Origin of the sequence: Rhizobium oryziradicis, from assembly GCF_001939045.1 — a bacterium.
GTDB lineage: Bacteria > Pseudomonadota > Alphaproteobacteria > Rhizobiales > Rhizobiaceae > Allorhizobium > Allorhizobium oryziradicis.
The window spans coordinates 56,725-97,392 of the sequence record NZ_MKIM01000023.1 but is presented as its reverse complement, the minus strand read 5'-3'; the positions used below and the strand labels follow the sequence as shown (position 1 = coordinate 97,392).

The window sequence follows — 40,668 nt, the reverse complement described above, 5'->3', positions numbered from 1 at the left end:
CAGCCCCAGCGTTGTCGCAAACTGCGGGTCCGGTGGCCCGGAAATGGAGATCAGGCGACCGCCCGGCTTCAGAACCCGAAGTGATTTCATCAGGGTTTTCGAATCCTGACTGTTCAGCACCAGATCATAACCGCTCAGAACCGTCTCGAAATCCTGCGTTTTATAGTCGATGACCACATCCGCGCCGAGGCTCTTGACCAGTTCGATGTTTTTCGTGCTGGTGGTGGTGGCAACAAACGCACCAAAATGCTTGGCAAGCTGAATGGCAAATGTACCAACGCCGCCAGATCCTGCCTGAATGAACACCTTCTGCCCCTTGCGGAGTTTGGCGAGTTCGACCAGCGCCTGCCAGGCCGTCAGGCCGACCAGTGGAATAGACGCTGCTTCGCCCCAAGTCAGGTTCTTGGGCTTCAGTGCAACATCGTTTTCGTGAACAGAAAGACGCTGCGCGAACGTTCCAATACGGTGATCTCGGGGGCGCGCATAAACCTCGTCGCCGATATGAAAGTGGCGCACGCTCGAGCCGACAGCAATGACTGTGCCTGCGAGATCGTGACCAAGGATGAACGGCGGCTTGTAGGCCAGAAGCGGCTTGAATTCGCCATCGCGGATCTTGGAATCCAGCAGGTTGACAGCCGTCGCCTTGATCTCGACCAAAACATCATTGGCCCCGACAACCGGTTCGGCCACGTCAACCATCCGTAGCGGGCCATTCTTTTTGTATTTCTCAACGATGAAAGCCTTCATAGGGCTTGTTCTCCAATTCTACGACATCTTACACAGGAGCTTGGTAGCCTTGAGGCATCGCCTAGCCGAGACCGAACTGCTTGTGCAGTACCTTGTCGAACAGTCCGCGTGGCAGAAAACGGCGGGCAAAGGCACCCTGTTGTGCGACTTTACCTGAGGGATAGCGAAGCTTTGGTGCCGTGTCCGTGGCGGCCCGCACAATGGTATCAGCAACGCTTTGGGCCGTATCAGCGGCTTTCATCGCCTTGGCGTAAGCGACGTTGTAACCGGCGCGAAGTGCATCATACTGGCTCAGCGGCGCATCGGCAGGCACAGAGCTTGCCTCGAACGCGGTGGCCGTTGTTCCGGGCTCGATCACCACAACACGGACGCCAAATCCCCGAACCTCGTGATCGAGAGATTCCGAATAACCTTCAAGCGCATGTTTGGTGGCGGAATAGTGAGCATTGAACGGTGCGGGGATAAACCCGAGCCCCGAACCCACATTCAGAATTCGACCGCTCCCTTGAGCACGCATGATCGGCAGAACGGCGTTGGTGACGCGTACAACACCAAGCACATTGGTATCATAAAGTGCCCGAACCTGTTCGATCGAACTTTCCTCGGCAGCACCGACAATCCCGAAGCCGGCGTTATTGATCAGAAGATCAATGTGACCAAGCTCCGCATGTGCTTGCGCGATAGCGGCGCTCACCGAAGCATCCGACGTCACGTCGCATGCTATCAATCGAATACCGTCGCGCATCTCGCCGGGCTCGGCCGTCCGGCTTGTTCCAATGACGCGATATCCTGCCTTGGCAAGAGCAATTGCTGTCGCCTTGCCGATGCCGCTTGAAGCGCCCGTCAAAAACGCTGTCTTCTGTTGCTTACTCACCTAACGAACCTCTTGCTCAACGCTGACTGGCCTCAACTGACCAGATTTTTTTGATTATGTTCATCATCATTAAATATGACGTTCATCATCATTCGTCAAGAGGCATATTTCGGGGCGTTAGCGGCAATCAGCGCGATAGTTTCTCAATTGCAAAATTCGGAGAGTGCGCGCTGAATTTATAGAGAGTAGGACGTCCATCGCAGTTCGCGACACAGCATGCGACATGGCCTAAAGTTTAGGTCCGAAAAATCGGAAACGCTTTTCGGACCTATCTGAAAACAACAACCGAGAGCATCGTGCCGACTCCGATTTTCTGCACGATGCTCCAGAGCCAGCCAGGTCCAGATTGAACCTGACAGACCCTAAATTCCTGTAATTCGTTTGTCTGATCAGAAAGGCCGGACTCCACTTTTCCCTGACAAACTCTAAGACATGATCAGACCGCCATCCACATTGATGGTTTGGCCGGTGATATAAGCGGCGTCATCGCTGGCAAGGAAGGTGACGAGGCCCGCAACATCCTCACCGCTGCCTGCCCGCTGCATCGGGATGCCCTCAACCCATTCCTTCATCAACGCGCCGGGTGCATAATTGCCCAACAGCTTGCCCCAGGCCTGATCATTATAGGCCCACATATCCGTCTCGATAATGCCGGGGCAAAAGGCGTTGACGGTGATGTTTTCCTTGGCAACCTCTTTGGCAAGGCTTTGGGTGATGCCCACCACGCCCATTTTCGAGGCGGCATAATGGGGGGTATAGATAAAGCCATCGCGCGCTTGGCCGGAGGCGGTGTTGATAATCCGCCCACCGCGTCCATGTTTGCGCATACGCTTTATGGCTTCTTGGGCACAGAGGAAAACGCCCTTGGTGTTGACGGCCATGACCTTGTCCCACTCGGCTTCGGTCATATCCTCAATGCGGGCAATGGTGATGACGCCCGCATTCTGGATGGAGACATCAATGGTGCCAAAGGCGGCTTCTGCCGCATCAAACAGGGCAATCACACTGGCCTTATCGGTAACATCGCCGACAAAGCCAATGGCTTTACCGCCCTCTGACTTGATCTGATCGGCCACCGCATGCACCTGCTCTTCATTGGAAGAGAGAACCAGATTGGCTCCCTCACGGGCAAAGCGCCGGGCAATGGCCGCTCCAATGCCGCGACTGCCGCCGGTGATCACCACAGTCTTGTTGTCAAAGCGGTTCATGGTCTCTCCTCCCCAAATAATATCACTTACCAGCAGCAGAAACCACCATCGACCAAGAGATCAACGCCGGTGACAAAGCTGGCCGCATCGGACAGCAGGAACACCGCAGGCCCGACCATTTCATCCACGTTGGCCATGCGCTGCATGGGTGTCTGCTCTTCAAACAGCTTGGTTTGATGCACCATTTCCGCACGCGTGTTCATCGGCGTTGCGGTATAGCCCGGCGAAATCGTGTTGACGCGAATGCCGCGCCCCACCCATTCCATCGCCATGGATTTGGACATGTGGATCACGCCAGCCTTGGAGGCATTATAATGGCATTGGCTAAGACCCCGGTTTACGATCACGCCCGACATGGAGGCGATATTCACAATCGCCCCGCGCCCATGCTTGAGCATGGCATTGGCCTCGGCCTGACATGAGAGAAAAATACCCTTGAGGTTGATGTCCATCAGGGTCTGATACTGATCTTCTTCCATCTCTTCCGCCGGATTGGCATTGGCAATGCCAGCAGCATTCACCGCCAGAGACAGCGGGCCAAGCTCGGCTTCCGTGCGGGCAATGGCGTCTGCCAGCGATGCCTTATTCGTCACATCGGCAGCAATCTGGATGGATTTACGGCCCGCCTTTGCAATGAAATCAGCCGTATTGGCCAAACCATCATCCTGACGGCGATCCATCAGCGCCACATCGGCCCCGCATTGGGCAAGGCCCATGGCAATGCGCTGACCAATGCCGCTGCCAGCGCCCGTGACAAAGGCAACCTGACCAGAAAGATCGAAAAGCTTGGGCGCGTTGAGAGTGATGTCAGTCATCGCTCTTCCTTTCTTGCTTAAGTTTATTGGGTTGCGAGTTCCATGACAGATACATCATTGGCTTCGCTGCGATTGAGAATGCCGGTCTGCCTGCCTTGCGCCAGCACCATGATCCGGTTGGAAACGCCAAGGATTTCCTCAAGGTCGGAGCTCACAACAATCACCGCCACGCCGCTTTTGGCAAGGCCAACGATGATGTCGTAAATCCCGGCCCGCGCTCCCACATCAATGCCGCGGGTTGGCTCATCTAAAACCACCACACGCGGATTGCGGGTCAGCCATTTGGCAATCACCACCTTTTGCTGATTACCACCGGAGAGGTCCGAGGCCAGTTGATCCGAGCGACCCTTGACACCAAAGGCTTTGATGGCGGCATCGGCAAACCGGCGCTTCATGGCTGGCATGAGCCAACGACTGCCCATTTTATCCAGATTGGCGTAGACGATATTTTCGCCAATGCGGTGGCTGACCACCAAGCCCTGATCTTTGCGATCTTCCGGCACCATGACAATGCCCTTGGCAATCGCATCATTGGGGCTTTTCAGTGCGAGTTGCTCACCATCGAGAGTAACAGTGCCAGAGCGCACCGGATCGGCCCCGGCAATGGCCCGCACCAACTCGGTGCGGCCAGCACCGATCAATCCGGCAATGCCGAAAATCTCGCCAGCCTTTACCTCAAAGCTGACATCATTGAATGCGCCATCCACAGAGGTCAGGCCATCCACCTTCAACACGGTTTTGCTGGTGGGGTCCGGCACAGGCGGAAACAGCCGATCCAGCGAGCGGCCCACCATGCTTTCCACAATAGTGCGCACGGGCGTTGCGCTATCGGCGAAATCCTGCACCCGCTCGCCATCGCGCAACACTACAATGCGGTCGGTGATGCGCTTGATCTCATCCATACGGTGAGAAATGTAAATAATCCCAACGCCTTCCGAGCGTAATTTACGCACCTGCTCGAACAGCGCTTCGGTTTCGACCCCGCCAAGGGCTGCCGTGGGCTCATCCAGAATGAGCAATTTGGCGTTCAGCGCCAAGGCTTTGGCAATTTCGATCAATTGTTGGTTCGCGGTGGAAAGGCCACCGACTTTGCGGGTGGCAGGAATATGCAGATTGAGCCGCGAGAGCTGTTCCTGCGCCCGGCGCACCATCTGGGCGCGATCGACCACGCCGTTTTTCATCGGCCAACGGCCAATAAAGACATTTTCGGCAATCGACAATTCCGGCAGCAGCTTGAGTTCCTGATGGATCAGCACCACGCCTTTATCAATAGCCTCTCTAGGAGAAGCCGGGGCATAATCCTGCCCCAGCCATGCCATGGACCCTTCAGAGGGTGCGCGCGACCCGGCAATAATCCCGGACAAGGTGGACTTGCCCGCACCATTTTCGCCCAGCAGAGCAACAACCTCGCCCGCATGCACATCAAGGCTGACATTTTTCAGCACCTCAAGCTTGCCGTAACGTTTGGAGATGCCCTTTAGGGAAAGAACCGGATCTGTCATCGCGCACCCACTTTCTTCATGCTTACGGATGGTTGGCGATAAAGCCAGCGACATTGTCCTTGGTGGTCAAGGTCGCATCCAGAAGCTGCTCGGCAGGGACTTTTTCGCCGCCGACAATCTTCACGGCCATTTCCACCGCCATACGGCCCATTTTCTGGGTCTGCTGGGTGGCGGTCACGTCAAACACGCCGTTTTTCAGAGCTTCAAGCGCTGCGGTATCACCATCAAAACCACCAACGGCGATCTTCTGTGATGGATTGGCAACCTTGATGGCCTGCGCCGCACCGAGTGCCAAACCGTCAGCCTGGGCGAACACAATGTTCACATCGGGATGCGCTTGCAGCATGTTTTGCATGATCTGGAAGCCTTCGTCCTGGCTCCACAGGTTGGACCATTGCTCGGCAACGATCTTCACACCGGGATTGGCCTTGACGGCCTCCATGCAGCCCTTGGTACGGTCCACTTCTGGCGTGGTACCCTTCTGGCCGTGGATGATGACCATATTGCCCTTACCGCCAGCCTGTTTGATGATGTAATCGCACACACCTTTGGCAGAAGAAACGGAGTTGGTGGCAATGAAGGTATCACCCGGTGCACCAACGGCATTGCGGTCAATGTTGATCACTGGCACCTTGGCAGTGTGAGCGAGCTTGACCGGAACAGTTGCAGCAGCAGCACCGGCTGGAATGTAGATCAGCGCATCAATGTTCTGGGTCAGAAGATCCTGTACCTGATTGACCTGTGTTGGGCCATCTCCCTTGGCATCCACGGTGACCACTTCAATGCCGCGCTTCTTGGCTTCAGCCTCAACAGATTGCTTGATCTGGTTGAAGAAATTGGCCTGCAAATTGGCAACCGCCAAACCAATTTTCTTCACGTCCTTGGCCTGAGCCGCACTCAAGGACAGGGCGAGCACGGCGGCCGATGTCAGCAACAATCGGGAAATTTTCATGCGTTCCTCCATAGATTAAACCTGACCATCGGTACGTCCTCCGCCCTCAGGCCCCCAAAACCGCTCCAACCATGTGGAGAGGAATTTTTCATATTCTTTGTTGCTCCAGACGCTTATCCCAAAACCGGGATCCACTTTTGGGGCGTCTGGAGTATCAAGACCGCCTCCGCAGCCCTGTTGTCGTCGTTACGCTCTACGACGACGAAGCGTTTCCGCACCAACCGCCAGCACAATGACCACACCAATGATCACCTGCTGCAAGAAGGGCGAGACATTGAGAAGATTAAGACCATTGCGCAGCACACCGATGATCAACACGCCAATCAGCGTGCCGCCGATGCTGCCAGAGCCGCCCGACAGCGATGTGCCACCAATCACCACGGCGGCAATGGTATCCAACTCATAGCCAAAGCCGCTGGAGGGCTGCACCGAGTCCAACCGTGCTGCCAGCACAATGCCTGCAAGCCCCGCCAGAACCGCGCAGGCCACATAAACACCGATGGTAACAACATGCACCTTGATACCGGCCAGACGCGCCACTTCGGGATTTCCACCCACGGCGTAGAGCATCCGCCCTTCTGAGCGAAACTGCAGAAACACCCAGGCAATCGCCACCACAACCAGCATCAGAAACACGGTGGCTGTGAGCACGCCAAAATGCCGATCAATCGCCAGCATCATGAACCAATCGGGAAAACCGACAATCTGCTGGCCATCTGTGATCATATTGGCCACGCCACGCGCCGCCGACATCATCGCCAGCGTGGCAATAAAGGCCGGAACCCGAAAGGCCGTGACCATAATGCCCACCAAAAGCCCGCTAAAGCCGGAGACAATCAGCGCCAGCACGATGGCAGCGCCCATCGGCAGACCCGCCACATTGGCCGTCCAGCCCATCACCATCATCGAGAGCGCCAGCACCGAACCAACTGAAAGATCAATGCCGCCGATGAGGATGACGAAGGTCATGCCCACGGCCATGATGCCCAGAACGGTGATTTGATCGAGAATATTCAGGCCGTTGCGAACAGACAGAAACGTATCCGTGCCAATGCTGAGGAAGATGCAGAGCGCAATCAATCCAATCAGGGGGCCTGTTGCGCCACTCAGGCGAGACAACAAACCCATTGAAGTGCTGCCCTGTTCTTTAACGTCAAGCGCAACCATCATTCCTCCCTCACACTCAACTCTCATGGGTCGAGCTTTTCGAGCCAAACCTTTACGAGCAATTTCCTCCAAGCAAGAATAAATATGCATGCTTGCTGCAAAATTCATTAGCAAGAGGAAAATCCTCTGTCAACGATGAAGTTTGATCTCCACTAAATGTGATAGATTGGCGAATTTCAGCAAACACTCTTGACTAACACGCGCTTTGTGCAAAAATATCGTTATGTGCATATTTATTCAGTGAGGATTAAATGCAGCCGAAAGAGCTCGAGCTTATTGCGCGGCAAGTCCGTCTGCGCGACCTGCAAGCGGTGTATGAGGCCGGTGCGGGTCATATTGGTGGTGAAATGTCGGTGATCGATTTGCTCACCGCTCTGTATTTTCGCACCTTGCGGGTCTGGCCAGATCAACCAAAACACCCGGATCGGGATCGCTTTGTGCTGTCCAAAGGGCATACGGCCTGTGCGCTCTATGTGGTGCTGGCCAAGCGCGGCTTTTTCCCGGAAGAGGAGGTGGCAACCTTCCTCAAGCCCCATTCGCGCCTGAACGGCCACCCCAATTGCAACAAGGTGCCGGGTGTGGAAACCAACACCGGGCCGCTGGGCCACGGTTTGCCTGTTGCGGTTGGTATGGCCAAGGCGGCGAAACTGTCGGGTGCCAGCTACCACACCTATGTGATTACCGGCGACGGCGAAATGCAGGAAGGCTCCAACTGGGAAGCCATTATGGCGGCGGCGCAATTCGGGTTGGATAATCTGACGCTGATTATCGATCACAACCGCTTCCAGCAGGGGGCAGCACTTTCAGATACCAACAACATTGCGCCGCTTCGCCCCAAGCTTGAGGCGTTTGGCTGGGACGTGAGCGAAATCAACGGCAATGCCATGGCGGAAGTGGTGCCTGCGCTGGAGCATCGCGGCAGCAAACCCCATTGCATTGTTGCCCACACCAACAAGGGCCACGGCATTTCCTTCATGCAGGACACCGTGGACTGGCACCACAAAGTGCCAAACAAGCAACAATATGAAATTGCCGTGAAAGAACTGTCGGAGGCTCTATAATGAACGCGCCTGTTTTATCTCCAAAATTATACGATTGCCGCGATGCGTTTGCAGAGACCCTTGAGCGTTTGGCGTCAGAAAATGATACTGTCGTTGCCGTCTGCAATGACAGCGTTGGCTCGTCCAAGCTTGGCAATTTCAAAACGAAATTTCCTGAACGGCTGATCAATGTCGGCATTGCCGAGCAAAATATGGTCGGCGTAGGTGCTGGCCTTGCCAATGGTGGCCGCCTACCCTTCGTCTGTGGGGCCGCACCCTTTCTCACCGGCCGTGCGCTGGAGCAGATCAAGGCGGATATTTCCTATTCCAACGCCAATGTGAAACTGGTCGGCATCTCGTCAGGCATGGCTTACGGAGAACTGGGGCCAACCCACCACTCCATCGAGGATTTTGCCTGGATGCGAGTGCTGCCAAACCTGCCCGTGATAGCCCCTTGCGACCGGATTGAAACGGCCGCCGCCGTGGAATGGGCCGCACACTATGCCGGCCCATGCTTCTTGCGGCTGTCACGGGTTGGCGTTCCTGATCTTTTGCCGGAAGGCCATCAATATGTGCTGGGCAAAGCCAATATGTTGCGCGACGGCGCGGATGTCACGCTGATTGCCAATGGCACCCTCACTCATCGGATGATGAAGGCTGCCGACATTCTGGGAGGGCTTGGCATTTCCGCACGGGTGTTGAATATGGCAACGGTTCGCCCCATTGATGAGGAGGCAATCATTACTGCTGCCAAGGAAACCGGCGCGATTGTCACGGCAGAAGAGCATTCGGTGTTTGGCGGGCTTGGCTCTGCTGTTGCCGAAGTGGTGGTGGATCATGCGCCTGTGCCAATGAAACGCCTTGGCGTTCCGGGCATTTTTGCACCCACGGGGTCTGCAGAGTTTCTGTTAGATGAGTTTGGCATGAGCCCTGCGGCAATTGCGGAAGCGGCACAAGCGTTGATCCGGCGGAAATGAACGTGCTTTGAGCGGCAGAGCAAGAGTTATCCCCCTCTGATCTGCCGACCATCTCCTCTAAAAGGGGGAGAACACTCGTGGGCTGCGTAGCATCAAAACGCATTTTTCGAAGCCATCGGAAAACATCAAGCTTTCTAGGGCAAGCTTTCTAGAGAATGAACCGGAGCCTCATCTCGTCTCCCACCTGTGGGGGAAATGCCCGGCAGGGCAGAGGGGGTGAGCGGCATAGAAAAACGATAATCCGGTCTATGACATATAGAACAAAATCTCGGGAGACCCCCATGCGCGCCATCCTGGCCATCGACCAAGGCACCACCAATTCCAAGGCCATTCTGGTCTCCGAATCCGGCGAGTTAGTGGCCCGCGGCTCCTCGCCGGTCGGCATTTCTTACCCACAATCCGGCTGGGTGGAGCAAGACCCGAATCGCCTGTGGCAATCGGTCATCGAAGCCATAACCGCCTGCCTTGCCAACGCGCCCGATGCTAAGGTCGAAGCCATTGCCATTTCCAACCAGCGCGAATCCGTCACCATTTGGGATGCAGACACCGGAGAATCACTTGGCCCGGTGGTGAGCTGGCAGTGCCGCCGCACGGCGCCGGAATGTGCCACGCTCACGAACGCAGGCCACCTGCCCCGCGTGCAAGCCATCACCGGCCTGCCGCTGGACCCGATGTTTCCCGGCCCCAAAATCCGCTGGCTGCTGGATCGCGCTCCGAATGGCCGAAAACTACGCGTCGGCACCATTGATAGCTGGTTGATCCATTGCCTCACGGCTGGCAAAATCCATGCCTGCGATGCTTCCAATGCCGCGCGCAGCCAATTGCTGGACCTCAAAACCCAAAGCTGGAGCGATGAGCTGTGCAGCATTTTCGGCGTCGACAAAGCCGTGTTGCCTCAGGTTCTCAATAGCTCCGATGATTTCGGAGCGACGCTAAATGTGCCGGGCATTGCAGATGGCACTCCCATTCGTGCCGCCATTGGCGATAGCCACGCCGCCCTGTTTGGTCATGGTGCGTTTAACCCCGGCGATGGCAAAGTCACCTTTGGCACCGGCTCATCGGTGATGACCACCCTGCCCGATTTTATAGCACCTGAGCGCGGTATTACCACCACCGTCGCATGGCGGCTGAACGGCAAGCCCACCTATGCTTTTGAGGGCAATATTCTGGTATCAGCCGCAAGCCTGCCATGGATGACCGAGATTTTGGGTCTGCCCGATGTCGCAAGCCTGGTTGATCTCGCAGCCACCGCCACGCCGGGTGGCCCCGGCTTTGTGCCCGCCTTTGTTGGCCTCGGCGCGCCCTATTGGGACTCAACAGCAAGGGCGCTGTTTTCAAAAATCGACTTCAACACCACCCGCGCCCAGATGGCCCGCGCCGTCACCGATTCCATCGCCTGTCAGGTGCATGATGTGTTTGCCGCCATGAAAAGCCAGACCCGCGGCGAATTCGGCGCGCTCTACGTGGATGGCGGCCCCAGCCAGAACCGTTTCCTGATGCAATGCGTTGCGGATCTTCTTGGCCATCCGGTTATTCAATGCGAAGCGCCAGAGGCGTCTGCGCTTGGTGCAGCCTATCTGGCCGGGTTATCGCTCGGCATTTGGCCCGATCTCGCCGCTATTTCGGCGCTACCGAAGGCCAACCAGAGCATTGATCCGCAAACTGAGGGCGTTCAACAACGCCTCACCACATGGCAAGATGCAATTGCCCGCTCGACGTTTGTTTATTCTCCCGATAAAGGTGAATAATAATTCACACTCGGAGCAACCATGGGACGGCTGAACGAACTCCGCCTGATTTCTCGCGTGGCGCAGATGTATCATATCGAAGGCAAACGGCAGGCAGATATTGCGCAGCACTTGCGCCTGTCGCAAGCCACTGTCTCGCGCATGCTGAAACGGGCGGAAGCTGAGGATATTGTCCGCACCACCGTCATCCCCCCGGTTGGCACCTATAGCGATCTGGAAAGTGCTTTGCGCGAGCGCTTCAATCTGCCGGAAGCCGTGGTGGTGGATTGTTCAGAAGATCGGGACGGGGCCATCATGGCCCGCATTGGCGAGGCAGCGGCGCACCTTTTGGAAGTCACACTCGCCCCCGGCGAAATCATTGGCGTTTCCAGCTGGAGCCAGACCATTTTCAAAATGGTTGAAAATATTCATCCGCAAAAAAGCGCACGCGCCAAACATGTGGTGCAAACACTTGGCGGCATGGGTGATCCCTCCGTGCAAACCCACGCCACGCAGCTCACCACCCGGCTGGCAAAATTGACCGGGGCCGAGCCAAAACTGCTTCCCGTTCAGGGTGTTACCACATCCCGCGAAGCGAAATTACTGATGCTGGGTGAGCCATTTGTGCGCGACACCATGGATCTGTTTGGCAACATTACCCTTGCCATTGTCGGCATCGGTGCAGTTGAGCCCTCCGAACTGCTGGCGCGTTCTGGCAATATTTTCTCGGCGCGCGAACTGGCTGATCTGGCGGATGCTGGTGCCGTGGGCGATGTTTCCCTGCGCTTTTTCGATAAGGACGGAAAGACCGTCAAAACCCCGCTGGATGACCGGGTCATCGGCATTTCTCTTGAAGAGCTGACCAAAATAGAGCGTGTCATTGCGCTTGCAGGAGGAAAGAAGAAAGTGCCCGCAATTGCCGGCGCTCTCCGCTCGGGCGTGATCGATATGCTGGTAACAGACAAATTCACGGCCGAGCGCCTGATAAATTTCGATTTAGGTATGGAGCCTCAAGAGGTTGTCCCGGTTTAGACTGAGCCGACTGACAGGTGTTTTTGATTTCAGGCTACCGTTCGGCCTTGCCATTGGCTTTGTAGCATGAGCCGTTGTCGGTCATGACGCGCAAGACATTATGCTGCCAGAGCTTGGGAACCGTTCACATGCATGCGGATTGCCGCCTGCAAATCGCTCACCGAGGGATAGATCCGATCATCCAGATCAATCACATGGAATTTAACCGCAATAAAGCGCAGAAGATTGCTGCTGTGCGGAACGGCGATTCCAACTGGAATGCCCTGATATTCAATCACTTGTTTGCTCATGATGTGCCTCACGGTGCCCTTGGGGCCGATGGTTGTTTACTCAGAACTTCGCTCTCCACGGGTCTGGCGTAGACAACAACAAGGAGAAGCCATCAGGGATGACACAGCGATTTGGTTGGCTTGCATTTGCTTGGTCATGGCAACCTCCTTTTTCTACTTATTTTATGGATTACTCCTCAAAATTAATCAATCCAAACAAGCACCATAATGGAAAATAAGTTCCAAATTCTAATTTACATCCACACATAAGAGTATATTATTTCATTTTCGTCGATTTTCGCATCGACAATTCTACAAACCGGCCAGTTTGACGAAGGCCACCTCAAGCGGGTGATATCTCGGGTACTATCGCGATCTCGCGTGAGGTTGCAGCTTTCAGAGCCTTGCCAATCCCTCAAAAACAACAACACCGTTCGTATGGGGTCGGACAGACAAGAAGCGGCTAAGAAAATATTTATCTACTTATTTTGTAGAAAATAGATAGGCGTTGCTCGTCTTTTAGGCGGGCTGAAACATAATGGAGACAAAGCAGCAGAGGGCTATGGCATGCCGGAGAGTAACCCACATCAATGGATTGACACCCTTGTACTTCCGGGTCTGAATGGCTCCGGCGATGGGCACTGGCAGTCTTTCTGGCTTAAGGAAAAACCGGATGCCAAGATTGTTGAACAGGACAACTGGACATGCCCAGACCTGGCAAGCTGGTATCGAAAACTGGAAAGCGAGCTTGAGAAGCACTCGGGGATTTGGCTGGTTGCTCACAGTCTGGGGTGTATTTTGACGGCCAATCTGGCATTGAGCCCAATGGCCAGTCGTATACGGGGCGCTCTTCTGGTGGCTCCTTGTGATCTTGTGAACGTTGAAAATCTGCATCCATGCATTGTGAACTTCGGCTCAATGCCCGTGCAGCGCCTGCCCTTTCCCTCGACAGTGGTCGCCAGTCGTAACGATCCCTATATGGAATTTGAAACGACACGACGTTATGCCAACCTTTGGGGCAGCGACCTTATCGACATCGGAGCTCAAGGCCACGTCAATATTCAAAGCGGCCATGGACGGTGGCCCCTGGGTTACACACTTCTTGAGCGCCTGAAATCGCGTGCCGAGAGCGCCAAGCGCAGTCAAAACCACCCTCTCTCCTGGGCTGCCAAAGGGTATGATCTGCCGATGGCTTCAAAACTGAGTTGATCGGTTTTTGAAGCATACGCGCGATAAACTTGACGCTGCGGATCAATGATCAAGAAATGCATCTGTTGCCTTGCGGGTGAACTGACACCATGATCCGGCGAACGGCACCTTCTGGAGACTGGCTGATATGACGACACAAAAACAATTGCATCTGGGTGCTTTTATGCGCCCGGTCAGCCTTCACACGGGTGCCTGGCGCTATCCCGGCGCTTATCCCGATGCCAATTTCAATTTCGGCCATATCGTTTCTTTTGCCCAAAAGCTTGAAGCGGCGAAATTTGATGCGTTTTTCATGGCCGATCATCTGGCCGTACTCAACATGCCAATGGAAGCGCTCAAACGCAGCCACACTGTGACCTCGTTTGAGCCTTTCACGCTGTTGTCTGCTTTGGCAGCCCTCACCAGCCGTATTGGCCTGGTGGCCACCGCTTCCACCACTTTTGACGAGCCATACCACCTTGCCCGCCGCTTTGCCTCGCTGGATCATATCAGCGGTGGGCGCGCAGGCTGGAACATTGTCACCACGTCCAACCCCGATGCGGCGTTGAATTTTGGCCGTGATGCCCATGTTGAGCACGGCGAGCGCTATGAGCGGGCGCGGGAATTTTATGATGTTGTCACTGGCCTGTGGGACAGTTTTGCTGACGATGCGTTCACGCGGGACGTTGAAAGCGGTCAGTTTTTTGACCCTGAGAAAATGCATGTGCTCGATCACAAGGGCGCAGACCTCTCGGTGCGCGGGCCGCTGAACATTGCCCGCCCGCCACAGGGCTGGCCGGTGATTGTGCAGGCCGGCCAATCAGAGCCGGGGCGTCAGCTCGCGGCAGAAACCGCCGAAGTGGTATTTTGCGCACCGCGTGATCTGACGGCGGGTCAAGCGCTCTACGCCGATATCAAAGGCCGGATGGGCAAGATAGGCCGCAGTCCGGACCATCTGAAAATCCTGCCTGCCGCCTTCGTTGTCATCGGGGATAGTGTTCAAGAGGCCCGCGCAAAGCGGCTGAAGCTGGACAGCCTTGTGCATGACGATAGCGCCATTGCCTCATTGTCGATTGCGCTTGGGCATGATGTTTCAGGCCTCGATCCTGATCAGCCACTGCCAGACATTCCAGATACCAATGCCAGCAAATCCAGCCGCGAACAGGTCCTGAAACTGGCCCGCGAAGAGAGTTTGAGCGTGCGCCAGCTTGCCCAGCGCTATGGTGGCTATTCAGGCCTTGCCTTTGTCGGCACCGCTGAAAGTGTTGCAGACCAAATGGCGGAATGGTTGCACGAGAAGGGCTCGGATGGCTTCAACGTTGTCTTCCCTTATTTGCCGCAAGGGCTGGATGACGTGGTGAACAGATTGGTGCCAGAGCTGCAACAGCGAGGACTTTTCCGCAAGGATTATCAAGGCAAGACCCTGCGAGACCATCTTGGCCTGCCCCGCCCGGAAAACCGGTTTTTCTCAAAGCGCATGAATGATAGAAAGGAACAGGCATGACGGTGCACACTGCCTTTACGAACACAAACGCCGAGGCGCTTCTCAAGGCCCGCTATGGAGAGCACCAGGGCGTTCAGCCCGCTCTTTGGAGCGAGACGCTGGATGTGCTGCTCAACCACCGTTCTTCACGCGCCTACCTGCCAAAAGCTCTGCCGCAAGGCACGGTGGAACTGCTGGTGGCGGCAGCACAATCGGCACCCACCTCTTCCAATCTGCAAGCATGGAGCGTGGTGGCCGTGGAAGACCCGGCGCGCAAGGCTCGGCTGGAAGAATTTGCCGCACCCAATCCGCAAATCAATGCCGCACCGCTGTTTCTGGTCTGGCTGGTCGATCTCTCGCGGCTCAGAACCATTGCCCGCAGCAACGATACCGAGGGTGCAGGGCTGGATTATCTGGAAAGCTTTGTGATTGGCGCAATTGATGCCGCCCTTGCCGCGCAAAATGCGGTGGCAGCGATTGACTCGCTTGGCCTCGGCTCGTGCTATATCGGCGGCATCCGCAACCGGCCTGAGGATGTGGCACGCGAGCTGAACCTGCCGCCAGAAACCATTGCCGTCTTCGGCCTCACGGTGGGCTATCCTGACCCCGCGGTGAAAACCGATGTAAAGCCACGCCTGCCGCAATCGGCAGTGCTGTTTCGCGAGCAATATGGCACGGTGAGCGAACAGGATTTGGCCCGCTATGATGAGCGGTTGAAGACCTTCCAGAAGGGTCAGAACATGCCAGAAGCCGGGTGGACCAGCGTGATTGCCAAGCGCATCGGCAGTGCGAGCGCTCTCAAAGGCCGGGTAGAGTTGACCGCCATTTTGCGGCGCTTTGGTTTTGCCCTGAAATAGAGCGTTGATAGCGCCTATCTGGTGGCTCTCCACCAGACAGGCGCGACATTGAGAACATCTGGCCTTCTTTCGGATGGGTGGTGGTGAAGTTCAGATAATAATCGCCCGCCACTGGCGCGAGGTTGCCGAGCCGCCACCCAGTTCGAAAATATTGATAGCGACCGACAGTGCGAATTGCGAGGTGATGATTTGTGTCTGCCCTACGAGTTCGAACAAGAGGAATGTTTACAGATTGTGATAGCGGCCGCTTTGATAAAGCAGCGAATTGCCTTCACCGAGCCGGATTGCAACCACTTTGCCAATGACAATCACATGGCTATGGCGCTCGATGGCTTCTTCAATCACGCAGTCGATGGCGGCAACCGCATCCTTGAGCACACATGCGCCGCTGGCAAGCTTGATCCAGTCTGCACCCTTGTAACGCTCTGGCCCTTTCAGGCCCCCCACACCGGCAAATTGATTGGCCAGTGCTTCATGCGCAGCTCCAACAATATTGATGGCGAATGAACCCGATTTTTCCAGCACCGGCCAGGTGGACGACGACCGGTTCAGCGACACCAGCATGCGCGGTGGATCGACAGACAGCGCCGTCGCACTTGTGACTGTTGCACCGGTGCGGTTATCACCGTCTCCGGTGGTGATGATGCTGACGCCGCCGCCAAGGGTTCTGAGGGCAAGCTTGAGGTTATCCGCATCTGCAATGGGATGCTGGACAACAGAGGGGCTGCTCTCCACGTTAAAATTTTGTGCTTTAAATTGTTGTGTCATCGAAAACCCACCGTATACTTATGTCAAATTGCGAGATTACGATCCCGATGCGACCTTGACGTTGCCGCCATGGCCGCCGCCGCCAAACACCTGCTTTGTGCCAAACGACGAGCGGATCTGATTGCGTGGCCCAGCAATGCCAATTTCCGGGAAGAGCAGCTCGGACACGCGATAGGCTTCTTCCAGATGCGGATAGCCAGATGCAATCACGGTATCGATGCCAATATCCTGATATTCCTTAAGGCGCGCAGCAATTGTCTTGGGCGATCCCACCAGAGCCGTTCCGGCCCCTGAGCGCACCAGACCAATTCCCGCCCACAGATTGGGAGAAACCTCCAGTTTGTCACGGCGACCATTGTGGAGAGCCACCATACGGGCCTGGCCCACAGAATCAGAATTCTTGGCAAAAACCTCCTGCGCTGCGGCAATGGTCTCATCGGACAGCTTGGAAATCAGCTTGTCTGCGGCTTCCCAAGCCTCTTCGTCGGTTTCGCGCACAATGAAATGCAGACGAATGCCGAATGTGACCTCGCGGCCATGTTTGGCAGCCGCCTTGTGCACATTGGCGATTTTTTCGGCCACCAGATGCGGCGGCTCACCCCATGTCAGGTATTTGTCGATAATTCCGCCGGAGAAATCAATTGCCGCATCAGATGATCCGCCAAAGTAAATTGGCGGGCGTGGGGTTTGCACCGGTGGCAATCCCAGACGCGCATGATGGGCCTGAATATATTTGCCATCCAGATGGGCATGACCCGTTTCGATCAAGCTGTTGAACACCTGAAAGAACTCATCAGCGTGGTCATAGCGCTCGTCATGGGGCAGGAAAACGCCGTCGCCTGCCAGTTCCTGCGCACTGCCGCCAACAACAATGTTGAGCAAGAGCCTGCCGTTGGAAACGCGATCCAGTGTTGATGCAAGGCGGGCATAGTAAGCTGGCGATGCCGTGCCCGGACGAATGGCGACCAAAAACTTGAGCTGTTGAGTGTGTGCGGCAAGATCAGCGGCCAGAATGAAGGATTCTTCGCAGGCAACCCCTGTTGGGATCAGCACACCCGAGTAGCCGAGGCGATCCACGGCCTGCGCAATCTCGCGAAAATAGCCCGGATCTGATGGCCGACTCAAATCATCGGACCCCAGGTAGGCACCATCACCAGACGTTGGGATAAACCAGAGAAAGTCGAGAGGCTGATCGGTCTTGGCCATCATGCAAATCCTGTTTTGTAAATTTGACCATCACCATGCGGTCAAATCCGTGCTTCACTTTGGTCCATGAGAGAGGTCGGATCGACCTCTCCGCAGCGCCCTCCATTACTGGCATCGTTAAATGCCGAGGACGGGTTGCTGCATTGATATATGCATAATATCCATAGAATTTATAAGGAATAAAATTCCAAAAATTCGCCCCGATAGGAAGTTTATGCGCACATTGATCTTTGTGTGGCAAAGCCCCGCCAGATTTCCGCAAGACGCTTTAGAGTCTGTGAGGTTCAGATTGAACCGATCTCTAAACGTCTTTGTTTGAGTTTATCTGATCAGAAAAACCGGTGACCACTTTTCCCTGACAAACTCTAGCTTGCCTGTTTATGCCAATCCGGCGTGGTGCCCAGACCGATATAGTCCGCCACCTGATCGGCGACAAAAATGGCGTGCTCCGTCACCTGAGGCAATCCCATCAGCTCACCAAACGTGCCACGCGCAAGAGGCCCGGCAATGAACATTCCCGGCACTGCCATGCCGCGCTGATCGCGGGCAACCGCGTTCAAGTTACAGGCAATTCCAAGCCCCGTTTCGCAGGTGCTCAGCACGCCCGCATCGTGCAAGCCATCCAGAAACGGTTGCGATCTGAGAATTCCGCCATGGGCCGGACCGGTTGTGACAATAATGGCATCCACATGCAGAGGTGAAGGCTCGCGGTTTCCCTTATCCCGCAAGCGCACGTCAAAGCCCTGCCCCGCCAAAGCAGCCGTTTGAACAGACCCTGCGCGAATGGAGAGCTGTCCTGTCTTGATTGCCTCATCCAGCACATGCTCTACCTGTGGCGCGATGCGAAACCGATGAACATCCCAGAAAGGGCGCACAAACCGCGCCAGCCGCCTGCGCTCTGCAACGGGCAACGCCTGCCATATCTGTTGGCCTTGTGTGCGCAAAGCATCAAGCACGGCGTGCCAGCTCAAGCCCGCATTTTGCGCTTGTCGCAATGCTATGCGAACACGATGCAACAGGTCTGAGGCGCGAACACTCGGCGGTGAGAGGAAATCTCCGAAAGGCTCCTGATCGGACGCGGCATGCCCACGCGATCGAAGACCGCGTCTGGAGATCGCCAGAATGCCACCGCGATGCCCGTTTGCATTCAGGGTGGCAATCACATCCGCCGAGGTTAACCCATTGCCCACCAGCAGAATACGGTCGTTCGCCTCTATGGTGTCGAGGGCGTTGTCGCGCGTTGCATCGGCAATGAATTTCGGGTGATCCTTGACCTTGGCAAACGCGCTCGGAAGCATGGGCGCGGGATGACTGGTGGCAATAACAGCAACATCCGCCGACACCGTGCTGCCATCGACTCCACGCAGTAGCCAGCCATGGGTGGCTTTTTCTATGGCTGAGACGCTGGTTCTGCGATGCTCAATCACACCTGAATGAAGATAAGGTGTGATCTGTGCTGTGACATAATCACCAAACACGGAACGGCGCGGATAAGGAAGACCGCTTTTAGCAAAAACGTCACGATCCTGCTCGAAAACCCCTGCATCCGTTGCAAAACGAAGAAAGCTCTCGGGATCGTCCGGATAGACCGTCATTCTCCCGGCCGGGACATTAATGCGATGCGTTGGCTCGACGGTGCTGTAAGCCAATCCGGCCCCCAGCCGATCCCTTGGCTCAAACACAACAATCCGCACAGCCTTGCTGCCACCATACCGCTTTGCCAGATGGATAGCCAGAACCGCACCGGTAAAGCCCCCACCCACAATGGCGACAACAGGCTTGGACGACGTCATAGCGCCACAATCAACACGGTGATAAACAGCAGGGACAGCACAAGAGCCGCGTGGCCAAGGATGCCATCAACGCTCACAGCAAAACGGGATGTCGATAATCTGCGACGTGCATTCTGTGTCGATAGATATGCCATGGCTTGCTCCCCTCGTTAAAGAATCGGCCTCGTTAAAGAATGGGAAAGATGCACAGCGCCCGGAAGGACACTTCATCCGCATCTTCCGCCTCGCGCTCCCGCACGGAGGCACTGTCGGCAATCTTGCTCTTCGCTGCGGGGCTCTTCGCTTCGGGCACGCTCTTCGCTTCAGCAAAGGCACAATCGTTGGCAATCGTCTGACGCCACGAAAAACCAAACAGGTCGAAAGAAAATCCGTGAAAGCTCAAAGGCATAGCATGATCTCCTTAGGTAACATTGCGGGTGACATGGGCAACTTGACGAAAAAAACTCACTCTGTTGCGGCATTGACGGCCTTGAAAGGCAAAGGCGTAAACTCGTTTACCGTCCATAGCCCGACACTTCCATTGCCTTAGTGTCGCCGCAATGACGTCAGACGTCAACATAGTCTACAGAATTAGTATTCTATTATTTCGATCCTCACAGGAACACTTGTCCTCCGTTCGCAAGGGCGGCGAAAAATACTGCGCGGCAACCCTTGAGGAGGGGCATAATCCATGATGCCAAAGCCAGTTCAAACCCTGCGGTCGCCCAAGCTGGCCCACCAAATTTTGAAAAAATATATTCTCACGAAGAGCGTAAGCAGATATTTTTGCCCTTTGCGTCAGGCAAAATGCATGGCAGCATCCGCCATCGGATCTGGAGGTGGCTTATGCACAACGTATTCCGATTGTCTGATCAAAGGCAGCAATCCGTAGCGCACCTCTCGACTGAGGTCGAAGCTCTGGATGCTGCACGTGACATTGTGGACCGGATCAAGGCAAGTCTGAGTGATGCAGCTCAAGACAAGAAACCGCTGTTTAAGGCGCTTGCCTGGGTATCAAGGGCGGGGTTGTTGGGTATTTCGGTGCCATCGGACCATTGCGGCGCAGATATCGCCAATGCCATTCTGGCGGAGGTGGTGGCGCTGGTGGCAGAAAGCGCAGCCGAACTGGGCGCGTGTTTGAAAGGCCACTTTCAGGTCATTGAGGCTATTCGCCTGTTCGCATCCCACGGGCAGCACAGTGTTTACTTCGCTCATGCGCTGGCTGGCGAACAATTTGCGCTCGCGTCCTGCGTGGCATGTGATCGTCATGAACCGTCAACATGGCCCCATCTGGTGGCAGATCGCACGGGCTTTCGTTTGCCAGCATCAACTGTCTCGATCACGGGTGGCTTTTGTGACTGGATCGCCGTGCCTGCGATTGATCCCAAAGGGCAACACGTCCTTGCACTTCTGGCACGTGACACCGACGACCTGGCATTCAGACCTGCTCTCCCTCCCTCCCAAGCGAATCAACCGACAGAGGTTTGGCCAGCCGAAGTTTTGCCGTCCGAAATTTGGGTAGACGTCTCTGACATTCATGTCCCGGCCGATAACCTGATTACGTTAACGATCGGATCACATGGGCTATCCATGCTGGGTTCGCTCTCGCATCTTCTCAACGGTGCCATTGATTTGGGACATGCCAAAGCCGCATTTGCTGATCTTTGTGAGCACTATCGCAGAGCCACGGATGAAGACGTGTCGGCCCGCGCCATCATTGGCCGGCTGGCCGCGCAGATAGACGGAGCCTCTGCAATGATGGAAAGGGCTGGCCAGAAGCTCGACATTGCCCAGGTCAGTGCATCAGCCGACTCGGTTCTTCAAGCGTCCTTATCCGCCAATGCTGCGGTTGTTTTGGCAAATGACGCAGCTATTGCCGCAAAAACCACTCTCACGGATATCGTCAAAACCACCGTTGGTGATAACACCCCGACACAAGCCGAAGCATCCCCATTAAAACGCGAGATAAACCTGCTGAACAGCGTTGAACTCGGCAGCTTCCACATCGATGAAAAACAGCCGTCAGCATGGCCCTTCGGCTAACGTTGATGGATTAAACAGAGGGATTATCAAGGCAACAAAATCGAGATACGGCGGTCGTTACGCCGAGTGCGTCAGCACATCCAATGTGTTCGACGTCGAAGAGGTCTTGCTTACCAGCTCCTCCAAGGTCATCCCATCGAGAATGCTGGCGATGGCATCACGCACTTCTGTCATGGCAGATCGAATTTGACAGTCTTCCGGGTGATCGCAATCGTCACATGCTTCAAACGCGGTTTTGCTGGCGCAACGGATCGGTGCCAAAGGACCATCCAGAATACGAACCGCCTGTCCAACGAAAATCTCTGACGCAGGCTTTGAGAGCGCGTATCCGCCACCCGGCCCCTTCTTGGAGCGCAGAATGCCGCCATTCCTCAACTCCAGCAAAATAGTGTCGAGGAATTTTTTGGAAATATTGTTTTTGGATGCAATGTCTGCGACGAACGCAGTCTCACTCGGGGACAGTTGCGCCAGATACACCAGCGCCTTGAGCCCGTACTTCCCCTTTTTTGTCAACATATCCCGCTGCTTGCCATCTATATTCAATCAAGCCCTGTATATAGGCGCTATTGCTCCTTGAGGGCAAGCCTTCTCATATAAGCGTCTGTGCTAAATCTCTTATTTGAAACTTTTCCCATCACGCAATCGCAAAGCCATCCGTTTCGAAAGACCAACAATGGCCTATGGTCGAAGGTTCACCCCATGACGTTCGCGTAATTGCCGGGTCACGGCTTGTGTCTCTTCAGCCTGTCGGGCCGCATTCCATCCAAGGCTTGGGGCCGCAATGGCTGCGATTTCTTGCAAGGTTTGCACGCTTAAAGCATTTTCAATGGCCATGCTGGTGCGGCGAAACACGATGTCTGCGAGGCTGACAACCAGTTCGTGCTTCACAAGCCAGTCAATTTCCAAGGCGCTGTAGGACGGCACTGTGCTCAGGCGCTGGTCATCTCGATAGGTCGAGGAAGCCGCCAACATCGACTGCATGGTCGTGCCATAGCGCGTTAGCAACTCTGCGGCCCTCGCAGTGCTCAACCCATATTGCTTTGCCAGATCAGCCACCCATTGCGTGCGCGCTCCCTCATTGGCCGGAAAATCACGGCCACCGCCGATTGGCAGGTTTTGTGTGCTGCAAATCCGTTTGCGACCAAGTCTTGCAAGAACAGTATCCGTGACCTCTTCGGCGAAGCCGCGAAAGGTTGTCCATTTGCCGCCAACCAGAGAGATGATGGCAAAGGGCCGCTCACCGTTTGCCTCCAGCACGGGTGCAGAATGGTCGCGGCTGATCAGGCCGGGGTTTGTGGCATCCGAGGCCGGGAGCGGACGAATGCCACTATAGCTATAAACCACCTGCTCACGGTCAAAGGACAGGCCCGGTAGCAAGCTGCGCAAACTGTCGAGGAAATAATCCAGCTCAGGCTCCTCGCAGTGGACCGCATCGGGGTTGTCGCTGGGAATATCCGTGGAGCCCACCAAGGCAAAGCCGAGATAGTCATAGACCAGACATATGCGCCCGTCATCAGCCTCAAAATAGATCATGTGGCCTTTCAGGCTTTGCAGCAGTTGCGGGTGATCCAGCAGGATATGCGAACCTTTGGTGCCACCAATCATCTTGGTGGGGGTGCCAAGCGCTGCATTCACTCGATCAATCCACGGACCACTGGCATTGACCACAAGCGAAGGCTTGACTGAAAATGTCTGGCTGTCCTGCCTTTGAAACGTCAGCACACCGGCCTCGCTTGCCACCAGATCGGTATAGGTGACGGCTCTGGAGTGGGGATTGGCGTTCAGCCCATCGCGCACCAGTTCATAGACAAGCCTTTCAGGACGGCTGATCTTTGCATCATAATAAATGCCGCCCGCCACAATGCTGTTGGTCAACGGCGGAATGTGTTTACGCGACGCGGCTTTGGACAAAAAGCGGTGACGCGGCATGACCCGGTGGCGCGCACCATAAAAATCATAAAGCGCTAAGCCGATCTTGATCAGCAATGCACCCCGGCTGCGGGGTGCCGTTGTCGATCCGGCAAGGGTGCGCAAGGCAGCGTAGATGCCACGCGTCCATGAGAAAGCCGGAATGAAGGTTGGCAGCGGTGTGACGCAATGGGGCGCATTTTTCAAAAGCAGATTGCGCTCCAGTGTCGATTGCGCCACCAGCGAAAACTCGCCCGTTTCCAGATATTTCAGCCCGCCGTGAATGAGCCGTGAGGGGGCGGCACTGGTGCCCGCGCCAAAATCGGTTTTTTCCACCAACAAGCACGTGATGCCCTGCTCGCATAGATCCCGAAACAGCCCGGCACCATTGATGCCAGCACCAAGAATAACAACATCAAAAAGGCTCTCATTACGGTCGTTCATAGGGCTACCTGCTGCGTGTCATTCAAGACTGCCATGCGCGACCACAGGGGTGCCATGGCAGTGGCCAAATCCTGAAACAGTTCAAACCGTTGCTGATAAAAACGCACCCTGCCCGCATCTGGCACATAATGCTGCTCCAACTGATCCAGCGGGCGTGGGTCATGCCTGGGTGTTTCATAGACACCGACACCGGAGCCTGCGCACAAAGCCGCACCCCAGGCAGCGGCCTCAGCCGTTGTGGTCACGGTCACCGGCTTGTTCAGCACATCGCAAAACAGCTGCGCGACTGATGGGTTGCGCGACACGCCGCCGGTGAGGCGCACGCTGTCAAAGGCAAAGCCAGCGGCCAGATCATCCACGTGCAGACGATGGTTGAAAGCAATGCCTTCCAGCACGGCGCGCAACAAATCGCCTCGATCATGCCAACCGTTTAGCCCGAAAAAGCTGGCACTGGCCTGCGCGCCATAAGGCGAGCCAAACAGATAGGGATGGAACATCACGGTGGAAGGCCTTGCAAAGGCCGCATCAATTTCACCAGCCAGCAGGGTGTGAATGGATTGGCCACTGGCTTCGGCAGCCTGCGCCTCGGCATCACACAGCCGATCAACAAACCAGTCATAATTGGTGGTGGAGGCAGGCGAAATCGCCATATTGTTCCATTCACCGGCTGCAATGCCGTTGCGGCAAAACCAGTTGCGGCTGACATTGGGCTGAGAAGACATTGTCTCATTGATAGAATAGGTTCCGGCAATAACGGACGCAACTCCGGCACCATAGCCGCCAATGCCCAGCGCTGACGCCGTCACATCATGCAGCCCCGCCACCACGGGTGTGCCAGCCATCAGGCCGGTTTCCTCGGCTGCTTTCAAACTCACGCCAGCCACCACGCAATCGGAGCGGGAGATGGGTGGAAGCCACGACCAGACCTCTTCAAGGCCAAACAGCGAGAGCGCATCGCGGCTGTAGGTCTGGCTGCGCACATCGGTAAAAGAGGTGCTGGCCTCGGTATAATCGGTTCCCACCTCACCAGTGAGGCAAAAGCGCAGCCAATCCTTGCAGCTCAGCACATGACGAATGCTGGCAAAGCGCTCAGGCTCGTGGCGTTTAATCCATGCCAGCAAAGCGGAAGGCGCGGATGCATGGGGCAATTGGCCGGTCAGCGCCAACATTGCATTCGAGTCCGGGCCATCGATCCATTGTTGCGCCAAAGTGCCAGCCCGGCTATCGAGCGATAAAATACCAGCGCCCAAGGGATGGTGGTGCTGATCAAGAAGGTAGATGCCATCACCATGAGCTGTTGCGCCCACCGCTTGAATGTCAGACGCTGGCCGTCCCGATAAAGCAATCACCTCTTTGATGGCCTCTGCGGTTCCCATCCAGAACGATTGCATATCACGCTCAACATGATGCGGCTTGGGCATCACTTGGGCAATGCGACGGCGCGCAACGGCAATCTGCTTGCCATCCACGTCAAATAGAACGGCTTTGGTTACCGTCAGGCCACTATCAATTCCAAGCAGGCTTGGCATGCCGTCTCCTCTTTCCAACAGGTCGCGGCTTGCGCAGGTCTGCGCGGCGCGCCTGTTACGTCTTGTGTCTTGCGCCCTGTGCCACCAGCACATTGACGCCTTTGTCACGCATGCGGTCCTGGTCGATGTTGGGCATGCCATCATCGACAATCACCACGTCAAATTCTTTCAATGCTGCAAAACTATGCAGGGCACGGCGTTCAAACTTGGTGTGGTCGGCCAGAAGAATGCGCTTGGCAGCGCACTCAAACATCGCCCGTTTGGTTTCCACCATTTCCGGTGATTGGTGAAAGGCGATGTCATCAATGATGGCCGACATAGACATGAAGGCAATATCAGCGCGAAGCTGGCGGATTTCATGGGTTGTCACCCGCCCCATAAAGGCATTGCACCAATTGTAATAATGCCCGCCCAGACTGAGCAATGTCAGGTCACGCACATCCTTCAAAGCGTTGATCAATGTCAGCGAATTGGTAATCGCCGTCAAAGGCACCTTGCCGGGAAGCTGCTGCACCATATGCTGCACGGTGGTGGAATCATCGAGGAAAATAGCCTGTCCCGGCTCCACGAAGGTGAGAGCCAGATCAGCAATCTGCTGCTTTTCATCGGCCTGACGGGTGGCGCGATAGACATCGCTAGCCTCGATCAAACTGGTGGGCGAGGCCGAGACAATGCCGCGGGTTTTGCGAAACAGGCCCCGGCTGACCAACTCATCCACATCGCGATGGGCTGTCATGAGGCTGATGCCAAAACGCTCAGTGAGATCTTCAATCCTCAGCGATCCTTCCGCCAAAATGGCCTCGGCAATCAACTGACGGCGCACCAGCTGGCGCGCATGGCGGCTGTCGCTGGGCAGTTCCGTGGAAAGAAGAGTGTCTAAATTGGCTTTTTTGCTCACGATCACGTCCGATGTTGATGGCACTCACACGTTGGTATCATCCATTGCAACACGCAGATCAACCAGCCAGCACACCGCTTGCGGCGAAAAACAAACAAGGCGTGGCAGAGCCACGCCCCGATTTTGCATGGGTGGCTTATTTTGACAGCACAAACGGTGCTGTGTATTTCGCCACATTGTCCTTGGTGATCAGCAAGCAATCAAACAGCTGCTTTTCAGAGCTGGCCCCGGTTTTGCCGGTCTTGATGAAGCTGTCGGCCTGTTTCACGGCCTCCTCAGAAAACACCGCGACAGGTTGCAACACGGTATATTGCAGCTCACCGGCCTTGATGGCAGCCACAGCATCCGGTGATCCGTCAAAACCACCAACCTTGACCTTGGACAGCTTGCCCGCTTCCTTCAAAGCGGCAATCGCACCCAGCGCCATTTCATCATTGCCGCTGATGACGCCGATGATGTCTGGGTGGGCCTGCAACATCGACTGCATCTTGTCATGACCTTGCGTGCGGTCCCAATTGGCCACTTCCTTGGCAACTTTGACCAGATCAGGATATTGGCTCAGAACCGTTTCATAGCCATTGGAGCGGGTTGCGGCATTGTTATCGGAAGGGGCACCGAACAATTCGGCGTAATTGCCCTTGTCGCCAACATCTGCCACCCATTGGGTCGCGCCAAGGGCCGCCCCTTGCGCATTGTTGGACACCAATTGCGCCTTGGCCAAACCTTCCTGATTGATCTCGGCATTGACCAAAAACACCGGAATGCCAGCCGCAACGGCCTTTTTCACAGCACCGATGGAGCCATCGGCATTGGCCGGATCCAGAATGATGGCCTTGGATTTGTTGGTGATGGCCGTGTCAATCAACTTGCTTTCGGTGTTGGTGTCACCTTTGTGGGCGCTGACGGTCGCGGTATAGCCCAGCTTTTCAGCCGCCGCTTTTGCCACCTGACCCTCGGTGTACCAATAGGGGTTGGACGGATCATTGACGATAATCGTCATCAACCCATCGGCCCAGGATACGCTGGCCAGAAGCGGCAAGGCTGCCACGGCCGCAAACATAATTTTCATGCTTTTCTTGAACATTCACTCTCTCCCTTTGATCCAGTTCACGTATTTTGCCGAGGATCCGGCACTCCTCCCGACGCGGACTGTGAGCGACCCCACCCCGATACGGAAAATTTTCGTATTTGTTAGCGGCGTCCGTAACGAATGCTGTTGAGCAACACGGCCATGACAATCACCGCGCCGGTAAACACGGTTTGCCAGTAGGACGACACGCCGATGATGACCAAGCCATCCGACAGAAAACCAATCACGAAGGCCCCAAGCATGGTGCCCAGCACCGTGCCACGCCCGCCGGTCAGCGCCGCTCCGCCAATCACCACAGCCGCAATGGCGGTGAGTTCATAAGAGGTGCCGGCTGTTGGCCCGGCCGAAGTCAGCTGCGATGACAGCACCAGGCCTGCAATGGCGGCGCACACACCGGACAGCACATAGGCAATGATCTTCACCCGCTTGACCGGCACGCCCGACAGTTCGGCTGCATTTTCATTGCCACCCGATGCATAAAGCCAGCGGCCAAAGGCGGTGCGCATCAGCAAGATTGCGCAGAGAATGGCAACGCAGGCCAACACCAGCACGCCGATTGGTACGCCAAACAGGCGATTAAACCCCAGCCAGTCAAAGCCCATATTGCCGTGCTCTGGCGTGCCACCCAGATTGTTAAACGTCAGACCATTGGTCATCAGCAGGGCTGCACCGCGCGCCACATACAGCACACCTAGAGTTGCCACGAAGGCAGGCACGCGCAAAAAGGCAATCAACACGCCGTTTATGGCGCCAACAAAGGCACCCAGCGCGCAGGTCATCACCACCACCGCCCAGACCGGGGGGTAGAGAATGACACCATAGTCTTTCAGCACCACGCCCTGCATCAAATAGCCTGCCACCACGCCTGAGAGGCCAAGTGTGGAGCCAACGGAGAGATCAATGCCGCCATTGAGGATCACCAGCAGCATTCCCAAAGCCAGCAGGCCGAAAATGGCAACATGCGAGGCCATGATGAGGAAATTGTTCAAGGTGAAGTAATAGGGTGACAGCGATGAAAACACGGCAATAATCGCAATCAGCGCAAAGAACGCCCGTCCTTCGAACAAAAGCTGGATGATATTGATCTGCCGCTTTGGCGGATGGGTCAGGCTCTTTTTGTCTATCGTGCTTGTTACCGACATCATCAATGCTCCATGCGTTCTGGCGAATGCGCAACAACAGCCTGACCAGAGGCGGCCATGATCTGCTCTTTGCTTGCATCAGGTCCAAATTCTGCCGAGATGCGACCACGGTGCATCACGATGATGCGGTGGGCGATGCTCAGGCACTCTCCCACCTCGGAGGTGGAGTAAATCACGGCCAAGCCCTCGCGTGCGCCCTCGGCCAACAGCTTGAACACTTCCGCTTTTGCGCCGATATCGATGCCGCGGCTGGGTTCATCCAGCAAAATCACCCTCGGATTGGTGGCCAGCATTTTGCCAATCACCACCTTTTGCTGATTGCCGCCCGACAGCGCGCCAATGGCAGAATTGCCACCGCTGGTCTTGATGTGCACGCGCTGAATGGAGCGATTGACAATCGCCTGCTCTTTTTGACGGGAGGTGAAGAAACCTCGGGCGAAATTGCTGATGCTGGCCAGGGACAGATTGCTGCCGACCGTCATGGTTTGCACCAGTCCGTCGCGCTGCCGGTCTTCCGGCACCAGAACAAGGCCCGCAGCAATGCAATCGGCAATGCGAAAATGCGATATATCCTGACCTTGCAGCAGGATACGGCCGCTTGCGGCGGGCATCCGCCCGGCAACACATTCCAAAAGCTCGGTGCGGCCAGCGCCCATCAAGCCATAGATGCAGACAATTTCACCAGCGCGCACATTGAGCGACAGGTCATCGACCACGGCATAGCCTTGGCCGGGGCCGCCTTGCACCGTGACATTTTCAATCGACAGTGCAACATCGCCCATGGTGTGGCCCGTGGGTGGCGAGCCGAGATCGAAATTCTCGCCAACCATGTTGCGAACAATCCACTCCAGATCAATGTCTTTACGCTCGGCATAGGCGGTCATGGTCCCGTCGCGCAAAACCACGGCGTGGTCGGTAATCTGTAAGGCCTCTTCCAGATGGTGCGAGATGTAAACAATGGAAACGCCACGGCTTTTGAGATCCGAAATCAGCTTGAACAGCACCTCGACTTCGGAGGCGCTGAGCGCCGATGTTGGCTCATCCATGATCAGAATGCGGGAATTGACCGACAAGGCACGGGCAATTTCAACAATCTGCTGCTGGCCAAGGCGCAATTCCTCCACCGGCGTCAACGGATCAATGTCTTCTTCCAGCTCTTGCAGCAGCGCGCGCGCCTGGCGTTCTTCCTCGGCGTAATTCACGCCTGTGGCGCTGAGGATTTCGCGCCCCATGAAGATATTGTCACGTACATTCATGTTGGGAGCAAGACTGAGCTCTTGATGAATGATCGAGATGCCAAGATCACGCGCATGGGAGGATGAGGCCAAGGTCACAGATTGCCCATCCAGCACAATCTCGCCCGAGGTTGGCCGCACAACACCGGAGAGGATTTTCATCAGGGTCGATTTTCCGGCCCCGTTTTCGCCAAACAGGGCGGTGACCTGACCGCGATAGACGTTGAAATTCACACCTTTGAGCGCATGAATATTGCCATAGGATTTCGCCACATTGCGTGCGGCCAAAACAACCTGCGCAGAAGATGCGGATGCGAGATCAGCCATGACTATTTCACCTCGAAACTGACCGGCGTTACCAGCCAGTTTTTAGGATTGATCAGCTGAAACACACCCACGACGGAAACTGTCTTTCCGCTGAGGTTTGCCGGATCAAGATTGGCGAGAACCTGTTTCTTGACCTCATTGTTGATGGCGGAACCGGCGTTTTGATATTCAATCTGGTTGGTAAACTGACCAAATGAAATGGTGCCGGTGGCATCGCGCAAATCGGTGCCGTTCAAGGCCGGTCCCGTTTGCACCCGCACCGTTACGTCACCGGCCAGCCCATCAACCTTGACCACGTTGTAATTGGCCTTGCGCTCACTCACCACGCCGGTGAATTTGACCGGAATGACCGGGCCAACGCCGCCCGCTACACCATATTTCTCACCGGCTGCCTTTTTGTCGGCCTCAATGGCTTGCGACAGCAGAGCAGCATCCACCGCGCGCTTTTCCACATTGTCTCTGATCTTGGGAAATTCCGCGACGCCATAGGCTTCGGCAGAAAACGCCTTTTGGCGCATATCTTGCTCCGAGCCGATGTGAACAACCGTGGTGTCGAGCGCGATTGCAACAAGAACGGCGAGCACACCAACCACTGTTATCACGCCATAGGGGCGCGATTTTGCCGATCTCAAGGGTTGCCCTGTGCTGACTGTGCTCATGGTCGAAGACCTCCGCTTCAATTCATCCTCGCAATCCAGCCCGCCAAAACGGCGGCGTGGCGCGATCGTCCCAAATCGTAGACATTCAATTTTCGACACGCCTTCCCTCTTCCGACCCCGGCGGGGTCGAATGGATGCAGTCATTCATGCTCGAAAATCGGTGAGAAAAATTTTGCGGCTTTGCGTTACACGCTTGCACGGTGTGCAAAAGCAAGCGGGCAAAGGCCGCAGCACCACATCAGCCCGGCTTTACCACCGCCAACGGCCGGTTTGCGCACCTTCCAAAGGGTAATGTAACCACGCGGATCTCCTCCCGACATTGACTGCTCGACGCTCAACCGCCACCTCCTCCGGGCATTGTGGTCGGCACGGCAGCAATTTAACGGTATTGCTGTGTTATATTCACCTCGGAAGATGTTATAAATACGAAAGGCTGTCAATCGGTGGATTCAACATTTTCCAACAATCTCGAAGATGTGAGACTGGATCACTCCACCGATCAACCTACAGCAGTAAAGATTTCAAGCAACAATCTTCCGCTTTTCCATTCACTTGCCACACACAGATCCAAGGCAAAGTTTTTCAATTTTAAGTAACTGTTTATATGTGATATTTTTGAGTTTCACACCTGCCATCCCTCAAAAATCGACAGGAAGGCAACCTTGTCTTTTGCGTGCAAAGCAGCAACAACCTCGGGGCGGCCTGCGTGATTGCCAAGCAGGATGACACGCAATAGGGAGTTACACGCGTCTGTATATTTTTTCTGATTTTGAAAAATTTTACGAGACATATGTTAATTCTATGGTATTTGATAACACCAGCTGAGTGATTGTTCTCACAGCAACGGACCGTCGCAAAATCAACAGCGGTTCGACGCGCTCCGGGAGAGAGCGCTGCATGAGCGGGAGGAAACCATGGTGATCAGGCAGGATTGTTTGAATAGCCTAAAATGGTGTGGAGCAGCGCAATGAGCGCTCAAACTGATCGTCGGGGCGATATCATCATTGGCATTGATGCCGGAACATCGGTGATGAAAGCCGTTGCCTTTACGCTCAAGGGTGAGCAATTGGCCGTATCATCCATTCGCAATCACTATGCCATGGGCCATGACGGTTCCGCCACTCAATCCCTTGGCAACACATGGGCCGACTGCCAAAGCGCCTTACGCGTGCTGGGTGATAGGGTCCCGCAGCTGGCGGAGCGGACGGCCGCAATTGCTGTGACCGGACAAGGCGATGGCACCTGGCTGGTTGGCAAGAACAATCAGCCGGTGGGTGATGCATGGCTGTGGCTTGACGCGAGAGCGGCACCAACTGTTGAGCGTCTCAGCCATCAAGACAGTGATCGCGCCCGCTTTGAAGCCACTGGAACAGGGCTGAACACCTGCCAGCAGGGCAGCCAGATGGCCCATATGGATGCCACAGCACCGCATTTGCTGGATCAAGCAGAAGTCGCCCTGCATTGTAAGGATTGGCTTTATCTCAATTTGACGGGTGTTCGCGCAACGGACCCCTCGGAGGCCAGCTTTACATTTGGCAATTTCCGTACCCGCCGTTACGACAGCGTCGTTCTGAATGCCTTGGGGCTTAGCCATCGCCAGCATTTGCTGCCGGATATTCTGGAGGGCACACAAGTGACCCATCCGCTCACAGAGGCCAGCGCCAAAGCGTGTGGGTTGATGCCCGGAACACCCGTGTGTCTGGGTTATGTCGATATGGTCATGACCGCATTGGGTGCGGGCGTGCGCAGCGGCGGCCACAATGCCGCCTGCTCGACCATTGGCTCCACCGGCGTGCACATGCAGGCAAAAGCGGTGGCGGATGTGCAGCTGAATGCGGCCCGCACCGGCTATGTCATTGCCTTGCCCCTGCCCGATCTGTTCACACAGGTTCAGACCAATATGGGCTCGACCATCAATCTGGACTGGTTGTTGCAACTGGCCGCTGATCTAATGGGCGAAAATGGCGATGCTGTTGATTATACGGCACTGATCCCGCGCATTGATGCGTGGTTTGCCAAAAGCCAGCCGGGCACGTTGATTTATCACCCCTATATCTCCGAGGCCGGAGAGCGGGGGCCTTTTGTCAATGCCCATGCGCGCGCTGGCTTTACCGGGCTCAACAGCCGCCATCGCTTTCCCGATATGGTGCGCTCCGTGGTTGAGGGGCTGGCCCTTGCCACGCGCGATTGCTATGCCGCCATGGGTGCCTTTCCACAAGAGCTGCGCTTGAGCGGCGGTGCGGCGCGCTCAAAGGCCTTGCGCCAGACACTGGCCGCCGCCGTCGGTGCTCCCATTCGCGTCAGCCGCCGCGACGAAACGGGCGCAGCAGGAGCCGCGATGATGGCCGCTGTTGCGATTGGCGCTTACGACACCATGGACGATTGCATTCAAGATTGGGTCACGCCCTACCTTGGCATTGCCGAAGCGGTTGATCGGGCTGAAGCCCGCCGCTTTGATCTGCTGGCAGCATCTTATTGCGAAATCCGCCATGCGCTGGAGCCGGTGTGGAACCACATGGCCCAGGGCGACGGCTGGCCGCATGCCGCAGCTCTTACATCGCCTCCACAAGACACCATGACCACAATGCAGAGGAGCCCCCTATGACGGAGCGGGATGATAACACCATCATAGATCTTATGGTGATCGGTGGCGGCATCAACGGGGCTGGCATTGCGCGGGATGCCGCAGGCCGCGGCCTGTCTGTTGTGTTGTGTGAAAAAGATGATCTGGCGCAAGGAACCTCGTCGCGCTCCGGCAAATTGGTGCATGGCGGTTTGCGCTATCTGGAATATTACGAATTTCGGCTGGTGCGCGAAGCACTGATCGAGCGTGAGGTCTTGCTCAATTCCGCCAGCCACATCATTTGGCCGATGCGTTTTGTGCTGCCTCATAGCCCCAATGATCGGCCGGCCTGGCTGGTGCGTCTGGGCCTGTTTCTCTACGACCATCTGGGGGGCCGCAAAAAGCTTCCCGGCACCCGCAGTCTGGACCTGCGCCGTGCGCCTGAAGGTGCTCCCTTGCAAGACCAATACACCAAAGGCTTTGAATATTCTGATTGCTGGGTCGATGACGCCCGCCTTGTGGTTTTGAACGCGCTGGACGCCGTTGAGAAAGGGGCAACTGTGCTGACCCGCACTGCCTGCATCAGTGCGCGGCGCGAAAACGGGCTTTGGACCGTGCAATTGCGCAATACCCGAACCGGCTTGATGCAAACCTATAAAGCGCGCGCCGTGGTCAATGCCGCAGGGCCTTGGGTCAATGACATTATCGGTCGGGTTGCTGGCACCAACAGCCGCCGCAACGTGCGTCTGGTCAAGGGCAGTCATATTATTGTGCCAAAATTCTGGAACGGCAATCAGGCCTATCTGGTGCAAAACCATGACAAGCGGGTGATTTTCATCAACCCCTATGAGGGTGACAAAACGCTGATTGGCACCACGGATATTCCCTATGACGGCGCGCCTGAACATGTTGCAGCAGACGAGAGCGAAATTGAATATCTGCTGGCAGCCGTCAATCGCTATTTCAAGGAAAAGCTGCGGCGCAGCGATGTGATCGAGAGCTTTTCCGGTGTCAGACCCTTGTTTGATGATGGCAAAGGCAATCCATCCGCCGTCACCCGTGATTATGTGTTTGATCTCGATGAAACGGGCGGCGCACCGCTGCTCAACGTGTTTGGCGGCAAGATCACCACCTTTCGCAAATTATCCGAACACGCCCTGCAAAAACTCGCAGGCTTTTTCCCGACAATGGGACCGGACTGGACCGCCCACGCCACCTTGCCGGGCGGCGAGATTGCCAATGCCGATTATGTGGCGTTCACTGAGCAATTGCGCAGCCTTTATCCGTGGATGCCTCGGGCTTTGCTGAATCATTACGGGCATTTGTATGGCGCGCGCACCCAGCGCATCGTCAAGGACGCAACGGCATTGTCGGGGCTGGGACGCCATTTTGGCGCGCAGCTTTATGAGGCGGAAGTGCGCTATCTGATCGCCACGGAATGGGCAGAGACAGCCGATGATGTGCTCAAACGCCGCACCAAAGAAGGGCTGCACATGACCGAGCTGCAAAAGGCCGAGTTCACCGCCTGGTTTGAGGCTGAGCTGGCAAAAGCTGCGTAAACAACAGGACACACCATGCCCCTGACTTTGTCTTTAAACACCAATCCACTGGTCAACCGCTTTGCCGAGCCTGATGATCTGATCAACGCTGTGGCGCGCGACTTAAAAATCCGCGATCTGCAATTGACCCATGAGTTTATCAATCCGAGTTGGCCAGCATCCACCCTTCGCCGCCTGACACGGGACATGAACGCTGCGCTACAAAGAACCGGTGTGCGCGTCACCTCCGGCATGACGGGGCCTTATGGCCGCTTGAATCATTTTGGCCATCCCGATGCCGAGGTGCGGCGCTATTATGTAGAGTGGTTCAAGACCTTTGCAGATATTACCGCTGATCTGGGCGGCCAATCGCTTGGAACGCAATTCGCGATCTTCACCTATAAGGATTATGATGATGAAACGCGCCGGGAAGAGCTGATCCGCATTACTATTGAGTGCTGGCAGGAGGTGGCGGAACATGCCAAAGCGGCAGGCCTGTCCTTTTTGTTCTGGGAGCCGATGAGCATTGGCCGGGAATTTGGCGAAACAATTGATGCCTGTCTGGCCCTGCAAACCCGCCTGACCAACACGCCCATGGCCATTCCCATGTGGATGATGGCGGATATTGACCATGGCGATGTCACCTCCCCCAACCCCGATGATTATGACCCTTACGCCTGGGCGCGTGCTGTGCCGAAAGTGTCTCCGATCATCCACATCAAGCAGAGCTTGATGGATAAGGGGGGGCATCGCCCCTTCACTGCCGAGTTCAACGCCAAAGGCCGCATTCAGCCCGCGCCTCTGCTGGAGGCTTTGGCCGCTGGCGGAGCCATCGACAATGAAATTTGTCTGGAACTGTCCTTCAAAGAGCGTGAGCCCAATGACCGGCAGGTGATCGACCACATTACCGAGAGCGTTGCCTTCTGGGCACCGTTTATTGAGACCGGTGTTAACGATTTGAATATTTAGAGATTGGAGCCGTTCGAGATGGACAAGCCCATAAAAACAAATGTGACCACCAGCGACGCAGACGAGTCTCTCGCCATCCGCGCCGCCTGGCTGCATTATGTTGGCGGGCTGACCCAATCGGCAGTTGCCAAACGGCTCGGCTTGCCCTCTGTCAAGACCCATCGATTGATTGCCAAGGCCGTGGCGGAAGGGGTGGTCAAAGTCACCATTGACGGTGACATTGTTGAATGCGTTGAGCTGGAGATGCGTCTCTCGAAGCATTTCGGCCTCGCCTATTGCGAGGTTGCACCCGACCTCGGTGAAGACGGACTGGCGCTGCGAACACTCGGTGCAGCTGGTGCCGGCTTTTTGCGGCGTGAAATTGAGCGGGGTGACAATAAAGTCATTGGTCTTGGCCACGGTCGCACCCTGTCAGCGGCTGTTCAGCACATGCCACGGCTGAATGGTAGTGCGGTGCGGTTTGTGTCGCTGCTGGGTGGGCTGACGCGCCATTATGCTGCCAATCCCTATGATGTCATGCATCGGCTGGCCGAAAAAACCGGCACACTGGCCTATGTGATGCCGGTGCCGTTTTTTGCCAATACCGCCGAGGATCGCGATGTGCTTTTGGCCCAGCGCGGCGTGCGCGAAGTGTTTGATATGGCCAATCAGGCCGATCTGAAGCTGGTTGGCATTGGCACCGTCGATAGCCATGCGCAATTGGTGCAATCGGGCATGGTGGAAATGCGCGAGATTGTTGCCATTGCCAGCCAAGGCGGTGTTGGCGAATTGCTGGGCCATTTTTTTGATGACAAAGGCCGAATCCTCGAAACCGGACTGAGCAATCGCACGCTATCTGCCAATGTCCCCACCCGGCGAGGTGACAAGCTGGTGGCGCTGGCGGGTGGCGTTTCCAAACTTGCGGCCATCCGCGCCGTGCTGAAAAGCCACCGCCTGCATGGCCTGATTACCGATGAGACAACAGCGCGGCATTTGCTGAGCGAAACCAAACCCCATCAAGAGAACCGATAGATCATGACAGACACCACAGCTTGCTGGATTGGCACCAGTTGGAAGATGAACAAGACCTTGAGCGAAGCCTTGGCCTTTGCCCACGGTTTGGCGGGTGCCGCTGAGACACCGGGGATTCAGCGTTTTGTCATTCCGCCCTTCACCGCCGTTCGCGAGGTGAAGCAGACCTTGGCCGCCACCGCCACCAAGGTGGGTGCACAGAACATGCACTGGGCCGAGCACGGTGCATGGACCGGCGAAATCTCGCCCCTGATGCTCAAGGATTGTGGAGCCGATCTGGTCGAGCTTGGCCATTCTGAACGGCGTAGCCACTTTGGTGAAACCGATGAAACGGTGGGATTAAAGGTGGAAGCCGCCGTGCGCCACGGCCTTATTCCGCTGATCTGCATTGGCGAAACGCTGACTGAGCGCGAAGCGGGCGACGCCCAAAAAGTTCTGGAAAAGCAGGTCCGGGCGGCGCTGTCGCGCCTGTCACCAGAGCAATGCAACGCCGAGATTCTGCTGGCCTATGAGCCGGTCTGGGCCATTGGCGAAGGCGGCATACCTGCAACCGTCGATTATGCCGATGCCCGCCATGCCGAGATTATTGCGGTGGCAAAATCCGTTCTGGGGCGCGCTGTGCCTTGCCTCTACGGCGGCTCGGTCAATCCGGGCAATTGTGAAGAGCTGGTTTCCAGCCCCCATATCGGCGGGCTTTTCATTGGCCGTTCCGCCTGGAGCGTTGACGGCTATCTGGACATTTTAGCGCGGGTTGCGCGGACATTGTGAGGAGAACATCATGAAAATTGCAATCGCCGGAGACAGCGCAGGCGAAGGCCTGGCAAGCGTGCTGGCAACCTATCTGAAAGACCGTTTTGAGGTGCATGAGATTTCACGCACCGATACTGGGCCAGACGCCTTTTATGCCGATCTTGCCGATCGGGTGGCGTCTGCCGTGATCAAAGGCACCTATGATCGGGCCATTCTGGTTTGCGGCACCGGCATTGGCGTATGCATTGCCGCCAACAAAGTGTCTGGCATTCGGGCGGCCCTGACCCATGATACCTATTCGGCCGAGCGGGCGGCCTTGTCCAACAATGCCCAGATCATCACCATGGGCTCACGGGTTATCGGCCCCGAAGTGGCCAAAGTGGTGGCTGACACTTTCTTGTCCAACACTTTCGATCCGCAAGGCCGCTCTGCCGATAACGTCAAGGCCATTGATGCGGTGGATGCAAAATATACCGGGTGAAAGGCACAAGATAAACCAGCCGTCTGTACCTTGATATCCAGGGTCTGTTTGGTTCAATTTGAACCTGACAGACTCTGGAGCATCGGACAAAAAAGCTGGAACCAATCTTTTCTGACGAACGCAGGCGCAAAAATCGTGCAACGGATTAAAAGAGCAAGGATATCAGGCGCATTCCGATATACTGCATCCTTTGTCGGAGCACCGCGATCGGGTGAAATGGCTTCGATGGATCAACAATCACTGTTCCCATCACCGGTTCCGTTTTTCCCTTGTGCACATCGACCTTGAAATCGCGCAGACCACGAGCCTGAACATTGTGTCTATCAATAGTCTGACGCAACGTGCCGCACTCTTCAAAGGTGTTACACACCTGTTGCGGGGTGCTGGCGAGATGCTCGGCCAGCAAGCGATGGCGCAAGCCCGCAATTGCGGTGCGCTCCTCTGGGGTGTGGGCCTCAATCGCCAGATCTGCCTCCGTATCTAGCCCTTCGGAGCGATTGTTGAGATTGGAAGAACCAACGCGAACGAAGCGGTCATCTACAATCAGCAGCTTGGAATGAATGTAAACATCATGAAGCGCACCGGATTGATCGGGAACAACAGCATACATCACCCGCAGACGGTTTTGCGTATCAACTCTCTTCAAACGGCGAATGAGACGCCGACGATTGACGCCCAAGACCAGCTTTTCCATCAGGCCATGACAAAGGCGGGTGGTAACCACCACAATTTCCGGTCCGTTTTCTTCAGCCAGCCGTTTGGCCATCGCATCGGCAATCGAAGAAGACGTCAGATACTGAGCCTCAACGTAAATATGGTTTTCGGCAGCGTGAATTGCATTCAAAGCGAGCCGGTTGGATTGGCCTCTGCGCATCGGTGATTTTGCATCTGGCTGGGTCAGAGCCAGAGCAATGCGACAATTTTCCAGATCCGGCACGCGATGCGCGGGCCAGCGCTCGGTTTGAACCGGCCGGTGCCGGGGTATTTCTTTGCTCGCCTGTGCCCAGCGGTGGCGCACAATGTCACTGATGCTTCTCGCGGCAGAGCCATCGGTCATCACCTGCACATCATGAACGGCTTCGTAAGGCTTGCCATTCGGACTGACACGGAGCGGATTGGTGGGCAGGTGATTGCTATCATCCCAACGGCGCGCCGTCAGATCAATTCCGCCGATGAAGGCAATGGAATCGTCAATCACCACGATTTTCTGATGGTGAGAGCTCCACACGGGCTGACGCATGGCAAATTTCAAACACACTCTTTCGTGACTGAGAATGCCTTGCGCTCGAAACATACGCAGCGACTTTCCAGAATACATCGGCCCCATAGCCCAAACCAGAATGCGAATAACCAGATTGGGTTTCGCATCCAGCGCCTGTTGAAATAAATCCGAGAGACGGCAGACATCGTCCTGTCCCGGGCGCAACGGGATATCCGGGTTAAAATCCCAACCGACAATCCATATTTCGTGTTCTGCCTGGCGGAGCGCCTGTGCAAGTTCATTGAAATAATCGGCGGAATCCACGAGAAAGGCGAGCCTTCTGGCGCGATCCATGCTCCACACGCTATCCTGAGAATGAACGATAACTGTATTCAAGATCTATAGCCCGGCTTGTTACAATCCCCGATTAACCCCGCACACGCGTTATTGTTCCTTCGTTAATCTGAAAGAAACACGCAAGAACAACCCTGGTCGCAGGGTTGCTGCGTTTTATCGCCTGATTGAGCTTCCCCTATCGAGTGGACGATTTCTTTTTTGGGCTGCCTGCCACGGCTGGAGAGGAGATTGCCATGGGATCGCTGGCAGGAAAGGTTTCTTCAATTGCGGATTCCAGCGAGTCAGGTTTCTGCGAAGCTCGCTTCTTTTCATTCAGATAGGACACGACAGGGGCACTATTGCCTTCACGCGCCTCAGTTTCCCCTGCATTTTGCAGCTCCTGCTCGGCTTGAAGCCAGTAATCGACACTGCGATCTTGCTTGCAGCCGTCGTTCTGCCAAAGTTCATAGGCACGCGCACGAATTCTATCGTTTTCAATGGACATTCTTTTCTCCCTTCGATGATATCCTAACTAACCCGCCAACGTGGCTTGTGTTCCATCCCGCGCGCATCTGAATTTATTCTGGGATTCTGGATCGACGTTGCTCAGCCGGTGTGGGCACGGTGGTGGCAACTTCATAAACCCCGAAAAGAAGCAGCCCCAGCAAGAGCGGCACAAAATAATAAATGACGCGAAAAGCAATGACTGCAGCCAAGGCTTTTGCACCCGGCAGAATATAGGACACCGTGGCCTCAAGAACGCCAAAGCCGCCGGGCACATGGCTGATGATGGCGGCAACATTGGCGATGACAGAGATTGCAGCGACCTTGAGATAGCTTGCCTGTGAAATGGCAGAAAGCACCTGATGCAGACTTGCGGAAACAAAGGCAAAGTTCACCGTACCAATGATCACCTGCAAAACCGCAATGCGAATGTTTGGCAGATAAAGGCTATGTCCG

The 40,668-nt window shown here is 55.7% G+C and carries 38 protein-coding genes and 1 pseudogene (1 of these 39 only partly in view); 14 read left to right on the top strand and 25 right to left on the bottom strand.

All coding sequences use genetic code 11. The annotated features are described in order from the left end of the window. From BJF95_RS05595 to BJF95_RS05565, 7 genes are all read right to left on the bottom strand, one after another. Positions 1-747, bottom strand: a 747-nt coding sequence (locus BJF95_RS05595) for an NADP-dependent oxidoreductase (RefSeq protein ID WP_075638479.1), incomplete at its 3' end; no start/stop codon positions are given. A 61-nt stretch (positions 748-808) separates the two neighbouring features. Continuing rightward, positions 809-1,621, bottom strand: a complete 813-nt coding sequence (locus BJF95_RS05590; RefSeq protein WP_075638478.1) for an oxidoreductase — start codon at positions 1,619-1,621, stop codon at positions 809-811. A 425-nt stretch (positions 1,622-2,046) separates the two neighbouring features. After that, positions 2,047-2,829: an SDR family NAD(P)-dependent oxidoreductase gene (locus BJF95_RS05585; RefSeq protein WP_075638477.1), complete on the bottom strand. Its 783-nt coding sequence runs from the start codon at positions 2,827-2,829 to the stop codon at positions 2,047-2,049. 26 nt (positions 2,830-2,855) lie between these two features. After that, the gene (locus BJF95_RS05580; RefSeq protein ID WP_075638476.1) at positions 2,856-3,644 is read right to left on the bottom strand and encodes an SDR family oxidoreductase; all 789 of its coding nucleotides are present in this window, start codon (positions 3,642-3,644) and stop codon (positions 2,856-2,858) included. 23 nt (positions 3,645-3,667) lie between these two features. Continuing rightward, positions 3,668-5,146 carry a sugar ABC transporter ATP-binding protein gene (locus tag BJF95_RS05575; protein ID WP_075638475.1) on the bottom strand — a complete coding sequence of 493 codons (1,479 nt, stop codon included), beginning with the start codon at positions 5,144-5,146 and terminating at the stop codon, positions 3,668-3,670. Positions 5,147-5,168: 22 nt separating this feature from the next. After that, positions 5,169-6,098, bottom strand: a complete 930-nt coding sequence (locus tag BJF95_RS05570; RefSeq protein ID WP_075638497.1) for a sugar ABC transporter substrate-binding protein — start codon at positions 6,096-6,098, stop codon at positions 5,169-5,171. A gap of 186 nt (positions 6,099-6,284) precedes the next feature. Then, entirely contained in the window at positions 6,285-7,265 is a 981-nt protein-coding gene (locus BJF95_RS05565; protein ID WP_075638496.1) for an ABC transporter permease, read from the bottom strand. Between the two features lie 251 nt (positions 7,266-7,516). On the opposite strand from BJF95_RS05565, the gene BJF95_RS05560 reads away from it, so the two are divergent. The 4 genes from BJF95_RS05560 to BJF95_RS05545 all read left to right on the top strand — a co-directional run bounded on the left by BJF95_RS05560 (position 7,517) and on the right by BJF95_RS05545 (position 12,041). Continuing rightward, positions 7,517-8,326 (top strand): transketolase, encoded by an 810-nt coding sequence (locus tag BJF95_RS05560; protein ID WP_075638474.1) that lies wholly within the window; start codon positions 7,517-7,519, stop codon positions 8,324-8,326. Then, positions 8,326-9,282: a transketolase family protein gene (locus BJF95_RS05555; protein ID WP_075638473.1), complete on the top strand. Its 957-nt coding sequence runs from the start codon at positions 8,326-8,328 to the stop codon at positions 9,280-9,282. The genes BJF95_RS05560 and BJF95_RS05555 overlap by 1 nt, the downstream gene beginning before the upstream one ends. A gap of 281 nt (positions 9,283-9,563) precedes the next feature. Beyond that, positions 9,564-11,030, top strand: a complete 1,467-nt coding sequence (locus tag BJF95_RS05550; RefSeq protein WP_075638472.1) for an FGGY family carbohydrate kinase — start codon at positions 9,564-9,566, stop codon at positions 11,028-11,030. 21 nt (positions 11,031-11,051) lie between these two features. Next, positions 11,052-12,041: a sugar-binding transcriptional regulator gene (locus BJF95_RS05545; RefSeq protein WP_075638471.1), complete on the top strand. Its 990-nt coding sequence runs from the start codon at positions 11,052-11,054 to the stop codon at positions 12,039-12,041. Between the two features lie 98 nt (positions 12,042-12,139). Here BJF95_RS05545 and BJF95_RS05540 read toward each other — a convergent pair whose 3' ends face one another. After that, on the bottom strand, positions 12,140-12,331 hold the full coding sequence (locus BJF95_RS05540) for a hypothetical protein (protein WP_075638470.1): 192 nt from the start codon (positions 12,329-12,331) through the stop codon (positions 12,140-12,142). 546 nt (positions 12,332-12,877) lie between these two features. On the opposite strand from BJF95_RS05540, the gene BJF95_RS05535 reads away from it, so the two are divergent. The 3 genes from BJF95_RS05535 (at position 12,878) to BJF95_RS05525 (ending at position 15,838) form a co-directional block, all read left to right on the top strand. Beyond that, the gene (locus BJF95_RS05535; RefSeq protein WP_075638469.1) at positions 12,878-13,519 is read left to right on the top strand and encodes an RBBP9/YdeN family alpha/beta hydrolase; all 642 of its coding nucleotides are present in this window, start codon (positions 12,878-12,880) and stop codon (positions 13,517-13,519) included. Between the two features lie 127 nt (positions 13,520-13,646). Next, a complete protein-coding gene (locus BJF95_RS05530; RefSeq protein ID WP_075638468.1) occupies positions 13,647-15,002 on the top strand; it encodes an LLM class flavin-dependent oxidoreductase in 1,356 nt (451 codons plus the stop codon). Then, complete coding sequence (locus tag BJF95_RS05525; protein ID WP_075638467.1) at positions 14,999-15,838, top strand: NADPH-dependent oxidoreductase; 840 nt, start codon at positions 14,999-15,001, stop codon at positions 15,836-15,838. Before BJF95_RS05530 ends, BJF95_RS05525 begins: the two co-directional genes overlap by 4 nt. A gap of 52 nt (positions 15,839-15,890) precedes the next feature. On the opposite strand, the pseudogene BJF95_RS24330 reads toward BJF95_RS05525, so the two are convergent. From BJF95_RS24330 to BJF95_RS05505, 6 genes and pseudogenes are all read right to left on the bottom strand, one after another. Continuing rightward, positions 15,891-16,036, bottom strand: a pseudogene (locus BJF95_RS24330) (acyl-CoA dehydrogenase family protein); the annotation flags it as partial. A 27-nt stretch (positions 16,037-16,063) separates the two neighbouring features. Then, positions 16,064-16,606: a flavin reductase family protein gene (locus BJF95_RS05520; protein WP_075638466.1), complete on the bottom strand. Its 543-nt coding sequence runs from the start codon at positions 16,604-16,606 to the stop codon at positions 16,064-16,066. 36 nt (positions 16,607-16,642) lie between these two features. Next, positions 16,643-17,812 carry an FMNH2-dependent alkanesulfonate monooxygenase gene (ssuD, locus tag BJF95_RS05515; RefSeq protein ID WP_075638495.1) on the bottom strand — a complete coding sequence of 390 codons (1,170 nt, stop codon included), beginning with the start codon at positions 17,810-17,812 and terminating at the stop codon, positions 16,643-16,645. Positions 17,813-18,177: 365 nt separating this feature from the next. Then, the gene (locus BJF95_RS05510) at positions 18,178-19,605 is read right to left on the bottom strand and encodes an FAD/NAD(P)-binding protein (protein WP_075638465.1); all 1,428 of its coding nucleotides are present in this window, start codon (positions 19,603-19,605) and stop codon (positions 18,178-18,180) included. Then, a complete protein-coding gene (locus BJF95_RS24010; RefSeq protein WP_175577203.1) occupies positions 19,602-19,739 on the bottom strand; it encodes a hypothetical protein in 138 nt (45 codons plus the stop codon). Before BJF95_RS24010 ends, BJF95_RS05510 begins: the two co-directional genes overlap by 4 nt. Before the next feature lie 32 nt (positions 19,740-19,771). After that, complete coding sequence (locus BJF95_RS05505) at positions 19,772-19,993, bottom strand: hypothetical protein (protein ID WP_075638464.1); 222 nt, start codon at positions 19,991-19,993, stop codon at positions 19,772-19,774. Positions 19,994-20,430: 437 nt separating this feature from the next. On the opposite strand from BJF95_RS05505, the gene BJF95_RS05495 reads away from it, so the two are divergent. Then, positions 20,431-21,627 carry an acyl-CoA dehydrogenase family protein gene (locus BJF95_RS05495; RefSeq protein WP_139317419.1) on the top strand — a complete coding sequence of 399 codons (1,197 nt, stop codon included), beginning with the start codon at positions 20,431-20,433 and terminating at the stop codon, positions 21,625-21,627. 57 nt (positions 21,628-21,684) lie between these two features. Here the strand turns inward: BJF95_RS05495 and BJF95_RS05490 are convergent, their stop codons facing one another. From BJF95_RS05490 to BJF95_RS05455, 8 genes are all read right to left on the bottom strand, one after another. Then, a complete protein-coding gene (locus BJF95_RS05490; RefSeq protein ID WP_075638461.1) occupies positions 21,685-22,143 on the bottom strand; it encodes an RrF2 family transcriptional regulator in 459 nt (152 codons plus the stop codon). A 162-nt stretch (positions 22,144-22,305) separates the two neighbouring features. Further along, positions 22,306-23,979 carry a glycerol-3-phosphate dehydrogenase/oxidase gene (locus tag BJF95_RS05485; protein WP_075638460.1) on the bottom strand — a complete coding sequence of 558 codons (1,674 nt, stop codon included), beginning with the start codon at positions 23,977-23,979 and terminating at the stop codon, positions 22,306-22,308. Beyond that, entirely contained in the window at positions 23,976-25,508 is a 1,533-nt protein-coding gene (locus BJF95_RS05480) for an FGGY-family carbohydrate kinase (protein ID WP_075638459.1), read from the bottom strand. Before BJF95_RS05480 ends, BJF95_RS05485 begins: the two co-directional genes overlap by 4 nt. A gap of 55 nt (positions 25,509-25,563) precedes the next feature. After that, positions 25,564-26,412: a DeoR/GlpR family DNA-binding transcription regulator gene (locus BJF95_RS05475; protein ID WP_175577206.1), complete on the bottom strand. Its 849-nt coding sequence runs from the start codon at positions 26,410-26,412 to the stop codon at positions 25,564-25,566. 130 nt (positions 26,413-26,542) lie between these two features. Beyond that, complete coding sequence (locus BJF95_RS05470; protein WP_075638458.1) at positions 26,543-27,490, bottom strand: D-ribose ABC transporter substrate-binding protein; 948 nt, start codon at positions 27,488-27,490, stop codon at positions 26,543-26,545. 107 nt (positions 27,491-27,597) lie between these two features. Continuing rightward, entirely contained in the window at positions 27,598-28,638 is a 1,041-nt protein-coding gene (locus tag BJF95_RS05465) for an ABC transporter permease (protein WP_075638493.1), read from the bottom strand. Positions 28,639-28,640: 2 nt separating this feature from the next. After that, positions 28,641-30,200, bottom strand: coding sequence for a sugar ABC transporter ATP-binding protein (locus tag BJF95_RS05460; protein ID WP_075638457.1), 1,560 nt, complete (start codon positions 30,198-30,200; stop codon positions 28,641-28,643). A gap of 2 nt (positions 30,201-30,202) precedes the next feature. Then, positions 30,203-30,880 carry a DUF2291 family protein gene (locus BJF95_RS05455; protein WP_175577205.1) on the bottom strand — a complete coding sequence of 226 codons (678 nt, stop codon included), beginning with the start codon at positions 30,878-30,880 and terminating at the stop codon, positions 30,203-30,205. Between the two features lie 946 nt (positions 30,881-31,826). On the opposite strand from BJF95_RS05455, the gene BJF95_RS05450 reads away from it, so the two are divergent. From BJF95_RS05450 to derI, 6 genes are read left to right on the top strand one after another with little or no spacing between them, the layout of a single operon-like run. Further along, positions 31,827-33,464 carry an FGGY-family carbohydrate kinase gene (locus BJF95_RS05450; RefSeq protein ID WP_139317418.1) on the top strand — a complete coding sequence of 546 codons (1,638 nt, stop codon included), beginning with the start codon at positions 31,827-31,829 and terminating at the stop codon, positions 33,462-33,464. Continuing rightward, entirely contained in the window at positions 33,461-34,981 is a 1,521-nt protein-coding gene (locus BJF95_RS05445; RefSeq protein WP_075638454.1) for a glycerol-3-phosphate dehydrogenase, read from the top strand. Before BJF95_RS05450 ends, BJF95_RS05445 begins: the two co-directional genes overlap by 4 nt. Before the next feature lie 15 nt (positions 34,982-34,996). Further along, positions 34,997-35,929 carry a sugar phosphate isomerase/epimerase family protein gene (locus BJF95_RS05440; protein ID WP_075638453.1) on the top strand — a complete coding sequence of 311 codons (933 nt, stop codon included), beginning with the start codon at positions 34,997-34,999 and terminating at the stop codon, positions 35,927-35,929. Between the two features lie 18 nt (positions 35,930-35,947). Further along, the gene (locus BJF95_RS05435; protein WP_075638452.1) at positions 35,948-36,940 is read left to right on the top strand and encodes a sugar-binding transcriptional regulator; all 993 of its coding nucleotides are present in this window, start codon (positions 35,948-35,950) and stop codon (positions 36,938-36,940) included. Between the two features lie 3 nt (positions 36,941-36,943). Next, a complete protein-coding gene (locus BJF95_RS05430) occupies positions 36,944-37,708 on the top strand; it encodes a triose-phosphate isomerase (protein WP_075638451.1) in 765 nt (254 codons plus the stop codon). A gap of 10 nt (positions 37,709-37,718) precedes the next feature. Further along, positions 37,719-38,171, top strand: a complete 453-nt coding sequence (derI, locus tag BJF95_RS05425; protein ID WP_075638450.1) for a D-erythrulose-4-phosphate isomerase — start codon at positions 37,719-37,721, stop codon at positions 38,169-38,171. 145 nt (positions 38,172-38,316) lie between these two features. Here derI and BJF95_RS05420 read toward each other — a convergent pair whose 3' ends face one another. From BJF95_RS05420 to BJF95_RS05410, 3 genes are all read right to left on the bottom strand, one after another. After that, positions 38,317-39,726, bottom strand: a complete 1,410-nt coding sequence (locus BJF95_RS05420; RefSeq protein WP_075638449.1) for a phospholipase D-like domain-containing protein — start codon at positions 39,724-39,726, stop codon at positions 38,317-38,319. A 178-nt stretch (positions 39,727-39,904) separates the two neighbouring features. Next, entirely contained in the window at positions 39,905-40,213 is a 309-nt protein-coding gene (locus BJF95_RS05415; RefSeq protein ID WP_075638448.1) for a DUF2934 domain-containing protein, read from the bottom strand. 73 nt (positions 40,214-40,286) lie between these two features. Continuing rightward, positions 40,287-40,668, bottom strand: partial view of a lysylphosphatidylglycerol synthase domain-containing protein gene (locus tag BJF95_RS05410; RefSeq protein WP_083638707.1) — the 3' portion only. The gene runs 551 nt beyond the window's last position; 382 of the gene's 933 nt are visible here — the last part of the coding sequence; its start codon lies beyond the right edge, outside the window — the gene reads right to left on this strand; its stop codon occupies positions 40,287-40,289.

Bases quoted from the DNA above. Each gene is read 5' to 3' on its own strand.
- BJF95_RS24010 (WP_175577203.1), bottom strand. From the start codon at position 19,739: ATGGCATATCTATCGACACAGAATGCACGTCGCAGATTATCGACATCC.
- BJF95_RS05470 (WP_075638458.1), bottom strand. From the start codon at position 27,490: ATGTTCAAGAAAAGCATGAAAATTATGTTTGCGGCCGTGGCAGCCTTG.
- BJF95_RS05540 (WP_075638470.1), bottom strand. From the start codon at position 12,331: ATGAGCAAACAAGTGATTGAATATCAGGGCATTCCAGTTGGAATCGCC.
- BJF95_RS05570 (WP_075638497.1), bottom strand. From the start codon at position 6,098: ATGAAAATTTCCCGATTGTTGCTGACATCGGCCGCCGTGCTCGCCCTG.
- BJF95_RS05460 (WP_075638457.1), bottom strand. From the start codon at position 30,200: ATGGCTGATCTCGCATCCGCATCTTCTGCGCAGGTTGTTTTGGCCGCA.
- BJF95_RS05555 (WP_075638473.1), top strand. From the start codon at position 8,326: ATGAACGCGCCTGTTTTATCTCCAAAATTATACGATTGCCGCGATGCG.
- BJF95_RS05510 (WP_075638465.1), bottom strand. From the start codon at position 19,605: ATGACGTCGTCCAAGCCTGTTGTCGCCATTGTGGGTGGGGGCTTTACC.
- BJF95_RS05530 (WP_075638468.1), top strand. From the start codon at position 13,647: ATGACGACACAAAAACAATTGCATCTGGGTGCTTTTATGCGCCCGGTC.
- BJF95_RS05435 (WP_075638452.1), top strand. From the start codon at position 35,948: ATGGACAAGCCCATAAAAACAAATGTGACCACCAGCGACGCAGACGAG.
- BJF95_RS05505 (WP_075638464.1), bottom strand. From the start codon at position 19,993: ATGCCTTTGAGCTTTCACGGATTTTCTTTCGACCTGTTTGGTTTTTCG.
- BJF95_RS05525 (WP_075638467.1), top strand. From the start codon at position 14,999: ATGACGGTGCACACTGCCTTTACGAACACAAACGCCGAGGCGCTTCTC.
- ssuD (WP_075638495.1), bottom strand. From the start codon at position 17,812: ATGGCCAAGACCGATCAGCCTCTCGACTTTCTCTGGTTTATCCCAACG.
- BJF95_RS05485 (WP_075638460.1), bottom strand. From the start codon at position 23,979: ATGAACGACCGTAATGAGAGCCTTTTTGATGTTGTTATTCTTGGTGCT.
- BJF95_RS05450 (WP_139317418.1), top strand. From the start codon at position 31,827: ATGAGCGCTCAAACTGATCGTCGGGGCGATATCATCATTGGCATTGAT.
- BJF95_RS05420 (WP_075638449.1), bottom strand. From the start codon at position 39,726: ATGGATCGCGCCAGAAGGCTCGCCTTTCTCGTGGATTCCGCCGATTAT.
- BJF95_RS05430 (WP_075638451.1), top strand. From the start codon at position 36,944: ATGACAGACACCACAGCTTGCTGGATTGGCACCAGTTGGAAGATGAAC.
- BJF95_RS05480 (WP_075638459.1), bottom strand. From the start codon at position 25,508: ATGCCAAGCCTGCTTGGAATTGATAGTGGCCTGACGGTAACCAAAGCC.
- BJF95_RS05575 (WP_075638475.1), bottom strand. From the start codon at position 5,146: ATGACAGATCCGGTTCTTTCCCTAAAGGGCATCTCCAAACGTTACGGC.
- BJF95_RS05585 (WP_075638477.1), bottom strand. From the start codon at position 2,829: ATGAACCGCTTTGACAACAAGACTGTGGTGATCACCGGCGGCAGTCGC.
- BJF95_RS05495 (WP_139317419.1), top strand. From the start codon at position 20,431: ATGCACAACGTATTCCGATTGTCTGATCAAAGGCAGCAATCCGTAGCG.
- BJF95_RS05415 (WP_075638448.1), bottom strand. From the start codon at position 40,213: ATGTCCATTGAAAACGATAGAATTCGTGCGCGTGCCTATGAACTTTGG.
- BJF95_RS05545 (WP_075638471.1), top strand. From the start codon at position 11,052: ATGGGACGGCTGAACGAACTCCGCCTGATTTCTCGCGTGGCGCAGATG.
- BJF95_RS05580 (WP_075638476.1), bottom strand. From the start codon at position 3,644: ATGACTGACATCACTCTCAACGCGCCCAAGCTTTTCGATCTTTCTGGT.
- BJF95_RS05565 (WP_075638496.1), bottom strand. From the start codon at position 7,265: ATGGTTGCGCTTGACGTTAAAGAACAGGGCAGCACTTCAATGGGTTTG.
- BJF95_RS05560 (WP_075638474.1), top strand. From the start codon at position 7,517: ATGCAGCCGAAAGAGCTCGAGCTTATTGCGCGGCAAGTCCGTCTGCGC.
- BJF95_RS05465 (WP_075638493.1), bottom strand. From the start codon at position 28,638: ATGTCGGTAACAAGCACGATAGACAAAAAGAGCCTGACCCATCCGCCA.
- BJF95_RS05440 (WP_075638453.1), top strand. From the start codon at position 34,997: ATGCCCCTGACTTTGTCTTTAAACACCAATCCACTGGTCAACCGCTTT.
- BJF95_RS05535 (WP_075638469.1), top strand. From the start codon at position 12,878: ATGCCGGAGAGTAACCCACATCAATGGATTGACACCCTTGTACTTCCG.
- BJF95_RS05520 (WP_075638466.1), bottom strand. From the start codon at position 16,606: ATGACACAACAATTTAAAGCACAAAATTTTAACGTGGAGAGCAGCCCC.
- BJF95_RS05445 (WP_075638454.1), top strand. From the start codon at position 33,461: ATGACGGAGCGGGATGATAACACCATCATAGATCTTATGGTGATCGGT.
- BJF95_RS05550 (WP_075638472.1), top strand. From the start codon at position 9,564: ATGCGCGCCATCCTGGCCATCGACCAAGGCACCACCAATTCCAAGGCC.
- derI (WP_075638450.1), top strand. From the start codon at position 37,719: ATGAAAATTGCAATCGCCGGAGACAGCGCAGGCGAAGGCCTGGCAAGC.
- BJF95_RS05490 (WP_075638461.1), bottom strand. From the start codon at position 22,143: ATGTTGACAAAAAAGGGGAAGTACGGGCTCAAGGCGCTGGTGTATCTG.